This is a genomic window from Cupriavidus gilardii, assembly GCF_013314895.1.
GTDB lineage: Bacteria > Pseudomonadota > Gammaproteobacteria > Burkholderiales > Burkholderiaceae > Cupriavidus > Cupriavidus gilardii_C.
In genome coordinates this window covers 112294-169118 of record NZ_JABTYE010000002.1, presented here as the reverse complement: position 1 = coordinate 169118, position 56825 = coordinate 112294, and the positions used below count along the sequence as shown (strand labels likewise).

Genomic DNA, 56825 nt, shown 5'->3' with positions numbered 1-56825 from the left:
TGGACCTGATGGCGGCGCAGCATGTACTCCCAGAACTCGTCCTCCGAGCGGTCGCTCAGGTCCTTGCGGACGAACACCGGGATGATGTCGAAGCCCAGCTCGTGCCAGGCGCGCACCCAGTGGTGGTGGTCCACCACGTACAGCACGTGCTTCGGTGCCACCACCACGTGGATGCGGTGCTTGTCGAAGAAGGCCTCAAGCCGGTCCTCGGGCTGACGGCGCGTCGTCTGCATCTTGCGCTTGACATGCAGCATGCCGACCGTGATCTGGGTCGGCCGCAGCTCCGCGATCGGCGCGCGGAGCTTGCTGCCTTTGGCCAGGGTCGTGGTGCTCACGTGCGCCGTTCCAGCGCCGACTCAGCGGTTGGTTCCCTTGCCGGTCGATCCCAGCCCGTCGCCGATATCGGGCGTGCTGCCCGAGGCGGAGGAGACCGACGAACCCGAGGTACCGGTCGTGCCGGAAGTCCCGGCGGTTCCCATCGAACCTGTGCTGCCGGTGCTTCCGGTGCTTCCGGTGCCGCCCGTGGTGCCCGACGTGCCCATCGTTCCCGACGACAGCGGCGAGCCGCTGGACGTCGCCGACGTGGCACCCGATGAGCCGGACGACCCCGACATCCCGCCACTGCTGCGCAGGTCGCCACCCGCTTCCGAACCCGCACCTGCGCTGCCCATGTCGCGCGTCACGCGAATCTGGTTGTGGACCTCCTGGACGCCGAAGATCTCGTCCGCGATATCCTCGATGACGAACTTCTCGTGCCGCTCGCGTACGGTGCCGGTCAGCGTCACGGTGCCGCCGCTGACTTCGACCGAGACCTGGCTGACGTCGACCATCGGCACATCGGACAGCCGCTCGCACAGGTCCTCGCGAATGCGCTCGTCCGAGCGCTGATAGCCCTTCGGGCCGACGCGGCGACGGCGTTGCTGTTGTCCCTGTTGTCCGTATTGCTGGCCCGACTGCTGCCCGTACTGCGAGCCGTACTGCGAGCCGTACTGGGATCCGGATTGCTGCCCATACTGCGACCCATAGCCCGATTGCGACTGATATTGCGAGCCGCCGCGCTGGCCGCCGGACTCGTAGCTCTCGAGCCCGTAGCCGCGACCGCCCTGGCGAGAGCCGCCGCCATAGCCCGACGAACCGCTCTGGCGGTAGCCCGGATCGCCGGGATAGGCGCGTTGTCCGCCGCTGTACGACTGTCCACCGCTGGAGCTGCTGCCGTAATAACCGCCGCCATAGCCGGCTTCGCTGCCGCGACGCAGCCGTTCGCGCGCCTCGAGGTCGCGCCATGTATCGCCGCCGCTGCCGCCTCGTCCTTGCTCGCGACCATAGCCGCCGTATTGCTGGCCGCCATAGCCCTGTATCGAGCTTTCACCCGAGCTCTGGCCCATGCGTCCGTCATCGCGGCCGGTATCGCGCACGCCGTACATGCCATAGCGCTCCACGCCGCCGCCGCTGGGGTCGTAGCCCGCATAGCCGCTGCTGTACGGATTGCGCGCGCCGCCCATGTCGTGCGGGTCGTAGCGCCCCTGTCCGCTGCCGCGATAGCGCGGCGAGGATTGCTGCTCGAACGACGACCCGCCGCCGCTGCGCTGTTGGTCGCGGGTGGTGCCAGCGGATCCGGCGCCGGTGCCGCGCCGTCCGGCGCCCCATTCATCGCGCCAGCGTTCGCGTTCGTCCTCATAGCGTTGACCTTGGCCCTGACCTTGGCCCTGACCTTGACCCTGCCCCTGGCCGTAACGCTGCTGCCCCGGGCGCTGGCCGCCGTATTGCCCGCGGCCCGCTTGCCCGCGGCCGTATTGCTCGCGGCCGCCGTATTGTTCGCGTGATTCGCCTTCGTCGCCGTACTCGCCAAACCGCATTTCTTCGCCCATGTCGTCACCGTCCTTGTCACGCCACCATTCGCTGCCGCTCCCCTGATCCCGCCCCGGACCGCTGCCGTAGCCACCGTAGCCGCCGGGGTAGCGCTGATTGCTACCGTTGCTCATCTGTCCCTCCTTGCGTACCGAGTGGCGGCACGCGCCGCGCACTACGCCGGGCCGCTGCCCGACCGGGGAATGAGCCGCAAGAACCGTACCGTTGTGCGCGCGGGGCGGCATGCAAAAGCGCGGCACGTGCACGGCGCGGCGGTCGAATCCGCGGTGAAGGGGCGTCATGCAAACTTTGCCGCCGGGACTTGTAAAAAGTACGGCGCATGGCGGGCCCGGCACCGAAGCCCAGTCTCTTTCGACATTTGCGTGAGCGAGGGCCGCCGTGTTCGCCTGGCGGGTATGGAATTTGCCCTATATCGGTATTGCCGATCCTCCGGCCAGGGCGCGCTTTGCTTGCCGCAGCCCCCATGCCGACGGCGCTTCAGGAATCGTCATGCCAGACGCAGCCAGTACCGACCGCGATCGCCTCGCCAGCGTCGCCCGCGAAGTGATGAACGGCAAGTCCGCCAACGGCAATGCCAATGGCGCTGCCAACGAGTCGCCGGACGATGACCGGCACGGCTGGCGACGACGCGTGATGCACAGCTTCGAATGGTTCGCCGGCCACGCGACGCGCGGTGCCGGCTCACCGATCGCGTTTGCGATGGCAGTTGGCGTGGTGATCCTCTGGGCGGTGACGGGGCCGATGTTCAATTACTCGGAGACCTGGCAGCTGGTCATCAATACGGCCACGACGATCATCACCTTCGTGATGGTGTTCCTGATTCAGCAGGCGCAGAACAAGGACTCGCTGGCGGTTCATTTGAAGCTCAATGAATTGCTGGCCTCGCATCGCCATGCCAGCAGCCGGTTGGTGTCGATCGAGGATCTCGACGAAGAGGATCTGAAGAAGCTGGCGGCGTTCTACCGGCAATTGTCCGAGCTGGCCGAGCGCGAAAGCGATATCGCGGAAACGCACGGGCTCGACGATGCGCTGCAGACGCATGTCGCCAAGCAGGAGGCCCGGCACGATCTGGAAGAAGAGGTCGCTGTGGAGATCGGATCGAAGAAGGCGCCTCGCGACGATGGCGTCTGACTGACCGGTGCAGATCGCCATGAAGATCGCCATGAAGATCGCCATGGAGTTCGCCGTGTAGATCGGTATGCGTGTTGCAAGATCGACATGCGCGACACGTCGCCATTCGGCGGGGATGCGCCCTCAGCGCGCCCCCATGCCCGGGCGCATTCCTTGCACAGCGCGAAGAATGTCGTTGCCGAACCCAGGAGCCAATCATGTCGACCATCGTGGCAGGGCGTTTCGATTCCTTCGCTGACGCCGAGCGCGCGGCGCGAGGGTTGTATGGACACGGATTCTCGGTATGGGATGTGTCGATCTTCACGGTCGGCACGCCCCAGCCTGCACAGGAACTGGCGCGCCCGCCCGGCGTGCTGCTGGCGGCGCGCGTCGAGCCCGAACGGCTGCAGACCGCTGCCGAACTGATCCGCCTCGAGGGCGGGCGCGAACTCGAACAGGCCGAGGGCCAATGGGAGAACGGCCGCTGGTCCGACTTCGATCCGATGAGCACGCCGCAGCCGCTGCAGGAGACCGCGCCGCACGAACGCGCCGGCCAGCTGGGCGAAGGCGCGCTGAGCGCGACCGGCAACGAGGACCCGGGTAGCGAGATCGACCAGTCGGTCAGGCAGGACGAGGACCGTCATGCCGGGCAGGGCGCAGAGGCCGGCGAGGCCGGTGCGGCCGATGTGGCCGGCGGCAATGGCGAGCGGGATCTCGGCGTGCTGCTGACGCCGGGCCAGCACACCACCACGCACGAGGGCGTCAGCAAGGGCGACGAGGCCCGCATGCAGGGCCAGCGGGCGGGAGAGCCGCGGCAGCAGGGCGCCACGGGACAGGCCCCGTCGGCCGGTCAGGAGTCGAGTCAAGGGGCGAGCCAAGGGGCGAGCCAAGGCGCGGGCCAGGGCCAGACCCGAGGTCAACGCGAAGGCCAGGGCCAGCACCCCGCCGAAGAACAACCGCGCGAAGCCTGGGAATCGGCGCAGTCGCATCGCCAGCCCGGCGAAAAGAGCGACGAGCCGGAACTGGTGCGCGGGGCCACCACCACGCCCGAGCCCAGCGGGCCGAACGACACCTTCCGCCAGATCCGCCGCGGCCAGTTCCCACCGGGCGTCGGCGAAGGCGACCTGCGGGATCCGGGCAGCACCACGCCGGACGCGCCCAAGGTCGATAACCGGTCGTGACGGCCTGAGCTTCGGGCCAAGCGCTGCCGCCAACCAGCGAGACGATGCCGCCGACCAACGGACATCCCACCCCCGCCTCCAAACGCCGGATCGCGGCCGAACTATGGGCCACGATCTGGCGTTTTCGTGCCCGCGTCGGCGTGGCGGTCGTGCTGCTGATCCTGGCCAAGGCCGCCGCCGTGGCGGTGCCGCTGGTGCTCAAGCTGGTGGTCGACGATGTGGCCCCGGTCGCCACCGGCGCTGCCGCGATGGCCGGCGCGGCGATCACGATGCCGGTGTTTCTGGTGCTTGCCTACGCGGCGCTGCGCCTGCTCGGCAACGCCTTCAACGAGCTGCGCGACGTCGTGTTCGCCCCGGTCACGCAGCGCACCGTGGCTACCTTCATGGAGCGGACCTTCGCGCATCTGCATGCGCTGGGCGCGCGCTTTCATGCCCGCCGCGAAACCGGCAGCGTGATTCGCGATCTGGAGAAGGGCACCGCCGCGATCGGCTTCCTGCTGGGGGTCGCGGTCTTCACCATCGTGCCGACGCTGATGGAGATCGGTTCGGTGCTGATCATCATGATCGCGGCTTATGGCGGGGCCTTCGCGGCGATCATCGTGGTGACGTTCGCCCTGTATGCCGGCTACACCTTCGTGATGACGCGGCGGCGGACCAAAGTGCAGCGCAAGGTCAATGCGGTCGAGGCGCAGACCAACAGCAAGGTGGTCGACAGCCTGCTGAACTACGACACCGTCAAGTTCTTCGCCCGAGAAAAGTTTGAGACGAAGCGACTGTCCGGCCTGCTCGAAGGCTGGGTCGATGCGAGCGTTGAGAACCAGTACGCGCTGTCCGCACTGCATGTGGGCCAGAGCTGCTGTATTGCGCTCGGCGTGGCGGCGGTGATGCTGCTGGCGACCGAGCGGGTCGTCACCGGCGTGCTGACGGTGGGCGACCTGGTGCTGATCAACGCGTACATCATCCAGGTGGTGCTGCCGCTCAATACGCTGGGGTTCATCTTCCGCGAGTCCAACGATGCGATGACGCAGGTCGAGCGGCTGTTCGCGCTGCTCGACGCGCAGGGCCCGCCGGGCGAGGACCACGATGCGCCGGGCGCGCGGCCCTTGCACGTGTCCCGCGGCGAAATCGTGTTCGAGCACGTCAACTTCAGCTATGACCCGAGCCGGCAGACGTTGTGGGACGTCAGTTTCCGCATCGGCGCCGGGCAGACGGTGGCGGTGGTCGGCGGCAGCGGCTCGGGCAAATCGACGCTGGCGCGGTTGCTGTTCCGCTTGTATCTGCCCGACAGCGGCAAGATCAGCATCGACGGGCAAGACCTGCGGCTGGTCACGCAGCAGAGCCTGCGCGAGGTGATCGGCATCGTGCCGCAGGACACTATCCTGTTCAACGACACCATCGCCTACAACATCGCCTACGGCCGCGAGGGTGCGACCCGCGCCGATATCGTCGAGGCCGCGCGTGCGGCGCAGCTCGATGCCTTTATCGACCGTCTGCCCGACACCTACGAGACCCGCGTTGGCGAACGCGGCGTGCGGCTGTCCGGGGGCGAGCGCCAGCGCGTGGCGATTGCCCGCGCGCTGTTGAAGAAGCCGCCGATCGTGGTGTTCGACGAGGCGACCTCCGCCCTCGATACGCGTTCGGAGCGCGCGATCCAGCGCGAGCTGGCCGAAGTGGCGAAGGGCCGCACCGCGCTGATCATCGCGCACCGGCTGTCCACCATCGCCGACGCCGACCATATTCTGGTGATGGAGCACGGCCGCGTGGTGGAGGAGGGCACTCACGACGCACTGCTGGCGCGGCGCGGGGTCTACGCGCAGATGTGGCGCCTGCAACAGCAGCAGCGCGAGCTGGAACGCACCGAGCAGAAGCTGGCGCTGCAGCCGATCCGGCTCGAGGCCATCGTCGCCGCGGTGGTCGACGGCTTGCGCGAGCTGATCGCCGAGCGGCAGGTCAATCTGTTCACCGTGCTGGGCGAGGCAGAACTACGTGTCACAGGCGACCCGGGCGTGGTGCAGAAGGCGGTGTGGGAGCTGTGCCACGCACTGATCGACGACATGGAGCCGGGCGGGCGCGTCGAATTGCGGCTCGAACGGCAGGGCGGCGAGGCCTCGCTCTACGTCGCCGCGCCGGACCGGCAGGCGCCGCTGCCCGATATGCGTGAGCTGGAGAACCTGCTGGAGGACCATGCCGTTCGCCTGACGGTCGATCCGCATGGACACGGCTATCGCATCACGATGCCGCTGCGGCCGATCCGCGAAACGCCGGCCCCGCCGCCGGTCGCGCCGCCCGATATCACGGCCACACTGCCTGCACCCGACGCGCTGAAGGGGCTGCGTATTCTGGTGCTCGACGACGACGAGCCCACGCGCGAGGTGCTGACCAGCACGCTGGAGGACTACGGCGCCGACGCGCAGGCTTTCGGTCGCGGCGACGATCTGCTCGACTTGCTCGGCAAGGCCGATCCGCTTCACTGGCCGCAGGTGCTGCTGTGCGATATCGCGCTCGACGAGGAGGACGGCTACACGGTGCTGCGGCGCGTCCGCCGGCTCGAGACCGAACGCAATGTGCCGCTCGCCTGCCGCCTCAGCGCGATCGCGCTATCCGGTCATGCCGAGGCCCAGGACCGCATGCGCGCAATGATGGCCGGCTTCCAGGTGCATCTGTCCAAGCCGGTGCAGATCGGCGAGCTCGTGGTGGCGATCCATTCGATGGTGCGCCACCGCGATGTCGATACCACGGTGCCCGGGCCGCGGGGTTAGCGTCATCACGCGGTCGTGCGGGTTTACGCGAACGCGGCTTGCCGGCCACGGTTCGTCGATTTCGTCTTGCTTTCCCTTCTGACTATCAGACTGACTCACTACCGATTGAGGAGAAACCATGCAGCCTCACGACAGGCCCGATCTGCCCAGTTCCACCCCGTCGAAGTCTTCGGCGGACGTGCCCGGCGCTACCGCGACGCCGGGCATGGCGTTGGGCAGCCGCTTCGCCGATGCCGCCAGCGCCGAGCGCGCGGTCGCGCTGGCGATACCGATGCTCGAAGCCGCGGTGCGCGACCGCGACGTCGGCGAGGGCGGCTTCCTGCATGTGGTGGTGATGGACCCGGGCAAGGGTCCGGCGGATTGCCCGTTCGAACAGGCGATCCTGTACGAATACTCGACCCCGGGGCGCGAGCGCTGGGACGCGGACTATGCCTGGTATGCGCGCGAGAAGGCCAAGGTGGCCTGGCGAACGGGCATGGCGACCGACCAGATCCAGGCCCGCGCCCCGCACCTGCTGCGCGCGGAGGAGTCGATGCTGGGCGGCGCGGTGGTGCTCGACGGCATCGTCGTCGCGGTCAGCGGGGCGAACCCCTGGTATGACGAGGCCTTCGCGCTCAGCGTGGCGGCGCTGTTGCGCGCGGTGGCACAGCAGCGGCGGCGAGCGGAAAAGTAGTTTCGTGATTCGCTGCAAGTCCCCATAACAATCGCGCTGGCATCGCGCTGGCGATCTGCTGCTCCCTCTCCCGCTTGCGGGAGAGGGTTGGGGAGAGGGCACCCTCCGTGCAACTTTTACCAGTCACGGCATAAACGCCAACACCCCCCATGTAACTCCTGGCATGGGGGAACCGTTTCCCCCGAAACGGCAAGCCACGGCGCCATCACGCGTCTGGCATGCAATTCGCTGAAGGCTCCTCCACAGAGAACCGGATTCGCCGCCGTCGCACGGTGCGGCGGGCAGCCGGAAATGGGGAGCGATGCCGTGCATTCCCTCCCTTTTCCGCCCTGCCCGCGATCGTGCCGCACCCTTGCGCCGCACCCTCACGCCGCACCTTGCGCCCGCGCCGCATCCGGTCACGCCTTCCAAGCCAACTTCAGGAGCCGAAATGACCGATGCGCCAGACGCCAGCCTGCAAGGCAAAACCTTTCTTGTGACCGGAGGAGGGCGCGGGCTGGGCGCCGCGATCTGCCAGAACCTGTCGGCGGCCGGAGCGAGCCTGGTGGTCGCCGATGTCGACGAAGGGCTGGCCCGTACCTGCGCCGAAACGCTCGATGCCAGCGGCGAGCGCGCCTATTCGCTGTCCTTCGACGTGGCCGAACCGGCCGCGGTGCGCTCGGCTTTCGAGCAGGTGCGCGAACGCAGCGGCCGCCTCGACGGCATCGTCAACAACGCCGCCATCGATATCACGCTGCCGGTCGACGAGGTCGAGACCGAACGCTGGCATCGCGTGCTGATGGTCAATCTGTATGGGCCGTACCTGATGTCGCATGCCGTGGTGCCGATGCTGAAGGCGCAGGGCGGCGGCCATATCGTCAATATCGCGTCGACCGCGTCCAAGCGCGCCTGGCCCAATGCCTCGGCGTACCACGCCACCAAATGGGGGCTGCTGGGCTTCTCGCACGCGCTGCACGCGGAACTGCGGCCGCACGGCATCAAGGTCTCGGCCATCGTGGCCGGCGGCATGCGGACCCCGTTCCTGCTCGATCGCTTCGCCGATATCGACCAGTCCACCCTGCAGGATCCGGCCAACGTCGCGCGCGCGGTGCGCTTCGTGCTGACGCAGCCCGAAGAGACCGTGATCCCCGAGGTCATGGTGCTGCCGATGAAGGAAACATCGTGGCCGTGATCGACGATCCCGGCGCCGGCCATGCCGCCGGCGCCGCCGGTCCGGGCGGCAGCGGCCTGCCCGGCGCGGTATTGCTGGACAAGGACGGCACGGTGCTGCAGGACGTGCCGTACAACGTCGACCCGGACAAGATGCGCCTTGCGCCCGGGGCCGCACGCGCGCTGCGGCGGCTGGGCCGGCTCGGCGTGCCGCTGGTGGTCGTGTCGAACCAGCCCGGCCTCGCGCTCGGCCGCTTCACCCCCGAGGCGCTCGGCCCGATGCGCCAGCGCCTGGGCGAGCTGTTCGCGACCCACGGCGCGAAGCTGTCGGGCTTCTTCTTCTGTCCGCATCATCCGGAAGGCGTGGTGCCGCGCTTCACGCGCACCTGCCTGTGCCGCAAGCCGCTGCCGGGCCTGCTGCGCAACGCCGCGACGCTGCTGCACTTCGATCTGCGCCGCTCCTGGATGATCGGCGACATCCTCGACGACATCGAAGCCGGCCAGCGCGCCGGCTGCCACACGATCCTGGTCGATTGCGGCAACGAGACCGAATGGGTGCGCGGGCCGTATCGCACGCCCGAGCATGTCGTCGCGGATCTGGACCAGGCCGCGCGCATCGTGGTCCGCCATCTGGGCGGCACGGTGCGGCACGCCGAACGTTGCCGCGCGGAGGCCTCATGACGGCATGGCGCGACGCCAAACGCATCCTGTGCGTGCGGCTGGACAATATGGGCGATGTGTTGATGACCACGCCCGCGATGCAGGCGCTGAAGGACAGCGACCCGTCCCGTCATCTGACCTTGCTGACCTCGAGCGGCGCCGCGGCGCTGGCCAGCCACCTGCCGATGATCGACACGGTATTGACCTTCGATGCGCCGTGGGTCAAGGGCACCGGCAAGGGTTGTGGCAACGGCGGCGGCAACCGCACCGGCAGCAGCGTGCTGCCGTGGGCCCAGCGGCTGCAGGCCGCGCGCTTCGACGCGGCGGTGATCTTCACGGTCTACAGCCAGAACCCGTTGCCGGCCGCGCTGCTTTGCACGATGGCCGGCATTCCGCTGCGGCTGGCGCATTGCCGCGAGAACCCGTACGAACTGCTCAGCGATTGGGTGCCGGAGACCGAGCCGCAAACGCAGGTCCGTCACGAGACCCAGCGCCAGCTCGATCTGGTGGCGACGGTCGGCGCGGTGCCGGCCGACACGCGGTTGCGCTTCCGCGTGCAGCCGCACGATCGGCGCGCGGTGCAGCGGCTGCTGCAGCGCTGGCAGGGGGAGGGGGAGCGAGAGAGCGCCGGGCCGGGCCGCTGCGTCGTAATGCATCCCGGCGCCACCGCCGAGTCGCGCCGCTGGCCGGCCCCGCGCTTTGCCGAGGTCGCCCGCACGCTGGCCGAGCAGGACGGTGCGCTGGTGCTGCTGACCGGCGGCGTCAGCGAGCAGCCGCTGGTCGACAGCGTATGCCGCGCCGCCGGCCATCCGCGCGTGATCGGCATCGCCGGCGAACTGACGCTTGGCCAGATGGGCGCGCTGATCGAGCATGCCGATCTGCTGGTCTCCAACAACAGCGGGCCGGTGCATCTGTCGGCCGCGCTCGGCACGCCGGTGGTCGATCTCTACGCACTGACCAATCCGCAGCACACGCCGTGGCAGGTGCCGCACCGCACGCTGTATGCCGACGTGCCGTGCCGCTATTGCTACAAGAGCGTCTGCCCGCAGCAGCACCACCGTTGCCTGAACGATGTCGGGGTCCCCGACGTTGTGGCCGCGGCGCGCGAACTGCTGGCCGGCGTGCCGGCCGCCACGGACGCGCTGCCGCCCCTGGTCGTGCCCGCCCCCGTCATGCCACCGTTGCCGCCGGTACGCGCCAGTGGCGCGATGCTGGCCACCTGAATCGGACACAAGGAATCGCGCAGAGGAGCCGCCATGTACACGCTTGGAATCAACGCTGCCTATCACGACACCTCCGCCTGCCTGGTGCGCGACGGCGAGGTCATTGCCGCGGCGGAAGACGAACGGTTCACGCACATCAAGCACGGCAAGCGGCCGGTGCCGTTCACGGCCTGGGAGCTGCCCTACCATGCGATCGACTACTGCCTGAAGGAGGCCGGCATCACGCTGGCCGATATCGACCATATCGCCTATTCCTTCGATCCGGCGATCATGCTCGGCGAGCGGCGCAACGACGAAACGGTGACGCTGCCGCTGGAGCCGTCGCGCCATGCGAAGCCCGGCGTGGCCGATTCCCCGTGGGATCCGCTGTTCCTGTCCTATGTCGTCAACGCGCCGCGGCAGCTGATATCCGGCGTGCCGCACCATCTGCAGAAGCGCTTCGCCACCGTGCGCAGCAGCGCCGAGGCGCCGTACCGCTGGCACTACGTCGAGCACCATATGGCGCACGAAGCCAGCGCCTTCCTGGCGGCACCGTTCGACCGCTGCGCGGTGCTGACGATGGATGGCCGCGGCGAGAGCGCCACCACCAGCTATGGCGTGTTCGACGGGCGCGACTACCGCCGCATCAAGCAGATCGACCTGCCCGATTCGCTCGGGCTGCTGTATGAGCGCGTGACCCGGCATCTGGGCTTCCTGCATTCGTCCGACGAGTACAAGGTGATGGCGCTGGCCTCGTATGGCGAGCCGACCCGTGCCGATGTGTTCCGCGCGATGGTCCACGGCGACCGCGAGGGCGGCTACCGCATCGACCAGGCCGATCTCGAAGCGGTACTGGGGCCGCCGCGCGTGCGCGGCAGCGAATTCACGCGCGAACACTTCAATATCGCGCGCTCGCTGCAACTGGTGCTCGAGGAGACGGTACTCGGCATGACGGCGTGGCTGGCTGCCGAGACCGGCGAACGCAAGCTGGCGATGGCGGGCGGGGTGGCGCTGAACTGCGTGATGAACGCACGGGTGCGCGACCAGGGCGCCTTCGACGAGGTGTGGGTGCAGCCGGCCGCCGGCGATGCCGGCACCGCGCTGGGCGCGGCGCTGTGGATCGACTGGCAGCAGCGCGGCAAGCCGGCGCGGCGCTGGGCGATGGAGCACGCCTATTACGGCCCGGCCTTCGACGAGCAGGAGATCGCCGCCTTCCTGGACCAGGCCAAGCTGCCGTACCGCCGGCTCGACGACGTGGCCGGCGAGACCGCCGAGCTGCTGGCGCAGAACAAGATCATCGGCTGGTTCCAGGGCCGCATGGAATTCGGCCCGCGCGCGCTGGGCGGCCGCTCGATCCTGGCCTCGCCGATCGATCCGTCGATGCAGCAGAAGCTGAACATGATCAAGGACCGCGAGGACTTCCGGCCGGTGGCCCCGGTGGTGATGGAGGAGCGCGCCGCTGAATGGTTTACCGCGGCCTGTCCCGGCAACTGGCGCGCGCCGTTCATGCTGTTCGTCTTCAACGTCAAGCCCGGCAGAGAGGACCGCATTCCGGCGGTCTGCCACGTCGATGGCACCGCCCGCGTGCAGACCGTGCGGCGCGAGCAGAATCCCGCCTACTACGACGTGCTGGCGGCATTCGAGCAGCGCACCGGCGTGCCGATCCTGGTCAATACCTCGTTCAACACGCGCGGCGAGCCGATCGTCTGCACGCCGCGCGATGCGGTCGAATGCTTCTGGACCTCGCCGCTCGATGCGCTGGTGATTGGTCCGTTCCTGCTGGAAAAGCCTGCGCGGGAGGGCACCCATGCCGCTGCATGAGCCCGCGGATCAGAGGATCGGCAACGCCGAGACGGCGGACACGGAGCCGCTGGTCTCGGTCGTGATCCCGACCTACCGCCGCCCGGACCTGCTGCACCGCTGCCTGCGCGCGATCGGCGTGCAGCAGTTCGGCGCCGGCACGTTCGAGGTGATCGTCGCCGATGACGGTTGCCAGCCCGAGGTCGAGCGTCTGGTCCAGGAACTGAACGGCGCGTGGCCGCGCTGCACGCTTCGCTATCTCGCGGTGTCCGACACGCAGGGGCCAGCCGGCGCCCGCAACGCCGGCTGGCGCATCGCGCGCGCGTCGGTGATCGCGTTCACCGACGACGACACCATCCCCGATCCGGGCTGGCTGCGCGAAGGCTGCCGGGCGTTGTCGACCTCGCCGCAATGCTGTGCGATGACGGGCAGGGTGGTGGTGCCGCTGCCGGCGCGCCCCACCGACCATCAGCGCGATACCGGCGGCCTGGCGACTGCGGAGTTCGTCACCGCCAACTGCTTCGTTCGCAAGGAGGCGCTGGTGAAGGTCGGCGGCTTCGACGAACGCTTCACGCGCGCCTGGCGCGAGGATTCCGATCTGCAATTCCGGCTGCTGCAGCAGGTCGGTCCGATCGGCACCGCGCACGGGGCGATGGTAGTGCATCCGGTGCGGCCGGCCCCGTGGGGCAGCAGCATTGCCGCGCAGTCGAAGGTGTTCTTCGACGCGCTGCTGTACAAGAAGCATCCGCGCTGGTATCGCGAGCGCATCCGGCCGATCCCGCCCTGGCACTACTACGTGTCGGTGCTGGGCTTGCTGGTGGCGTTGATCGCCGCGCTGGCGGGGCATGCTGTGGTGGCATGGATCGGCTTCGGCGTGTGGTTCGCGCTGACGGCCTGGTTCTGCTGCCGCCGTCTGCGTGGCGCCGCGCTGACCCCTTCGCATGTCGCCGAGATGATCGCGACTTCGATTCTGATTCCCCCGCTTTCCCTGTACTGGCGCCTGCGCGGCGCCCTTGCCTTCAAGGTTGGTTTCCTATGATCAGATTCGCGGACCGTCCGCGCCGGATTGCCGTATTCCGAGCGCTGCAACTGGGTGACATGCTGTGCGCGGTGCCGGCGCTGCGCGCGCTGCGCAAGGCAGAGCCCGATGCGACCATCACGCTGATCGGCTTGCCGTGGGCGGCCTCGTTCGTCGAACGCTTTTCGCATCTGGTCGACGATCTGATGGTGTTCCCGGGAGCGCCGGGGATGCCGGAGCAGCCGATCCGCGCGGAGGAAACCGAAGCCTTCTACCAGCAGGCGCGCGCCCGCCAGTTCGACCTGGCGATCCAGCTGCATGGCAGCGGGCTGGTGACCAACGCGATCGTGCGGCAACTCGGTGCCCGGCAGATGGCCGGATTTCGGCCGGTACCGGCTGCGCCCAGCGCGGGCCGCGCCGAGCGCAAATGGCAGCCCGGCGTGTTTTCGTATGGCGCGCGTCCCGTCAACGAACTGCTGATCGATTGGCCGGGCGGCAACGAGATCGAGCGGCTGCTGGCGCTGACCAGCCGGCTGGGCTATCGGCCCGATGGCACGCAGCTGGAATTTCCACTGCGGCCGGCCGACAACGCGGCGTGGCAGCGGCTGGCGCTGATGTACGACCTGATGCCCGGTAATTTCATCTGCGTGCATCCCGGCGCGCGCATGCACTCGCGGCGCTGGCCGGTCGAGCGCTTTGCCGCGGTGGCCGACGTGCTCCGCCAGCACTGGAAGGTCGTGGTGACCGGCACTCCCGACGAGGCGGAACTGGCCGGAAAGCTGTGCGACACGCTGGGCTCGCCAGTGATCAACCTGTGCGGCAAGACCGATCTGGGCGCGATGGCCGCGGTCGTGAAGAACGCGCGGCTGCTGTTGTGCAACGACACCGGTGCCTCGCATATCGCCGCGGCGATGCGCACGCCGAGCGTGGTGGTCTCCTGCGGCAGCGACAGCGCGCGCTGGGCGCCGCTGGACAGCTCGCGCCATCGCGTGCTGGCCGACTATCCGGCATGCCGCCCCTGCATGCATCAGGATTGCCCGGTCGGGCATCTGTGCGCCGAGGGGGTGGAAGTCGACGATGTGGTGGCGGCCGCGATGGCGATGATCGGACACTCGCGCGAGACGCAGGAGGTCAGCCATGCCTGAGCGGCTGCGCATCCTGACCTGGCACGTTCACGGCAACTATCTGTACTACCTGTCGCAGATTCCGCATGACCTGTATCTGGTGACGAAGCCGGGCTCGCCCCCCGGCTATGCCGGTGCCGTGGGCGCGCTGCCGTGGGGCGACAACGTGCACGAGGTCGCCTACGAGGACGTGCCGAACCGCGAGTTCGATTGCGTGCTGTACCAGCACCAGCGGCACTGGGACAGCGATCGCGAGACGCTGCTGACCGAAGTGCAGCGGCGGCTGCCGACGATCTTTCTGGAACACGATCCGCCCCAGCAGCATCCGACCGCGACCGTGCATCCGGTGCAGGATCCGAACGTGATGCTGGTCCATGTGACGCCGTTCAATGCGCTGATGTGGGACAGCGGCGTGACGCCGCACTGCGTGATCGAGCACGGCGTCCTCGTCGATCCGTCGGTGCGCTACAGCGGGGAGGCCCCGCGCGGCATCAGCGTGGTCAACAACCTGACCAAGCGTGGCCGCCGGCTGGGCGCCGACATCTTCGCGCAGGCGCGCGAACAGGTGCCGCTCGATCTGGTGGGCATGGCCGCGGAGGAGGCCGGCGGGCTGGGCGAGGTGCCCAATCCCGAGCTGGCCGCCTTTATCGCGCGCTACCGCTTCTTCTTCAATCCGATCCGCTATACGAGCCTGGGTTTGGCGGTGGTGGAGGCGATGATGATCGGCATGCCGGTGGTCGGGATGGCGACGACCGAGATGTCGACGGCGATCCGCAACGAATACAACGGCTATGTCGATACGCGGCTCGAGCGGCTGGTCGAGGTGATGCGACGACTGATCGACGATCCGGGCCTGGCCAGGGAATGGGGCGAGCAGGCGCGGGCGAGCGCACGGCAGCGCTTTGGGATCGGGCGTTTTGTCGAGGATTGGTGTGGGGTGTTGCGGCAGGTGGCGCAGTAGGGGTGAGGGCGGGCGTTGTCACGCAGTGCGCGGCCGTTGCCCTCTCCCCGGCCCTCTCCCGCAAGCGGGAGAGGGAGAACACAGTCGGTCTACGAATCTCGTGCGGGTTTGCTCCCCTCTCCCGCTTGCGGGAGAGGGGCTGGGGGAGAGGGCAAACGGCGTCCACTAAACCACCGCCGCGAACCCCGCCCCCTCACCGCATCTGCGCCGACCCCAGATAACGCCGCAACTGCTGCACCGTCGGCGGAATCACCGTGCGTTCGCGCAGCACCCAAGGCAGTCCGCGCGCGGTATCGACGCATCCCACCAGCCCGCCTTCGCGCAGCAGCGCCGGTACCATCCGCAGGCTCTCGCGCAGCGCTGCGCCGGCGGGCAAACGCAGCCACGCCGACCAGATCGCATTGCGGGCCAGCAATCTGCGCCGCACCTTGTGCGCCCGTATCGGGCAGGGCTGGTGGTAGGCGATCAGCTCCGGGCAATAAACCAGATGCCAGCCCAAGGCCGCCAGATCGAGCGCGAGCAGCGTTTCTTCGCCGCCGATGAACAGCCGCGGATGGTAGCCGCCGGCGCGGCGGTAGGCATCCGCCCGGAACACCGTGGCGCCGGCCAGCAGGCCGAGGATCGCCTTGCCGGGCAGGCCCGACGACGGCAGCGGACTGTCGGCCATGATGCGGCTGATCGGGTCGGTCTGCGGCTCGCCGTCGTCGCGCACCACCTTCAGATGCGCCGTCAGCGCGGCGACGTCATGGTGTCGGTCCAGCGTGTCGGCGGCCAGTTTCAGTGCACCGGGGTGCCACCAGGTATCGTCGTCGCAGAACGCGACATAGGGCGTGCGCGCCCAGTCGACGCCGACATTGCGTGCCGCCGCGCCGAGATTGGCGGGTAGCCGCAGCAAGGCCGCCTGCGGAAAGTCCTGGCGCACCATGTCGGCGGTGCCGTCGGTCGAGCCGTTGTCGACCACGGCGAGGGCCGGACGCTCCGGCAGCGCGCACAGGCGCGTGAGGGTAGCGCGCAGCCATTCGCGCCGGTTGTAGGTCAACACCACCACGCTGACGCGCGCTTCGGTGTTTGTCGACTCTCGCGCTGGCGCCTGCGCTTGCCGGTCTCGACCGAGCGCAGGCGCCGTCATGCCATCCGCTGCGTTCACACGCTGCCCTCGCTGGTGCAGGCGGTCTGGGCCTCGGTCGCATCGCCGCCGCTGGCCTCCCACTGCCAATAGCGCTCCGGCGCGCTCAGATCGCTGATGGTATTGGAGTCGAACATCGCCAGCTGGCTGGCGTAGGCGTTGCAGGCGCGGGCCTTGGTGGCGGTGTGTTCGCCGATGGCCAGATCCACCGGCGTGGACACCGTGCCGGCCGCGTGCCAGCGCGCCAGCAGCTTGTGCAGCATGCCCGGTTTGCGCCGGTAGATCGCCTCTTCGTAATAAAGCCAGGGCGGGCCGCCGTGATCGCGCTCGCGCCACAGCCGGGCGCACGCCTCGTGCACCAACTTGTGGTCGGAATGGTAGAGGCCGCACGGCGCCACCACCGCGCAGGCGTTATGCAGCGAGATCACCTTCGACAGCTGCGCGGCGATCTCGCCCACGGTGTGGTGCCGGTTGTACTGGCTGTCGAAGAAATCGAGCCAGACCGGTTGCGCGTCGAGGATGGCCAGCCCGGCGCGATCTTCCTCGCGCCGCGCCAACACCGCCTGCGCGGCGCTGGAAAAGCCGGCGCGCCGGTCCCAGTCCGGCGCCGGCATGTCGACCGGCGGCACGCCGGCGAAGACGGTGACGACCACGGAGCCGGGACAGGCCGCGAGCAGATTGCCGCAGCTGAATACGGCGTCGTCCAGGTGCGGCGATATGACCACCAGGGGAACGGAGACCGACAGGGACATGGTTCAATCCGGTTCGGTTTGCGGGTCCGCGATGGTGCAAGGATCGCGCCAATCGGGGGCGCGCACGGCAGTGGTGTTCCGGTGTGCAAAGCTGTCGGCGGCCCAGTAGATCTTGCACGAGGGCTGATCGCCGAACTGGCGATAGAGCCCGCTGCGCGCCGCATGCAGCGCCTCGGCGCGGCGGCGATGCCATTCCAGCCGGTAGACCAGGAAGGTGATATTGGCGCTCATCGCGTCGCTCCCCTCGGGCCCGGCGTGGCGCCGCGCCGCTGCGGGATCGCCGCCACGCCGGCGGCCGCCTGCACGGTCTGTGCCGCTGCCACCAGACCATCGGCCTGCGCTGCCCTGGTGCCGTTGACCGTGTCGCTCACCGTGTCGCTCACCGTGTCGTTCACCGCGGGCGCCGGCATGCCGGCACCGCGCGTCAGCCGCTCGGCGAAGTAAGCCACGGTGCGGCGCAGCCCCTCGTCCAGGTCGATGCGCGGGGCCCACTGCAGTTGCAGGCCGGCCTGCGTGATGTCGGGGCAGCGCTGGCGCGGATCGTCCTCGGGCAGCGGGCGCATCACGATCGGCGCCGACGAGCCGGTCGCCGCCAGCACCTTGCGGGCGATCTCGAGCATCGACAGCTCGCACGGATTGCCGAGGTTGATCGGCGTACTGTGGTCGCCGGGGGCCTCCATCAACCGGATCAGCCCATCGATCAGATCGTCGACATAGCAGAACGAGCGCGTCTGCGAGCCGTCGCCATAGACCGTCAGCGGCTGGCCAGACAGCGCCTGCGTGATGAAGTTGGAGATCACGCGGCCGTCGGCCGGATGCATGCGCGGCCCGTAGGTGTTGAAGATGCGCGCGATGCGCACGTCGACGCCGTGCTGCCGGTGGTAATCCATGAACAGCGTCTCGGCGCAGCGCTTGCCTTCGTCGTAGCAGGAGCGCGGGCCGATCGGATTGACGTGGCCCCAATACGACTCCTGCTGCGGATGGCAGGCGGGGTCGCCGTAAACCTCGCTGGTCGACGCCTGCAGGATGCGGGCCTTCACGCGCTTTGCCAGTCCCAGCATGTTGATCGCGCCGTGCACGCTGGTCTTGGTGGTCTGCACCGGATCGCTTTGGTAGTGGACCGGCGAGGCGGGGCAGGCGAGGTTGTAGATCTGGTCGACCTCGACATAGAGCGGAAAGGTCACGTCGTGACGCATCAGCTCGAAATTCGGCTCGCGCAGCAGGTGCGCGATGTTGTCCTTGCTGCCGGTATAGAAGTTGTCCACGCACAGCACATCGTGCCCGGCCTGAACCAGTCGGTCGCACAGATGCGAGCCGAGAAAGCCCGCGCCTCCGGTGACCAGCACGCGGCGTCGATTGGCTTCTTTCATGAGGGGCTCCGTTCAGGCCGCAACTTGCGGCGTTTGCGCGGTTTCGTCGACGGTGACGCCGGCAAGCCGCGCGTACACCGCTTCCATGCGTGCGGCGACACCGGCCCAGGTGAAATGCGCGTGCGCGCGGCGGCGACCCGATGCGCCCATGCGCTCGGCCAGCGTCGGGTCGCAGGCCAGACGCGCCAGCCGCGCGGCCAGCGCGGCCGGATCGTTGGGCGGCACCAGATAGCCGGTGCGGCCGTTCAGCACGGTGCTGCGGATGCCGCCGACCGCGGCGCCGATCACCGGCACGCCGCAGGCCATCGCTTCGACCGGCGTGATGCCGAACGGCTCGTACCAGGGCGTGGTGACGAACACATCGGCGGCGCTGTAGAACAGCCGCAACTGATCGCGGCCGCGGCGGCCGACGAAGGTGACCGCGTCGACCACGCCTTCCTCGGCCGCGATCTTCTGCAGCCGGCCGATTTCGGGCGTGGCGGCAGGGCTGGGTTGATCCGAGTTGCCGCCCACGACATAGAGCCGCGCACGCAGCCCGAACGCGCGTCGCAGTTCGCCCATCGCGCGCACCACATTGTCGATGCCCTTGCGCGGCACCATGCGGCCGAGCTGCAGCACCGAGAATTCGTGCGAGGGCCAGCCGAGCGCACGGCGGGCCTCCAGCCGCGGCACCGGCGAGAACTCGTCGCCATCGAATCCGCAGGGCACCGTTTCGATGGCGCCGGGGTCGGCGCCGTAAAGGCGGATCAGATCGTGCCGATCCTGCGGGCACTCGGCGATCACGCAGTCGGACTCGCGCACCAGCCGCTCCTCGATCTCGAAGCGGCAATCGGGGAAGCCATCGGCGCTGCCCTGGTGCAGGCGCCTGACTTTGCCGAGCGCATGGAAGGTCATCACCAGCGGAATATCAAGCTTTTGCTTGACGCGCAGTGCCGCCAGACCGGACATGAAGAAGTTCGCGTGCATCACCATATAGCCGACGCGATCGCGCGCCATGAATTCGGCCATATAGGTGCCGAACTCATCCATATAAGGCAACAGCTGTTCCTTGGGCACGTGGACCGCCGGGCCTGCGGGAACATGGATGACTCGCACATTGGGGGCGAATGCGACGACCTCGGGCAGCAGGCCCTTGTCGCGACGTGTGAACACGTCGACCGGATAGCCGCGCTTGCCAAGATGGCGCGCCAGCTGCGCCACGTAGATATTTTGTCCGCCGCTATCCACGCTGCCCGGTCCGGCCAGAGGGGAAGCGTGCTCGCTGATCAACGCGATCCTTTGCATGGTGGGCTCCCAGGGGAGCGAGCTGCCAGCCGTCACAGCCGCGATCCGCTCGCTTGTAAAGCCAGCGTGATTGCAGCTTGCATGCCAGCATGCGACTTCTCAGGCTGTTGATACGTTGGTGATGGCGAGAAGCGTTATAGCGCTTCTTGTTCGGTTCCCATCGCGCACAAAAAAATGTGCTCACCTCATTGCCGCGGCGCATCGGCGGGTATGACGAAATTGCAGCGTTTTGTAATACGCGCCCGCAGTGCGGGGCAGTGTCGCTCGTTCGAGCGTGGCGCCGGTGCAAGGTGCGCGAGAGTCGGCGCATACCGGGTGTCGGATCGAGCGATGCGATCGGGAACGCTACTTGCGAGAGGCCCAGAGCCGCCGGCGGGGAGGCCCGTGCCGGCAGCCACAGGCGTCGCCATCTCGACCCGATCGATTCGCGCCACGCGATGAAGAGACGAAGCGAAGCCGTTCATGGAGACGCGGGCCGCTGGAGTAGCAAGCAGATGAGAATGACGCTGAAGAAAATCGGGTCCCAGGTCATCGTGATCACCGGCGCCACCAGCGGTGTCGGCCTGCTGGCCGCCCGCAAGGCCGCCGCGCGCGGCGCAAAGCTGGTCCTGGCCGCGCGCAGCGAAGAAGCGCTGCACCAGCTTGCCGAACAGTTGCGCGAGGGTGGATCCGAAGTGATCACCGTACCCACCGATGTCGGCAATCTCGAGGCCGTCAAGGCGCTCGCGCAAGCGGCGATCGAGCGCTTCGGCGGCTTCGACACCTGGGTCAACAATGCGGGCGTGACGATCTACGGCCGCTACAACGAAGTCCCGGTCGAAGACCAGCGCAAGCTGTTCGACACCAACTACTGGGGCGTGGTCCACGGCTCGCTGGTCGCGGCGGCGCATCTGCGCGAGCGGGGCGGGGCCATCATCAATATGGGCAGCGAGGCCTCCGATGTGCCGTTGCCCCTGCAGAGCGCCTACGCGGCGTCCAAGCATGCGATCAAGGGCTTTACGGATTCGCTGCGACTCGAGCTCGAGCAGGAGCGGGCGCCGGTGTCGGTGACGCTGATCAAGCCCGCGGCGCTCGATACGCCGTTCGCCAGTCACGCCAAGAACTATCTCGACGTCGAGCCGGAGCTGGCGCCCCCGGTCTACGATCCGGAGATGGCGGCCGAGGCGATCCTGTATGCCGCCGAGCATCCGCGCCGCGACATGTTCGTTGGTGCGGCCTCCAAGGCCATGTCGTCGGCTGCGTACCATATGCCGGCGCTGTACGACCGGGTAATGCGGCGCTTCCTCGGCAGGGCGCAGTGCACGGCTCGTCCGGCCGGTCCGCGCGAGAACAATGCGCTGTTCCAGGCCACCAATGACCTGGTCGAGCGCGAGGGCCGCCGGCACGTCGTGCGCACTTGCCCCTATACCGCCAGCACGCGCCACCCGGTGATGACGGGCGCGATGGTGGTCGGCGCCTCGCTGGCGCTCGCGGCCGCCCTGGGCATGCGGCGCACGCGGGTGCGATGAGCGGGGACGATGGCCGAGGCCGCCACGCTGATCCTGATGTTTGCCCTCGTCCCGCTCTGGCTGGTGGCGGGACTGGGCGACTGGGCCTGCCATCGTCGCGAACGGATCGAGCGTAACGCCGGCACCTATGAATCGGCGCTGCATCTGCTGATGCTGGCCGAGGTCGGGGTGCCGGTGCTGCTCGCGCTGTTTTTCGAGGTCAATGCGCTGGTGCTGGCGATCATGATCGTCGCCGTGCTCGTGCATGCGGCCACCGCCTGGTGGGATGTGCACTACACGTATGGGCGACGGATCATCGGGCCGACCGAGCAGCATATGCACGGTCTGCTGGAGGTGCTGCCGTTGACCGCTCTCGCGCTGGTGGCGGTCGCGCACTGGCCGCAGGCGCTGGCGCTGTTCGGCGTGGACGATCAGGCCGCCGACTTCTCGCTGACGCCGAAGCAGCCGCCGCTGCCGGGCTGGTATCTGGCCGTGGTGCTGGTCGCGACGGCGCTATGCGGCGTGTTGCCTTTCGTGGAAGAGTTTCTCCGCTGCCGCCGCTGGCGGAGACAGCATGGCGTGGACCTCGAGCCGGACACGGCGGAACAGGAAGGCCGGTTGGGCGATCAGCCGACCCGGCGCCAACTGCGCACGACCAGATAGACCCCATAGGCCGCGGCCAGCGCGAACACGATGCCGACCACCACGGCGTTGTCGCTGCCGCCAGCGCTCGGCAGCCGCGCCAGCCAGCCTTCTCCACCCAGCCAGATCACCGCCTCGTGCACGCCGGCGATCACCAGCAGCGTCATCGCCAGCGCGTCCAGCACGCGCATCCATGCGGGCCGCGTGATGGGGGGCGTTATGGGTGGCGTTGTAGGCGGCGTGACCGGATCCGCCGATGTACGGCGCAGTTCGGCGGGGGTGGTCTGCGGGTTCTGCGGATCGGGCGAGTTCGGCGGATTCGTTTGCATCGACACGGCCTTTGCGGGCTAGCGGTGCGGCGTGGGCCGGGTGGCGACGGGCCGCGAGGGCGAACGGCGGGTGGTCGCCGGGTAATGCTCGCGCGTCAACTGCTCGAGTACGCGCAGCAGATCGGCCGCTTCGTGGTAATAGCGAATCAGCAGCGGCCGCAGCATCGGATCCTCCAGCTCGCTGCGCAGCAGCGCACCGCAGGCGGCGACCGAACGGCCCGCCCGGCGGCAGGCCAGCTGCAGCGGCGTATCGCCGGGCCGCTCGCGATGCGCGGCGCCGTCACCGTGCGGCGACGGCGCGGCCGGACTGATGGCCCGATGCGACAGATCGGCGGCCGCGCGCCGCTGCAGGTTGGCGCGGTGGATCAGCAGCGCGCGCAATTGCGGGTCGGCGGCGCCTACCGATGCGGCTTCGAGCGCCTGTCCGCAGAGCGCGGCCAGTTCGCCCAATGCCGCCAGCATGGCGGTCGGGTCGTCTGGGGACGGAATGGTCGATTTCACGGTGTGCGGGCGGTTCGGCAAACGGGCTTGGGCAAACACGGCAATCTCGGCCCGGCAATGAGGCGATGGTCGTTCGGATCAGGCGAAACCCGAGGCGCGCGACCGCATGCCGGGAATGGCTGCGTGTTGATGGCGGCGTGCTCTAGTGTTTTAGGACGTTTTTCGCGATCGGTTCAGATGTTTTCGACCGGCGGCTCACTTTCTTCGGGATTGCCGCCGGGGCGCTTGACCGAGGGGGGCTCGCCGTTTTCATCGGGGAGGTCGCGCCCGGCCGCCGGATCCGACTCGCGCGCCGGCGAACTGCCGCTGTCGCGCTGGCCGTCCCCGCCGCCCGCATCCGGGGCGCCTTGCGCCGGGGCGGGGCCCGAAGCCTGGCCGGCATTCCGGTCCGAGCCTTGATCCTTGCGTTGGCCTACGGGATCGCTGGTTTGCCGCCCAGTGTCGCCGCCTTTGGGAGATTCGCTGTCAGGGGAGGCGTTCCCGGGCCGAGGTTCTGTTGCCATGCGTCCACTCCGTCGAAGGCAAGTTGCACTTCCGATGCAATGAGCACTAACCATGCCAATCGCGATGCCTTGCCGCGGCGGGCCCCGTGGCGCGGCGTTCTGCGGCGGGCGACCCGGGTCTCCGGCCGGTTTTACATGGACGTTGTAATTCATTGGGCCCGGGCGGGCCGCATCTATAGCCGCATCTATAGCTTTTGACGCCCCCGCTGTTGCAGCCTCGCTGTCGCTCACTAAGCTGGCTCGCACCCGGCCGAACGGCGACGTCACGCCGCGCCCGGCTCCTGTCATGGACACGTCCGATCCCGCTGCGAAAACCCTCCAGCCCGACCCCCCTTCCAATTTTCCGTTGCGCCGGCGCGTCACCGCGCTGCTGCTGGCCAGTACCGTGCTGCTGCCGCTGTGCCTGCTCGCCGGCTGGGGCTGGCTGGCGCTGCGCGATGCGTTTGCCGATGCCGAGCGCCAGTGCGCGCTGCTGGCGCGGGTGGTGCAGGAGCACGCCAGCAAGGTGATGGAGAGCAATCGGCTGGCCGACCAGCGCCTGCGCGATCTGACCGCGCAATGGAGCAACGCGGACATTCGGCACCACGAGCTCGAACTGCATCGCCGCATGGCGCGCATGGGCCACCGTCTGCCGCAGGCATTTGCGCTGGCGATTTTCGGCGACGACGGCACGCTGCTGGTCAGCAGCCTGCTCTATCCGGCGCCGGCGCTCAATATCGCCGGACGCGAGGACTATCGCGCGATCATGGTGGAGCGCGAGCCCTTGCACCTGTCGGCGGTGCTGATCGGTGGCGTGATCCCCGAGCCCGTGTTCAAGGCCAGCATGCCCCGCATGCACGGCCATCAGCTGGCCGGCATCGTCTCGATCTCGTTGCGGCCCGCCTATTTCGCCGACTTCTACCGGCAGTTGCTCGAACACACCGACGGCTACCGCGCGGCGCTGGTGCGCAGCGATGGCGCGGTGCTGACCGCGTATCCATGGCCGGACCCGGACGCCGCGCGCTTCGCGGCCACGGTCAGCCGCGGGCGCGACAACGATGGAGCGCAGCGGATCGAGCGGGCCGACGGCCATGCGTGGCTCGTGACGGTTCATCCCGTCGGCGACGGCGTCGCCAGCGCCATGGTCAGCGTGCCGTATCGCGCGGTCTATCGCGCCTGGTGGCGGCGCATGGCGCCCGCCTCGCTGGCTGCCGCGATGGTTTCCGCGGTGCTGTGTCTGTCGTTGTGGAGCGCGCTGCGGCGCATTCGCGCCGAGGAGGCGGCGCGGCGGCGCTGGCGCGAGGAATGCGCCCGGCGCGAGCAGCTGGAGAAGCGCTACCGCCAGTCGCGCAAGTTCGAGGCGATGGGGCAGTTGATCGGCTCGGTCGCGCACGACTTCCGCAATGTGCTGGCGGTGATTTCGGCCTATACCGACGTGCTGCTGTTGCGCCCGGGTGTGGCCGGCAATGCCGAGCGGGCCGACCGCACCGGTCGCACCGACCGCATCGACCGCATCGATCGCATCGATAGGACCAACAGGACCGCGCTGGCCGGCATCCGCAAGAGCCTGGCCAGCGGTGCGCTGCTGGCGGACCGCCTGCTCGGCGTCGTACGGCGGCGCGAGCATCGCAGCGAGGTCATCGCGCTGCACGAGGAGTTGCTGCAATGCGATCCGCTGATTCGCGCGACGCTCGGCCCGGGCATCGCGTTGCGATATGCGGTCAGTCCCGATTGCCTGCCGGTTCTTGCCGACCGCTGCGAGCTGGGGCTCGCGCTGTTGAACCTTGCGGCCAACGCGCGCGATGCCATGCCGGAGGGCGGCGTGCTTGAAATCGGCGCCGCCAATCTCGGGGCCGCCTATGGCGGCACGGCGACGCTGCCGCCGGGGCTGGCGCCGCGTCCGCGGAAACGGAAGGGCGCCGATGGCGCCGATCGCGTCGATCGCGCCGACGACGATCGAACTGAAGAGACGGGCGAAGACCTCTCCGACGACGGCTCGGATGCCGCGACGCCGATGCGCGGCGTCTACGTGAGGCTCTGGGTCAGCGACAGCGGCATCGGCATGCCGGCCCATGTCGCGGATCGCGCGCTGGAACCGCTGTTCACTACCAAGCCGGACGGGGTCGGCACGGGCCTTGGCCTGAGCCAGGTCAGCGACTTCTGTCGCGAGGCGGGCGGGGCGGTCACGGTGCGCTCGGCCCCTGGCCAGGGGACTACGGTGACGCTGTTCCTGCCGGCTTGCCCGCCGCCTTCGCGCGCGTGAACTGGCGCGGGCCCAGCGGTTTGCCAGCGCCCAATACCCTCTCCCCCGGCCCCTCTCCCGCAAGCGGGAGAGGGGAGAAGGCAAGCGGAAGAGCGAGAAGGCAAGCGGAAGAGCGGAGAAGGCAAGCAGACGAGCGGAGAGGGCAAGCGGAAGAGCGAGAAGGCAAGCGGGAGAGGGGAGAAGGCAAGCGGAAGAGCCATCGCGCTGGCGACACCGTGCTCCCTCTCCCGCTTGCGGGAGAGGGCTGGGGAGAGGGCGGGGGCGCGTCCGTTGGCTCGGCGGTTTGGTCAGCGCTCGCGCTGCTGTGCCAGTGCGTGATAGCGGGCGATCTGCGCCAGCGCGAATTCGGCGGCGGCCTCGCGGACCTCGTTGCGGCCGCCGCGCAGGCGCACCGTTTCCGAGAATGCCACGGTGCGGCCGTTGCCGCGTCCGGTCTCCCTGAAGATCCAGGCAAAGCATTGCGTGCCGGGCGGCGTGCCGTCGTCCCCCTGGCCATCGGCAATGCCGGTATTGGCGATCGCCAGATTGGCATCGGTCAAGGCCAGCACGCCGCGCGCCATGGCCAGCGATACCTCTTCGCTGGTCAGGCCGTAGCGGCGGATCGTTTCCGGCGATACGCCGAGCACGCGATGCTTGATCGCGGGGGCATAGGCGACCACCGCGCAGCGCAACGCGTCGCCGCAGCCGGGCACGTCGGCGATGCGCGCCGCGATCAGTCCGGCCGTGCACGACTCCGCGGTGGCCAGGCGCAGGCCATGCCGCAGCAGAAAGCGTGCGGCCTCCTCATGGGCATTCATCTCGTTTTCCTCCCGAGTTCACGACGGTGCGTGTGCAGATTCCATGCCATCGGCATCGCTGGTCATTTCTGCACGCTTTGCCAGGTGGCGTGCGGCGGACATCGGGAAAGTGTGTAAAAAGCGGCTCGCGCATGAAATTCCGCACGCCGCAGCCATGCCGGCAGCGCGCCTGAGCGACGGCCATACGGGGCGATGCAGCCAACATCGCCGGCGGTATGGATATTGCGTCTTGGCTCCAAGCCGCAGGTCGCACAGCGCTCAGCGCTCGGGCCGCGGCGATCCGATGCAAACCGGAGCACAAGGAGTCGAGGCATGCAGCAATCCACCAGCAATCCGCGAGAACGCAGTGTCACCGGGGCACCGTTTGCCGCACCGGGGACCCGCACCGACCGGTCTGGCGACGAGGTGCGCAGCCGCAGTGCCGATCCCGGTCAGAGCAGTTACGGCGGCTTCAAGAACGAGAACCCGAGCTACCAGCGGCAGGGCGATGCCGGCCGAGAGTCCGGCCAGTCCGCCGGTCAATCCGCTGGTCAATCCGCCGGCCAGCGTGCCGGCAGCCGCCTCAGCTATTCGGACGATCGCATTCTGGATCGGGTCTGCGAGCGTCTGTGGCGCGCCGGGCTCGATGTCAGCGAGGTATCGGTCCGCGTCGAAGGCGGGCACGTCACGCTCGAAGGTCAGGTCGGCAGCCGCACGGCGCGCCGGCAGATCGAAGAGTGTGTCGATGCGTGCCAGGGCGTGGCCGATATCGAGAACCGGATCCGGGTCGCGCCGGATCGCAGCGAGTCGCAGGCCTGATGGCGGCGGCAGACTGATTTGAAACAGGGCTCGGCCGTGCCTGTACGGCGATACGCCGATATGCCGATACGCCCACACAGCAATCCCCACCACGATAAAAGGAGTTTCGAATGGACAAGTCCAAGATCCCGAGCGCACAACGTGCCGCGCTGAGCCTGCTGCTCGACGACCATCGCAACGTCAAGAAACTGTTCAAGTCGTTCGAGAGCGCGAAGGAGCGTTCCGAAAAGGAGCAGATCGCGCAGCAGACCTGCCATGAGCTGACCGTTCACGCGCAAATCGAGGAAGAAATCTTCTATCCCGGCTTGCGCGGGGTCCACGAGAAACTCGACGAGATGCTCGACGAAGCGAAGGTCGAGCACCAGGTCGCCAAGGACCTGATCGCGGCGATCGAAGGCGATCTGAGCGGCGAGATGCTGGAGGCCAACTACAAGGTGCTGTCCGAATACGTCAGCCACCACGTGCAGGAAGAGGAGAACGAACTCTTCAAGATGGTCATCAGCAAGAACGTCGAGCTGGGCGAGATGGCCGAGCAGATGGCCGCCCGCAAGGAAGAATTGATGGGGGCGATGGCGTAACCGCTCGCCTTGCTGTTGACGCCCCCGCGCACGCGGGGGCCAGTGGCCTGGCAGCGTTCGCACCGCTCACCCGGCCACTTGCATGGCCACTCACAGAGCTATCAAGAGCCGCTCACACGGCCATTAAGCCGCTGGGTTCCCGCGCTCGCGGAAACGTCAAACCAATCGGCCTTTGCGCGCCTCCCAGGCGCGCTTGTCACACCTTGTGATGGATCGGGCCGGGCGCCGGGGGCAACGGCGCGCCGCGCTCTCCGCGCTCGCCAGGGTCCGGCGTGTTGATTGCATCCGCCGCCTCGGTCCCCGCGATCGGGCTGCCCGGTTCGCTGGCGTCGGCCGCTTGCAGATCGTTGTAGACCCCGAGGATCCCGGGCCCGATGGCGGCCGCCTTGGCGATGCGCTCGGCGGTCGCCAGATCCGCCACGCGTCCGCGCAGCCGGATGCGCTTGTCCTCGATGCCTACCTCGATTCCATCCGGCACGGCGCCGCCGAATTCGTCGGCGATATGGTCGCGCGCCTGCCGGAGCAGGTCGTCGTCCTGCGCGGCGGTGTCGGTGCCGGTCGGCGGAGCGGGTTGGGACGGGTTGGAGTTGGCCATGGGCGTGCTCGCTGAATCAGAACAGAGAAGAAGGGCGCGCGCCGTTGCCAGAACGCGCCCGACGAATCGCGTAATGCCGAATCGCGCAATGCCGCATCGGCTGGTGCCGAATCGGGTAGTGCCGCCGCGCCATCATCGCTGCGCGATGCCGCTTCGCCATGTCATGGTGCGGGTCGCCATCGACTTGCCCTGGGACAGGCGTTCTTCGAGCATCGGCAGCGTACGTTTGGCGAAGGCCCGCAGCGCCGGATCCTTGCCGATCTCGGCCTGCCGCTGGAACAGCGCCAGCGCTTGCCGATTGGCGTCGACCGCGACGATCTGCACGAACATCCGATCGAACTCGGCGCCCTTGAGCGAGCGCAGCTTGGTGACCTCGGGCGCCTCGGGCAGCCGCTGTTCCGGCTGCACGCCCTTACTTTGCGCGATGCGCGCCAGTTCCGCCGCGAGCGCCCGGTAATCGCGCGCGGCGCCGCGCGCGTAGGCCAGCAGCGTCGGATCGGCGGAGACCTCGAGCGCCATGCTGGCGGTCTCGACCCCCATCGCGGCGGTCAGGATCGCTTCGTCGATAAAGCGAAGGTCGTCGGTCGACAACGACGTCGCCGGCGGCCTGGATGCGCCCGTGGGCGGGGTGGCCAGCGGCGAAGCCGCGCCGGGCTGCGCCGGCGCCGGCCCGGCGGCAAGCGCAGTGGAGAGCGCGGCGGCGGCCAGCAGCAGCCGGGTGGTGATGCGCGGCGTGGCCATGCGCGAGTTCGATCCGATTGTCGTCATCGCCGATCTCCATCGACGGACACCGCCGGCCATCGAGCGCCGGTGGCGTCCATCAGCTGTCGGACTTGTGGTCCGGCTTGCCCTTCTGCGGCGTCGATGCCATATCGTGCAGTTCCTTCTCGTTCATCGACTTGTACATCGACTTCGACGCGCCCTTGAGCTCGCCGACCTTCTTGTCGCCACGTTTTGCCGACAGCGCCGCGCCGGCCGCCATTTGCTGCGATTTCGATTTGGCTGGCATCAGTTCCTCCATCGCGTCCAGTAGTTCATCGGCTGGTGCAATCTTGCAAGCCTTGTAAATCCCGGTCGTTGCCGCGGCCTGCGGACCGGTCGCAGGCAAGCGGCATTCGACCTCAGCGGGACGGCTGCGCGGGTTGCGAAACGCCCTGGAGCGCCTCGCCTGTCCCGCCGGTATCGCCCGTCTTCACTGCCAGATCGCCCAGCGACACCATGCCGACCAGATGATGATCCTTGTCGATCACGGCAAGGCGGCGGACCTGATGGGCCGCCATCTTTTCGCGCGCCGTATCGATCGACTCGTCCTCGCTGCACCATTGCACGTCCTGCGACATCGCCTGGGTCACCTTGGTGTTGGCCGGGTCGGCGCCCGCGGCGGTGCAGCGTACCGTGATGTCGCGGTCGGTGACCATGCCGGTCAGCCGGCGCCCGTCGCAAACGGGCAGTGCGCCGACGTCGAGCTGGGCCATTAGCTCGGCCGCGCGCTTGATGGTGTCGTCCTCGGTCAGGAAGGCTGGCTGTGCGGTCATCACATCGCGTAGAACGCCGCCTGACCGCTGGGCGTCGTCACCTTGTGTCTGCGTTGCCATCGTCTGTCTCCTTGCGGATAGTTGGCGCCGCGTGCGCTTCGCACGCGTCCCACAGTTTCGCAAGATGCGTTCCAGATCGCCTGCCGGATGACGGCGCCGTGACACCGCCGCGCGCGACCGAACGCCGCGGCGGTACGGTTCTTGCGCAGTGCCATGGATACGGGCGCGCATCGCGCCGGACCACCTGCAGGAGATCGATATGCGAAACGAATCCATGCGACGCAATCGGCCAGCGCAATCCTGGCCGGGCTACGATCAACGTGACGATGGCTGGAGCGACAACCGCTCCGAACGCTGGGCCCAGGACGACTGGCAGGCGGAGTCGGATGGCAACGATTGGGAGTCGCGCTCGCGGCGCGCGCGCCTGACGCCTTATCAACTGAGCGAAGGCGGCCCGCCGCGCGGTGCGTTCGAGGACGACGATACCTATGGCACCGGCTATGGCGGCGAAGCCGGCCGGCAGGGCCAGCAGGGAAGGCAGTACAGCAGCAGCAGCGGCAGCAGCGGCTATGGCGAGGGACGCTACGGCGGTGAGCAATACACCAGCGGTCAGCCAGGCCGCAGTCAATACGGACGCGCTCAAGGTGGCGGCCAGTATGGGCGGAGCCAGTACGGGCGCGAGTATGGCGGTGGAGGGTACGGCGGCGAGTCCGGCCATGGCTCCGAATATGGGTCGGAGTACGGTGGCCAGTATGGTGGTCAATACGGGCGCCGATCTGGCGGCGGGTATGGCGCCGAATACGGCCGCGGCCACGAACGCGGCGATTGGCGCGGCCGCGGCGAATCGTCGACCCGCCGCAATGAATACCGCACCGACCCCTGGCAATCCGGCTATTCCGGCGCCGCGGCGCTGGAGTCCGGCACGGGGCCCTCGTACGGCACCGGCACGCGTGGCGACGAGTGGAGCGAGGAAGACGAGCGCTACGGTGGCACGACCACATGGCGCGGCGGCCAGCGAGCGGGCATGCGCAATCGCGACCAGGACTGGCTGCGCGAAGCCGAACGCAGCAGCGGCTACAGCAATATGGGAACGTCGACCTACGGCTGGGACCGTTTCGACGACGACTGGCCCGGCCGCAACTATGCCGTGCCGGAACACCGCTATGGCGGCGACTATCGCGACGAATGGTCCGGCCACGAGGCCGGCCGCCAGTCCGCTGGCGAGCTCAGTTATGGCGGCGGCTACGGCGGCTACGGCGGCTACGGCAGCGATGGCGGTTACGGGCGCAACGAGCGCTACCAGCGTGACGAGCATGACGAGCGTGACGAACGTGACGACGATCGCGAGCACGGTCCCCTGTACAACATCGGCCGGCGCATCGGCGAGGCGGTCAGCGAATTCTTCGGCACCGACGATCGGCCGCAACGCCGGGTCGGCCCGAAGGGCTACCGCCGCAGCGACGAGCGCATCCGCGAGGCGGTGTGCGAACGGCTGGCCTATGCCGAGGGCCTCGATGTCAGCGAAGTGACGGTCGACGTCAACGGCGGCATCGTCAAGCTTGGCGGCACCGTGCGCGACCGCCGGGAGAAGTACGACATCGAGGACCTGGTCGACAATGTCTTCGGCGTGACCGACGTGGAGAACGATATCCGCGTGCGCCGCGACAGCGGCGAAGCCCCGGCGAAGATGGACGACCTGAAGGGCTGGACGCCGGACTGACGCCGGGAAGGCGCCGAGAAGGCGCCGGGAACGGGGCGGCGAAGGGGCGGATACCGGCGCGAGGGCAGCAGGCTCGCTCGCCCGCCGCCCCGCCCAACGTGCGCCACCGCACGCGTGTCAGACAGCCGCCGATGGCGCCGCGCTACCCCGTGGGCAATACTGCGCCCACAACAGGGAGGGCGCCATGACCGCCAACGAGGGTTTCATCGCCGCCAACCGGACGGCGGCACAGCCCGATGCCGGCGCACCGGCATCGGACCGGTCCAATGCCGTTAAATCGCGCGCGCCATGGTGGCAGCCGGGCGTCTATTGCAGCGCGCCGGCCGTATTTCTATGGATTGCCTCGCGGTTGCCGGAAGAGATGCTGGCCCAGCTGTTCCGCGGCGCATCGATGCCGCTGGTGCTCAATCAGCTCGGCGACGCGCTGTTTTTCTGCGGCTGGGTCATCAGCGCGATCCTGCTGTGGGGCAGCCGCCGCCAGCCGCCCGCGGCCTGACCCCATTCCATTTCAGCTTCGCCAGCCTACGAGGCCGTACCGGCTTCGTCGCGTCTGAGCACGCGCAGCCGCAGCACGCCGGGCAGCGCCGCCAGCTCGCGTTCCAGGTCGGCGGAGGGCGCCTTGTCCAGATCGGTGACGACATAGCCGGTGGTGCCGCGCGTTTCCAGATGCTGGCCGGCGATATTGATGCCTTCGCGCGCCAGCAGCGTGTTCAATGCAGCCAGCGCGCCGGGCGCGTTGCCATGGACGTTCAATAGCCGCGCAGGGCAATCGACCGGCCCCGGATCGACCTCAGGGAAGTTCACTGCGCCGATAGTCGCGCCGGTGGTCAGGTAATTGACCAGCTTGGCGGCTACCTCGACGCCGATGTTTTCCTGCGCTTCCTCGGTGCTGCCGCCGATATGCGGGGTCAGCAGGACGTTGGGCAGATTCTGCAGTTCGCTGACGAACGCATCCTTGTTGTTCTTGGGCTCGCTCGGGAACACGTCGATCGCGGCGCCGCCCAGCCGCCCCTCGCGCAGCGCCTCGGCCAGCGCGGGAATATCGACCACGCTGCCGCGCGAGGCGTTGATCAGCATCGCGCCGCGCTTGAAGGCGGCCAGCACGGAGGCATCGATCATGTTGCGCGTGCGCGGCGTCGCCGGTACGTGCAGCGTCACCACGTCGGCATGCGCGACGGCGTCGGCGAGCGATCCGGCCGCCTTGGCCGAGCCCAGCGACAGCCGCGGCTGCACGTCGTAGTAGACCACGCGCATGCCCATCGCCTCGGCCAGCACGCCGACCTGCGAACCGATATTGCCGTAGCCGACGATGGCCAGCGTCTTGCCGCGCGCCTCGAAGGCGCCGGCCGCGCCCTTGGCCCATTTGCCGGCATGCGCCAGCGTGTTCTTCTCGGGAATCCGGCGCAGCAGCATCACCGCTTCGCTGACGACCAGCTCCGCTACCGAACGTGTATTCGAGAAGGGCGCGTTGAATACCGGAATGCCGGCCGCGGTGGCGGCGGCCAGATCGACCTGCGAGGTGCCGATGCAGAAGCAGCCGATCGACAGCAGCCTCGTTGCGTGGCCGATGTCTTCGGCGTGCAGATGCGTCGCGGAGCGAATGCCGACCAGTTCGTTGGCGGCCAGGACTTCGCGCAGTTCGCCGCCGGCAAGAGCCCCGGCGCGGCGGTCGACCTGCAGTCCGGCCTCGGCGAGCCTTTCGCTGGCGCTTTGATGAATGTTCTCGAGCAGCATTACCTTGGTCATCGCGGCCTCATGTGACGGTCGTGGTGGGCCCGACGGTGTCGGTGCAGCGCTCTATCTTGCCTCAACTTCGACAGGGCAGTGAGGTAGGCGACGATTTGCGGCGCGCCGGCCGGGCCGGCATCGGACCGCGTTCGGCGGCCTTGGCGGCGATGGAGGTGACCGATGCCTTCGCCGCGCGCTCCGGCGGCGTGGAGGATTTGGACGAATTGGAAGGATTGGACGAATTGGACGGCTTGGACGGCTTGGACGGTTTGGCAGAGGCGCCCAGCATCGCGTGGGCGCGGATCAGCGGCGTTTCGTCTTCGCTGGTGTCGTCGTGCTGCGCATGGCGGCGATCGCTGAATTCGTTCAGGTTGACCTGCATCCGCTGCAGCAGCGTCGACAGCATCGCGCGTTCCTCGGTGCTGAACGGGCCGACCGATACCGAATGCAGGGCCTTGATCGACTGCGCGATGCGCTGCACGCGCGCACGCCCGGCTTCGGGAACGACGGGCTGCGCCTCGGGCAGGGCGGGACCGCAGGTCATGCCGGCACCATCGACGAAGGCGATCCAGTGATCGCGATGCAGTTCGGCCAGCAAATGCTCGCCCATCTCGACGTCGATCAGGATCGCGCCCAGATACGGACGATGCCGGACATAGTCGCCGCGTGCGATGGCACGCAGCAGGATCCATTTGACGTAGGTCAGGCCCGAGGCCGACAGCGTCGTGTCGAGCGCGCGCTGCCAGGCCTTCATCGCCTCGACCAGGGCCACGATCGTCGGTTCTCCTGCATCACCGCGGTGCAGCGTCATCCATGTCTCCGTGTCATGTTTTTGAACGGCGTAACGTACACGAAAACCATGGCAGTTCGAGGACAACTAAGGGAAATCGAGGACAAGGATCCCCCTCGATATGACGGCTGCGTCGCAGGTTTCAAGCCGCTGCCATCGCCGTCTCGCGATGACCGACCGGCCGGTCGTCGATTGGCCAGTGCAGCACGACCGCGCCGAGCCCGACCACGATCGCGCCCATCCACACCAGATCGTAGGAGCCGGTCCGATCGAACAGATAGCCGCCCAGCCAGACGCCGAGGAAGGAGCCGAGCTGATGGCCGAGAAAGACGAAGCCGAACAGCGTGGCGACATAGCGGGTGCCGAACACCTGCGAGACCAGGCCGCTGGTCAGCGGCACCGTGCCGAGCCAGACGAAGCCCATCACCGCGGCGAATACGAAGACGCTGACGGTGGACAGCGGCACCAGCAGGAACAGCGCGATCGCCGCGGTGCGCAGCAGATAGATGCCGGCCAGCGCGCGATGCCGCCGCACATGGTTGCCGAGCAGACCGCACAGATAGGTGCCGGCGATATTGGCCAGCGCGATGATCGCCAGCGCGATCACCGCGTCGCGCGCAGACAGCCCGCGGTCGAGCAGATAGGCGGGCAGATGCGAGGCGATGAAGGCGAGCTGGAAGCCGCAGGCCAGAAAGCCGATATTCAGCAGCCAGAAGCCGCGATGCCCGCACGCCTGACGGATCGCGGCGCGCATCGATTGCCGATTGCCCTGCGCACCCGCTTGCGCCGCGTTTGCTGTCTCCGTGGCCTGCGCGGCCTGCGCGCCGCGCTCGCGCAGCGGCCATACCAGCGGCAGGGCCACCAGCGCGCAGGCGGCCATCGCCCACAGCGCGGTACCCCAGCCCATTCGCTCAATCCCGGCCTGCACGGCCGGCACCAGCAGGAACTGGCCCAGGCCGCCGAAGGAGCCCGCCACGCCCAGCGCCCAGCCGCGCCGCTGCGCGCTGACCAGCCGGCTCAGCGCGGCGAACACCACGCCGAAGGTCGTGCCCGACAGCGCCAGGCCGAGACAGATGCCGGCGCTCCAGACGAAGGCGGCGCTGGTCGTTGCCTGCGTCATGGTGTAGAGCCCCAGCGCATACAGCAGCAGGCCGGCCAGCATCACGCGTGCCGAGCCGAAGCGGTCGGCGATCATGCCGGCGAAGGGCTGCGCCAGCCCCCATACGAGGTTCTGCACCGCCATGGCGAAGCCGAAGGCCTCGCGCGTCCAGCCGCGTTCCATCGTGATCGGCAGCAGGAACAGGCCCTGCACATGGCGCATGCCGAGCGCGAGGCCGAGAATCAGGCCGCCGGCCACCACCAGCACCAGGGGATCGGTGGCGGACAGCCGGGGAGCGGGCGGCGCGGCGCCGAGGGAAGAGCGGGAACGGGACATGGTCGTGACGGCCTTCGAATGAGCGGTTAGCATGCGGTGAATCCACCGGATTCCATTAAGCCGGCTGCATGCAGGCAGCTCAATTGATTTGTTCGTCCGTTCGCATGCGCAGTAGGAATGCCATACGGGAAAGATCGCCATGCAGAATCTCGTCAGCTTGCCGTCGCTCGATCTGCTCAAGGGCTTTGTCGCCGTGGGCCGGCGCATGAGCATCACGCTGGCGGCCGAAGATCTGTGCCTGACCCAGTCCGCGGTCAGCCGGCAGATCAGCGCGCTGGAGGCGCAACTCGGCGTGCCGCTGCTGGTGCGCCGGCATCGCGCGATCGCGCTGACCGCCGCCGGCGAGCGGCTGTTTCGCAGCGCCAACGCCGCGGTCCAGCAGATCCAGGACGTAGTCGGCGAACTGCGTGTCCAGGTGGCCCAGCGTCCCGTCACGCTGACCGCCAGCGTCGGCGTCACCGGACTATGGCTGCTGCGGCGGCTAGGGCGGCTGCAGCAGGCGCACCCGGGGCTGGAATTGCGGCTGTCGGCCAGCAACCGGATCGCGGACCTGCGCGCCGAGCAGATCGATCTGGCGATCCGCTACTGCGCCGCTGACCACGCGCCGCCGGGCGCGATCGCGCTGTTCGGCGAGACCATCGTGCCGGTGGCCCATCCCGCGCTGGGCGTCGCGGCGATCGACAGCGTGCAGGCGCTGCAGGGCCTGAATCTGCTCGAGCTCGACGACGACACCAATCCGCGGCTGCGCTGGCGCCACTGGCTGGAGGAACGCGGCTGGCATGGCGCCCGGCCGCGCGCGATGACGCAGTTCAATCAATACGATCAGGTGATCCATGCCGCGCTGGCGGGGCAGGGCGTCGCGCTGGGACGGCTGGAACTGATCCGCGATCTGCTCGACGACCGGCAACTGGGCGTGGTGGCCGCGCCGCCCCCACCCCCGCCGCCCGTTGCGGGCGACAGCTTCGGCTACTGGCTGATCCAGGCGGAGGAGCGCCCGCGTCCGGATGTGCTGAAGGTGGTGGCGTGGATTCGGGCCGAGGCGGCGGGGCATCGGATCGATGACTCGCATGGGGCGGCGCAGGCGGTTTAGCGCGGCCTGGACGCGAGTCGGGGTTTTTCCGAGTCCGGCGGTGGGTCTCTGTTGAGCGCTGGCAAAATACTGTATAAACATACAGTATCCGAAAGCGAGTTTCTCCTGCGCTTCGGAGCGCACAGAGAGACCTTAAAGCACCATGATTGCGTTATCGCCTGCCGTCACTTCACCGCCTTCCTCCCCGGAACCGCCCTTGGATCGTCAGCGCGCGCTGGCCGAACTGGAGCGGCACCATCCCGACCTGTGGCGGGCCGGCCAGCTCGGCCGCGCCGCCTCGCTGCCGGTATGGCCGACCGGCTACGACGCGCTGTCGGCACAACTGCCGGGCGGTGGCTGGCCGGTCGGCGCGGTGACCGAGCTGCTGGTGCCGGACCACGGCGTCGGCGAAGTGCGCCTGTTGCGGCCGGCCCTGCAGTCGCTGACCGAGGCCGGGCGCCGGCTGATCTGGATCGGCGCGCCGCATGCCGTCAATGCGCCGGCGCTGGCGGCCTGGGGTTTGCCGGCGCGCCAGGTGTATTGGGTGCGGGCGGGCGAGGGGATCGCCGGGGGCGCTGCCGAAGGCACCAGAAAGGCGGTTGGCCGTGCCGGTGCCCGGGGCGGCCGCGCCGCCGCCCAGGCCGCGCAACAGGCCGACCTGCTGTGGGCCGCCGAGCAGGTGCTGCGCAGCCAGGCCTTCGGCGGCGTGCTGGTGTGGCTGCCGTCGGCTCGGCCCGAGGCGGTGCGGCGTCTGCAGGTGCTGGCCCAGGCCAGCGAGGCGGTGGTCTGGGTCTGCCGTCCCGCCGCGGCCCTGCGCGAATCGTCCCCGGCGGTGCTGCGGCTGCTGCTGTCGCCGCTGCCCGGCAATGCGCTGTCGATCGTCTTTCACAAGCGGCGCGGACCGGTGCGCGATACCCCGCTGATCCTGCCGCTCGGCACGATGCCGGCGGTGCCGGCGGGGCGCTCGGCAGTGTCCGAACCTGCCAACGAAACCGCCCCCCAAGCTGCCGACGAAGCCGCCAACGAAGCCGCCAACGAACCCTTCCACGAGTCCGACCATGCCGTTCTGGATCGCGGTGCATCTGCCGCGCCTGCCGCTGGACGCGCTGCACCCCATCTGGCCTGACAGCGGGTCCGTCAGCGCCGGGAGCATCGGCAGTCATGGCAGCAATGGCAGCATCGGCGGCACGCTCAGCCATGCGGTGCCCACGGTCGTGCTGGAGCAGGAGCGGGTGGTGCTGGCCAACCGGCCGGCGATGGCGCTGGGCGTGTCCGCCGGCATGCGACGCGGGGGCGTGCAGGCGCTGTCGGCGGAGATCGTGCATCTGGAGCGCGATCCGGCCGCCGAGGCGCAACTGCTGACCGCGGCCGCGCTGGCCCTGCTGCGTTTCACGCCGCAGGTCACGATGGACGAGGAACTCGGCCCCGCCACCATCGCGCTCGACGTGACCGCCAGCCTGCGCCTGTTCGGCGGCCATCGCGCGCTGTGCCGCGCGGTGCGCGCCTGCGTGCGCAGCCTCGGCACCTTCGCCCAGATCGGCTGCGGCACCACCGCCCATGGCGCCGCCTGGCTGGCCGCAATGCCGCTGCGGCTGGGACGCCGCGGCCAGGTGCTGCGCCCCGCGCGGCGCGCGGTGCGGGCGCCGCGGATGGCGCGGCTGCTGGACCGGCTGCCGGTCGAGATGCTGGCGAGCCTGGCCGATCCCCGCTGGCTCGATGGCATCGGCTGCCGCACCGTCGGCGAGGTCCGCTGGCTGCCGCGCGCGGGATTGCAGCGCCGGCTCGGCACGGAACTGCTGGCGCGGCTCGATCAGGCCTATGGCGAGACGCCGGCGCGCCTGAGCTGGTTCACGGCGCCGCCAACCTTCGCCGAACGGATGGAACTGGCGGGGCGGACCGAGTCGGCTGCCGGCGTGCTGGCCGGCGCCCAGCGGTTGCTGCAGGCGGTGACGGGCTGGCTGACGGCGCATCAGGCCGGCGTCACGCGCTTCGTGCTGCGGCTCGAGCACGAGCGCCAGCGGCGCGATGCCGCCATCGCCGCCACGCCAGTGACGGTCAGCCTGGCTCAGCCCAGCCGCGATCCCGTGCATCTGTCGCGGCTGCTGCAGGAAAAGCTCGACCGGCTGCAGTTCGACGCGCCAGTGGTCGGCCTGATGCTGAAGGTCGACACCGTGGCCGAATGCCTGCCGCAGAGCGACACGCTGTTTCCCGAACCGGGCGGCGGGCAGGCGGAACTCGGCCGCGTGCTCGATACCCTGGTGGCGCGGCTGGGCCGCGAGAACGTGCTGCAGCCGCATCCGCTGGCCGACCATCGGCCCGAATGCGCCAATCGGTGGCGGCCGGTCGACGAAGGGGGCACGGGTCGCGCCGATGCTTCGCCGCGCGCTTCGATGCGCGTTTCGATGGTGTCGGCCGATGGGGCTGCCTTGCCCGACCGCCCGCTGTGGCTGCTGGAACCGCCGCTGCGCCTGCCGGTACGCCGGCATCGCCCCTGCCACGGCACCCCGCTGACGCTGCTGTCCCGGCCCGAGCGCATCGAGTCAGGCTGGTGGGACGGCGCCCTCGCCACGCGCGACTACTTCATCGCCGAACGCGGCGACGGCCTGCGCTGCTGGGTCTACCGCGAACGGCCGGGGCGCGAGGGGGACGAGGAGGGGGAGTACCGGTGGTTTTTGCAGGGGTTGTTTGGGTGAGGAGAGCACGTATGTTCTCCGCCGAGGGGCCTCAATGCACTTCCGCGACTTGCTATCGCCCGACTGTTGGTATATCTTTTTGATATACATCAAACAGGAGGGTAGCGTGGAAACCGCAAAGATCTTCTGGTCCGGCCGCTCCCAGGCCGTCCGTCTGCCAAAGGACTTTCGCTTCGAGAGCGCCGAAGTTCGCATTCGCCGCCACGGCAATGCGGTCATTCTCGAACCCATCGCCGACGATTGGAAATGGCTCGATCAGGTCGTCGGTCCCGTCGACGAAGACTTTGTGCAGGCGGTCAACGAGCAGCCGGCTGAACAGGATCGCCCCGAGCTGGATTTTTTCAAGTGAGATATCTGCTCGACAGCAACGCCGTGATCGCCATCATGAAAGGCCACACCGGCGTCCTTTCGCACCTGCGCCAGCATCAGCCCCGAGATTTTGGCATCCCGTCAATCGTGGCGCATGAGCTCTTCTATGGAGCGTACAAGGGACAGCGCACTGCCGAAAATCTGGCCCGAGTGGAGGCATTGCAGTTCGAAGTCCTGGATTTCGACCGTGAGGATGCACGCCATGCGGGGGAATTGCGGGCGATGTTGGCAGCCGCCGGCACACCCATAGGACCGTACGATGTCCTGATCGCAGGGCAAGCAATCGCCCGAAAGCTCACGCTGATTACGCACAATGTGAGGGAGTTCCAGCGTGTGCCTGGTATCTCGGTAGAAGATTGGGAGTCCTGAAAAATACGTCGGGACTGGTTACGGTGCCTCTTCAGTGGCCTCCTTCGGGAGGCTTTTTCATTGGCCGCCGTGCTGGCATGGGGCGTGATGTGCCTTGCCTTCTCGAAGGCAAATACTGTATAAATATACAGTACCCATCCAGGGCATTCCCCCCGCAGTGCTGTGTCACAAGCTCCACCCCCGCCCTCGTTTTCCCCGTCGTCGCTGCCGCCAGCGCTGGCGTCGCTGCTGCTTGGCAGCCTGCCTGACTACGCGGAGCTGCACTGCATTTCCAACTTCACCTTCCTGACCGGCGCTTCCCATCCCGAGGAACTGATCGAGCGTGCGCTGGCGCTCGGCTACCGCGGGCTGGCGTTGACCGACGAGGCGTCGGTGGCCGGCACGGCGCGGGCGCATCACGCGCTGAAGACCCTGCGCGAGCGGACCCGCGAGGCGGTGGAGCGCAGTGCGGCGCGGCTGGCCAGGATGGCTGCCGGTGCCTCACCCGATGAAGCGGACGACGATGACGAGGACGACGATGACGACAACGAAATGTGGCTCGCGGCGCCATCGTCAGGCCCGGGGGCAGCCGCTGCCCTGGCCGATTCGCCGGCAGGCGGGGCGGTCCAGCCGGAGTTCCTGCGCCGGCATGCGCGCCTGCTGGCCCGGGCCGAGGCGGCCGAAGCCTTCCGGCTGCTGATCGGCAGCCGCATGACGCTGCAGGCGGGCGAGGGCGGTCTGGGTTTGCAGCAGCAGGGCGTCCCATCCGGTATCCGCCTGATCCTGCTGGCGCAGGACCGCGAGGGATTCGGCAACCTGTGCGAACTGATCACGCTCGGACGCCGGCGCGCGGACAAGGGCAGCTACCAGCTGTACCAGCACGACATCAGCGATCCCGCTTCGGAAGAGGCGCATCTGCGCGGCATGCCGCATTGCCTGGCGCTGCTGCTGCCGGACTACTGCGCCGATCTCGAGACGCTGCGCGCGCAGGCGCAGTGGTGCCGCGCGACCTTCGGCGAGCGCGTGTGGATCGCGCTGGAACTGCTGCAGGAACATGCCGACGCGCTGCATCGCGAGCGCCTCGAGGCGGTGGCCGCGGAAACCGGCGTGCCGCTGGTGGCTGCGGGCGCGGTGCAGATGCATGTGCGCTCGCGCAAGCCGCTGGCCGATGTGCTGACGGCGATCCGGCTGGGCCAGCCGCTGGGCGCCTGCGGCACGGCGCTGGCGCCCAATGCCGAGCGTCATCTGCGCATGCGGCAGCGGCTGTCGCGGCTCTATCCGCGCGAGGCGCTGGCGCAGACGGTGAAGATCGCCCAGGCCTGCGACTTCTCGCTCGATGCGCTGCGCTACGAGTACCCCGAGGAACTGGTGCCGAAGGGCCACACGCCGAGTTCCTACCTGCGCCAGGAGACGATGGCCGGCGCCGCGCAGCGCTATCCCGACGGCGTCCCCGCCACGGTGCGGCAGCGGCTGGAGGAAGAATTCGCGCTGATCGAGGAAAAGGGCTACGAGCATTTCTTCCTGACCGTCTACGACATCGTCCGCTTTGCCCGCAGCAAGGGCATCCTGTGCCAGGGCCGCGGCTCGGCCGCCAATTCGGTGGTCTGCTACTGCCTGTACATCACCGAGGTCAGCCCCGAGCAGACCAATCTGCTGTTCGGCCGCTTCATTTCGCGCGAGCGCGATGAGCCGCCCGATATCGACGTCGACTTCGAGCACCAGCGGCGCGAGGAGGTGATCCAGTACATCTACGAACAGTACGGCCGCCATCGCGCGGCGCTGGCCGCGACGCTGATCACCTATCGCGCCCGCAGCGCGCTGCGCGACGTGGGCCGCGCGCTCGGCATCGACCCCGGCGTGGTGGAGCAGGTGGTCAAGGGGCAGGCGTGGTGGGAGAGCGGGCATACCTTCGTCGAGCGCATCGCGCGCTACGGGCTCGACCCCGATTCGCCGGCGGTGCGCCAGTGGGCCAGCCTGGTGACGCAGCTGCGCGGCTTTCCGCGCCATCTGTCGCAGCATGTCGGCGGCTTCGTGATCGCACGCGACAAGTTGTCGCGGCTGGTGCCGATCGAGAATGCGGCGATGGAGAAGCGCAGCGTGATCCAGTGGGACAAGGACGATCTCGAATCGCTGGGCCTGCTGAAGGTCGATGTGCTGGCGCTCGGCATGCTGACCGCGATCCGCCGCGCATTGGCGATGATTCCGAATCCGAATCCCGCGCATCCGCAGCTGCCTTGCCGCATGGAGGACATTCCGCAGGACGACGAGGACACCTACGAGATGCTGTGCAAGGCCGATACCATCGGCGTGTTCCAGGTCGAGTCGCGCGCGCAGCAGTCGATGCTGCCCAGGCTGCAGCCGCGGCGCTACTACGACCTGGTGGTCGAGGTGGCCATCGTGCGGCCGGGGCCGATCCAGGGCGGCATGATCCATCCCTATCTGAAGCGGCGCGAGATGGTCCGCCGCACCGGCAAGCTGCCGACCTATCACAACGAGGTGATCCGCCGCGTGCTGGGCCGCACGCTGGGCGTGCCGATCTTCCAGGAGCAGGTGATGCAGCTGGCCATCGACGCGGCCGGCTTCACGCCGGGCCAGGCGGACCAGCTACGCCGCTCGATGGCCGCGTGGCGGCGCAAGGGCGATCTGAAGCGCCACCAGGACGCGTTGATCAAGGCGCTGACGCGCAACGGCTATCCGGAAGCGTTCGCGCAGGCGATCTGCAAGCAGATCGAAGGCTTCGGCGAATACGGCTTCCCGGAGAGCCATGCCGCCAGCTTCGCCAAGCTGGTCTATGTCAGCGCCTGGATCAAGCACCATCATCCGGCGGCCTTCCTCTGCGCCTTGCTGAACAGCCAGCCGATGGGCTTCTATTCGCCGTCGCAGCTGGTGCAGGACGCGCGCCGCCATGACGTCAAGTCGCTCCCGCCCGACGTGACGGTCAGCGGCTGGGAAAGCGTGCTCGAGAACGACGCGGTGCGGCTCGGCCTGAACCGGGTCAAGGGCATGCGCGAGGCCGCGGCGCTGCGGATCGAACGGGCCCGGCTCGAGCGGCCCTTCGCCAGCGTCGAGGACCTGGTGCTGCGTGCCGGACTCGATCGCCACGATATCGACGTGCTGGCCGCGGCCGATGCGCTGCGCTCGCTGGCCGGGCATCGCCGCCAGGCCCGCTGGCAGGCCCGCGCCGCGGCGGTGCAGGCCGCGCATCGCGATCTGCTGCACAGCGCGCCGCCGGCCGAGGGCGCCCTCGCGCTGCCGGCGCCGAAGCTGGGGCAGGAACTGGTGGACGATTACGCCAGCCTGGGCCTGTCGCTGAAGGCCCATCCGTTGACGCTGCTGCGCCGGCGGCTGGCGGCGATGGGCTATGCCACCGCGCGCGACCTGGCCCGGCTACCGAATGGACGGCGGGTGCAGGCCTGCGGCATCGTCACCGTGCGCCAGCGGCCCGGCACCGCCAGCGGCACGATCTTCTCGTCGATCGAGGACGAGACCGGTTCGATCAACGTGATCCTGTGGCCGGACCTGGTCGACCGCCAGCGCAAGGAGGTACTGGGCGCGGCCTTGCTCGGCGTGGTCGGCACCTGGCAGCGGCAGGGCGAGGTCCGGCATCTGATCGCGCAGGAACTGGTCGATCTGAGCCCGCTGCTGGGCCGGCTGGTGGCGGGCAGCCGGGATTTTCATTGACGGTCTTGAAGCCGCTGGGCCCCCAGCTTCGCGGGGGCGACGCACAGCGAACGATGTCGATCGCCACCGCGTCGTCCCCGCGGGGACCCAGTGGCTCTCAACGCTACGTCGAAGGCCCTTCAAACGCCGGCCCCAGCGGACGCAGCCGCAGTCCCGCCGGCAACTTCTTCCATAGCAGATCGGCCGGATCGGCCAGCAGCGGACCCGGCGCCTTGGCCACCAGCACGGCTTCGGCGATCGGCTGGAAGTCGGCGCGGAAATGCACCGAGCTCTTGTTGACCAGGATCTTCATCCGCTCCGGCTCGACGCCGGCCATCCGGTACAGATTGCGGTCCAGCATCTGGGCCTTGCCCGAGCTGACCACCACGTGCACGCCGCCGATGGTCAGTCGCGCCGCCGGGCCGACGTCGACGTCCATGCCATTCATCATCGGACCGTCGAAGCGGCAGCGGCCGTCGGACAGCTGCGCAACGCGGAAGGTCGCCTCGAACGGCGCGTCGCCCGGCACGCCGGACTGGCCGCCGAGCGCGATCGTGATGTCGCTGCCGAGGCCGGCGGCATGCGCGGCGCGCACCGCCTCGGGATCGACCAGCAGGCCGATCGCGGCGTCGGTCGCACCGGCACGCACCAGCGCGCGCAGCATGCCGGTCGTGTTCGAGTCGCCGCCGGCGCCCGGGTTGTCCTGCGTGTCGGCGATCACCACGGGACGGCTCGCCTGTTGCGACAGCCGCATCGCTTCCTGCACCGCCTCGTCCGGCGTCAGGAACGGCACGGCCCAGTGCGCCTCGCGCGCGACGATGGCCTCGGTCAGCGTGGCAACCGCCTGCTCGATGCGCGCCGCGTCGTCGCCATAGCCCCAGACCACGCCGCCGCATTCGGCGAAGTCCGCCGCCGGAAAGCCGGGCGCGAACGACAGCGACACCACGCCGTCGAGTTCGCGTTCGAGCTCGCCCAGCAGCGCGTAGATGCCGTTGGCCGGTTCCAGGAAGGTGCACTGGCCGTTGATCGGGATCAGGAAGGGCAGGCGCCGCGCCGCACGATGCAGCGGCCGGCTGCCATTGCTGCCGTTGCTGCCGTTGCCGTTGCCATTGCCCAGCAAACGCTGCAGCAATTGCGCCGCGCGCGCGCCGGTGTCCGCCATGTCGACGTGCGGATAGGTGCGGAAGGCGACCAGCGCATCGGCGCTGTCCAGCATGCGCTGCGTCACGTTGGCATGCAGGTCGAGGCTGGCGACGATCGGCACGCCGGCGCCCACCAAGGCCCGCAGCCGCGCCAGCAATTCGCCTTCGCCGTCGTCGTGCGCGTCGGTGACCATCGCGCCGTGCAGGTCCAGGTAGATCGCGTCGGGCCGCTGCGTACGCGCGGCGTCGACGATCTCGCCGACGATGCGCTCGAACGCGTCGGTGGCGACATGCGCCGAAGGGCTGGCGCCGGCCCAGATCACGGGCACCAGTTCCGCTTCCTGGTGTGTCAGCTCGCCGATCGCACGGATGAAACCGCCCGCCGGAATATTGACGTCGCGCAGCGCGAGCACGTCCGCGCCGCGCACCATCGCGGGAAAGCCTTCGCCGCGGACGAAGTTGTCGTAGTGGGCCTTCGACGGTGCGAAGGTATTGGTCTCGTGCTGGAAACCGGCGAGCAGGATGCGCATGGGTCGGTAGTCGGTCAAATCGAAACGGAGAAACGAGGCATGGAGGCAAGCGGGCCACGGCATGCATCAGCGCACCGCGGCGGGCATCAGCGCACCGCGGCAGGCATCAGTGCACCGCGGCGGCCGCGCGGTCCTTCGGCAGCCGGTTGAGCAGGATCGCCAGGCCGCCGGCGGCCAGCAGCGCCACCATCGCCAGCAGCCCGCCTTCGAGCGAACCGGTCAGATCCTTGACCGCGCCGATCAACGTCGGGCTGACGAAGCCGCCAAGCAGGCCCAGGCTGTTGATCAGCGCGATGCCGCCTGCCGCCGCCGTGCCCTGCAGATATTCGGAAGGGATCGCCCAGAACACCGTGTAGGCCGCCCACATCGCGGCCGTGGCGACGGTGATGCTGATCAGCGACAGCGTCAGGTTGTCCGCGGTGAAGGCCGCGATCGCCAGCGTGGCGGCGCCGACGAAGGCCAGCGTCGCGCTGTGCCAGCGCCGCTCCTGGCGGCGGTCGGAACTGCGCGCCGCCAGGAACATCAGGATCGCGGCAGCCACGTACGGCAGCGCCGAATACATGCCGATCGCCATCGTGCTGGTCACGCCTGCCCCCTTCAGGATCGTGGGCAGCCAGAAGCTGACCGCGTAGATGCCGCTGATCAGGCAGAAGTAGCCGAACGCCAGCGCATAGATGCGCGGATCGCGCAGCACGGTGGCAAAGCTGTGATGGCCGCCGCCGGCGCGTGCGGCGCCGATGTCATGCGCCAGCAGCCGGCGCTCGTGGTCGGACAGCCAGCGCGCCTGGGCCGGCGTGTCGTCCAGGAAGAAGTAGGCCACCACGCCGAGCAGCACGCACGGCAGCCCCTCGATCAGGAACATCCATTGCCAGCCGGCCAGGCCATGCGAGCCGGCCAGCGCGGTCATGATCCAGGTCGACACCGGGCCGCCGGCCATGCCGCCGATCGGGCCGGCCAGCATCACGATCGCCATCACGCGCGCCATGCGGGCGCCGCCGTACCAGTAGGTCAGATAGAAGATCATGCCGGGCGCGAAGCCGGCCTCGAACACGCCCAGCAGAAAGCGCAGCGCGTAGAAGCTGTGCGCGTCGCGCACGAACAGCATGCATGCCGAGGTGGCGCCCCACAGCACCATGATCCGGCTGATGGTCTTGCGCGCGCCGATGCGCGCCAGCAGCAAATTGCTCGGCACCTCGAACATGACATAGCCGAGGAAGAAGATGCCGGCGCCCAGCCCGTAGACCGCGTCGCTGATGCCGACGTCCTGCTGCATCTGCAGCTTGGCAAAGCCGATGTTGACGCGGTCCAGATAGGCGAACACATAGCAGAGCAGCAGGAAGGGCAGCACGCGCAGGCTGATCTTGCGATAGATCGGCGCGAGCGCGTCGGGCGTTGCGGCCATCGTGTCCGATGGATTCCACGAGGTGGTGGTCTGTTGCATCGATGTCTCCGGGTGCCACAGGCACGGTGCGGGGTTGGCAGGACGGGCGCTTGTTCTGATTGGGTTGCTGTCGTTGTGCTGTCGTTGTGCTGTTGTTGTCCCGTTGCGGCCGGCGCTGTCGGTATGGGAAGCGCCGGCCTTCGCGCATTGTTGCCAACGCGGCCGTTGAGGAACAATAGCCATCGCTGTACGATTCCGTTGCTTTCTGGTCAACGCTGGGGCGCGCCAGGCGGCCCGGCATGCCAGCCACCTGCAAGGAAACGCCGTGCCCCTGTCCCCCGATCCGAACCGCGACGGCGTCTTGCCGGCCGGACTTAGCGAACGCCGGCTGCGCTATTTCTACGCCGCGGTCGCGGCCGGCTCGATCCGCGCCGCCGCCGACAAGCTCGACGTCGAGCCGTCGGTGATCAGCCGGCAGATCCAGCAGCTCGAAGGCGAGCTCGGCGCGACGCTGCTCGAGCGCCGCGGCCGCGGCGTGATGCCGACCGAGGCAGCCCAGCTGGTGCTCGATCACTACCGCGAACGGCTCGCCGGCGAGGAGACCTTGCTGGCGCGGCTGCAGGAGTTGAATGGGCTGCAGCGCGGGCAGATCCACATCGTCGCCGGCGAGGGTTTCATCGACGAGCTGATCCACGCGGTGCTCAACGAGTTCTGCCAGCGCTATCCGAAGATCAACGTCACGCTCGAGCTGATGAACGTCAACGAGGTGGTGCGGGCCGTGGCGGAAGACCGCGCCCACGTGGGTCTGGCCTACGCGCCGCCGCCGGAGCCGACGCTGCGCGTACTGACGGCGCGGCGCCAGCCCGTCTGCGTGATCGCGCGTCCCGACCATCCGCTCGCGCGGCGCGGCAAGGCGCTGACCGTCGCCGACATCCTGCCGTATCCGGTCGGCCTGATGACGCCAGGCTTCGGCCTGCGCCAGCTGATCCAGCTGGTCGAGCTGACCGAGAAGGTCCGCTTCACGGCGGCGCTGACCACCAACTCAATCGCGGCGCTGAAGCACTACGCGAGCACCGGCCTGGGGGTGACCTTCCTGCCCGCATTGGCGGTGGCGCGCGAACTGGGCGACCAGCTGGTCGCGCTGCCGGTGCGCAACGCGGTGCTCGAAGCCGCCGACGCGCAACTGATCGTGCGCGACAAGCGGCCGCGTTCGGCGGCGGTCAAGCGCCTGCTCGACTATCTGGCCGAGATGACGGTGCTGCGCGCGCAGGGGCAGGACGGCAATCGCCGGCGCAAGGTGGCCACTCGCGCGCGTTGAGCGCTACGGCGCTCGGGAGCATTGCCGCGCCGTTGTCCTTCGTATGCCGAAAAAGCGACATGCCTGGATGGAAGTGGACATTGTCCATTTTTGTGCTAACGTTGTGAACGCTGTACACAAGTGCGAAAAACGGGCGAGTCAACGCTCCCCGAGTAGAGACACGAACAGAACACAAGCAGAACACAAACAGAACGCAAACAGAACGCAAACAGAACGCAAACAAAAACCAGGAACCGCAAAAGGACACGCCATGCAGCACACACTCGATGACCGCAAGCGCTGGCTGGCGCTGATGGTGCTATGTCTGGGCGAACTGATGATCGTGCTCGACACGACCATCGTGAACGTCGCCCTGCCGTCGATCCGTAACGAACTCGGCTTCACCGAGACCGCGCTGGTCTGGGTCGTCAACGCCTATATGCTGACCTTCGGCGGCTTCCTGCTGCTGGGCGGGCGGCTCGGCGACCTGTTCGGCCACCGCCGACTGTTCCTGCTCGGCATCACGCTGTTCACACTCGCTTCGCTGGCCTGCGGCGTGGCGCAGTCGCAGGGCCTGCTGGTCGGCGCGCGCGCGGTGCAGGGCGTCGGCGGGGCGGTGGTGTCCGCGGTGGCGCTGTCGCTGATCATGGACCTGTTCTCGACGCCCGCCGACCGCGCCAAGGCGATGGGCGTCTATGGCTTCGTCTGCGCCGGCGGCGGCAGCATCGGCGTGCTGCTCGGCGGCCTGCTGACCAGCGCCTTGAGCTGGCACTGGATCTTCCTGGTCAACCTGCCGATCGGCGTCGCGGTCTACGCGCTGTGCCTGGCGTTGATTCCGAACCTGCCGGGTTCGGCGAACGGACAGCGGCTCGACGTCGGCGGCGCGGTGACGATCACGGTCTCGCTGATGCTGGCGGTCTACGCGGTGGTCAATGGCAACGAGGTCGGCTGGCTGGCGACGCAGACCGTGTCGATGCTCGGCATCGCGGTGGCGCTGCTGCTGGTGTTCCTGCTGATCGAATCGCGCGTCGCGCATCCGCTGATGCCGCTGGGCCTGTTCCGGCTACGCAATGTCGCGGTCTCGAATGTGGTGGGCGTGCTGTGGGCCGCGGCGATGTTCGCCTGGTTCTTCATCTCGGCGCTGTATCTGCAACTGGTGCTGGGCTACAGCCCGATGCAGGTCGGGCTGGCGTTCCTGCCCGCCAATCTGATCATGGCCGCGTTCTCGCTCGGCCTGTCGGCGCGGCTGGTGATGCGCTATGGCGTGCGCGTGCCGCTGGCCGTGGGGCTGCTGCTGGCGGCGCTCGGGCTGCTGCTGTTCGCGCGCGCGCCCGTCGGCGGCAGCTTCGCCGTCGACGTGCTGCCGGGCATGCTGCTGCTCGGGCTGGGCGCCGGCATCGCCTTCAATCCGGTGCTGCTGGCGGCGATGAGCGACGTCAAGCCCAGCGATTCGGGGCTGGCGTCGGGCGTGGTCAACACCTCGTTCATGATGGGCGGCGCGCTCGGTCTCGCGGTGCTGGCCAGCCTGGCCGCAGGCCGCAGCGCCGGCATGGCCGCGGCGGGCAGCGCGCCCGCCGAGGCATTGAATGCCGGCTACCACGTCGCGTTCCTGGTCGGGGCCGTGTTCGCGCTCGTGGCCGCGGTGCTGGGCGGCATGCTGCTGCGCACGCGCACTGCGCCGGTTTCGGTGACCCCCGAAGGGGCCGAGGTTGCTGCCGACAGCGCCGGTCACAGCGCCGGTCACAGCGCCGCCGACTCGGGCATGGCCGCCCCCCACGGCGGCCATGCAGCCTGATGGTTACCGCGCTGAAGTTCGCCGCCGAGCCGCCAGCGCGCACGACCTATCGCCATGGCGATCTGCGTCGTGCGCTGATTGACGCCGGCATCGCGCTGGCGAGCGATGGCGGCCCCGATGCCGTCGTGCTGCGCGAGGCGACGCGCCGCGCCGGCGTGGTCCCCAATGCCGCCTATCGGCATTTCGCCAACCGGCAGGCGCTGTTCGAGGCGGTGCGCGCGGCCGCGCTGGCCGCGCTGGCGGTGGCGATGGAAGCCGAACTGGCCGTTGCGGCCGCGCAGGTCGACGGCAGCGATCCGGCGGCGAAGGCCCGCGCCGACCTGCGCGCCATCGGCGCGGGCTATCTGAAGTTCGCGCAGACGCAGACGGGATTGTTCCGCACCGCGTTCGCCACGCCGAACCAGGTGGAAAACGACAGCGATCCGGCCAAGGCCGGGCCAAGCGGCCTGAATCCCTTCCAACTGCTCGGCGCCGCGCTGGACGGGCTGGTGGATGCCGGCGTGCTGCCCGCCGAACGACGCCCGGGGGCCGAGTATCTGGCCTGGTCGGCGGTGCATGGGCTGGCGCTGCTGATCATCGACGGCCCGCTGCGTCATGCCGACGAAGCGCAGCGGACCGCGCTGGGCGAGCGCGTGCTGGCGATGGTGGAGAAGGGGCTGTAGGCCTGGTCGGGGTGGCAGGGCTGGTTGAGGCTGCACGCGCCACGCCTCGCTTCACACTCGCATACCGATGCGGCAACACATCGCTGCACGTACATTCCCCGCACGTTTTCAGTAGTCCGCGTCCGAGATGCCGGCAAAGATGGCGCCTGCCTTTCACTCGACAAGGGACCCAGCATGTTGACCACATTGAAATCGCGGCTCCTCGGCACGCCGCAGCCGCTGTACCTGTCCGCCGCGCCGGCCAGCGGGCGCCAGCCGCCCGCCGATCAGCAGAACGACGAGGTATCGATCGCGTTCGTCCACGCCGATATCAACGCACCGTCGACCGCCGAGGGTGGTCAGGGGCCGACCGTCGTCAACATCTACCGCGGCTGGCAGAGCCGCGCGGAATACCTGGGCGATTGGCTGGCGGACCAGGCGGATGTCGTCCGGCAGGTCAGGCAGACCACCGCGGATACCGTCCGTCTCAGTGCAACCGTGTCGTCGACCCCTCGCCATGGCCTGCGGCCCGTGCCAACCGGATCGCACGATGACGGCGAGGCGCTGCGGCCGCGCAATCGACGGAATTGGCCGGATCCGCAGGCCAGGCCCACCCGGCCCCGCGGTCCGCAAGCGTCCCGAATCACAGACACCGACCGGCTCGACCGATACGTCGCCACGCCGCTGCACGTCGACGGCCAATCACGCTGCGCCGGCGCCCCTCATGCCGTGGAAGTGGCCGCCCGCAAGCCTGCGGTTCGCATCGAACCGGCCGCCGGTCTTGCCGCTCTGGTTCGTTCGCAAGGGATGGAACCCCGCGTGCAGAAGGGCGTCGTGCATATATCCCGTTGTCTGACCGAGTTCGGCCACGATGAGCCGAACGGCCCCCGGGAAGATGTCGGCCTGGCGGCGTTGGCCGGCGTCGAGTCGCTGGGGCTGTCGCGCTCGATTCGGGACATGGGGCGCGGGTGGTGAGGCGCGACTAACGCCAGCCTGGTCTGACGAAAAAAGGGACGCGGCGAGTCCGCGTCCCGGCCCCCATCAGCCTGCTGCGGCCACCTTCACCGGCCGGCCCGTGAACGGATAGCTCGGATCGGTGTAGCCGGGCGTGGACGGGTGTCCCGGTGCCACCAGCGCGTCCACCATCGCCTCCTCCTCGGGCGACAGCGTCGCACCGATCGCGCCGAAATAATCCTCGAACTGCGCCAGCGTGCGCGGGCCCGCGATCACGGAGCTGATCAGCGGGTTGGCCAGCACCCACGCGGTAGCGAACTGGCCGGCGGTCAGGCCGCGGCCTTCGGCGTGGGCCTTCAGCTGTTGGGCGATGACCAGCGACTCCTCGCGGAACTCGGTCTGCATCATGCGGCGGTCGGCGCGTCCCGCGCGGGTGCCGGCCTCGGGCGGCTGTCCCGGCAGGTACTTGCCGGTCAGCACGCCGCGCGCGACCGGGCTGTAGGGCACCACGCCAAGTCCGTAGTATTCGCAGGCCGGCAGGATTTCGACCTCGGGCATCCGGTTCAGCAGGTTGTAGTAGGGCTGGCAGGCGACCGGACGCGGCACGCCGAGCTGGTCGCACAGCCGCGCGATCTCGGCAATGCGCCAGCCACGGAAGTTCGATACCGCCCAGTAGCGGATCTTGCCGTCGCGCACCAGATCGCCCATCGCGCGCACCGCCTCCTCGAGGTTTTCGTCGGCGTAGTCGCGGTGCAGGTACAGGATGTCGATATAGTCGGTCGCCAGCCGGCGCAGGCTGTCCTCGACCTCGCGCAGCATCCAGACGCGGGAGTAATGCGATCGGTTCGGTTTCGATGCCATCGCATTGCCCAGCTTGGTGGCGAGGATCCATTCCTGCCGATCGGCCTCGATCAGCCGGCCCACCATCTGCTCGGAGCCGCCCTTGCTGTAGACGTCCGCGGTGTCGATGAAATTGACGCCATGGTCGCGCGCGCTGGCGACGATGCGGCCGGCCTCGGCCTCGTCGGTCTGATCGGCGAACATCATGGTGCCCAGGCAAAGCGCGGATACCTGCAGATTGCTGCGGCCCAGGCGGCGGTATTCCATCTTGAATTCGGACATGGCGATTCCTTGGAGATCGGGTCGAACTGAACGGGGAAGGAAACACGGAACAGCGACGAACCGGCGACGAACCGGCGACGCACCGGCGAACCATCGCCAGAAAGCAGCAGGGGCACCGGAGTGCCCCTGCAGACGGCGGGTCGGACGACCCGGCCATGATACCCCCGTCGTGGCTGGCTAGTGGCTTACTGATACAAGACCCTCGGCAGCCACAGCCCGATGGCCGGAAACGTGTACAGCAGCACCAGCGCCACTACCTGGATCGCCATGAACGGCAGCATGCCGCCGAAGATCTGGTTCAGCGTGACATGCGGCGGCGCCACGCCCTTCAGATAGAAGGCAGCCATCGCAACGGGCGGCGACAGGAAGGCGGTCTGCAGATTCAGCGCCACCAGCAGGCCGAAGAACAGCGGATCGATGCCGAAGTTGTCCAGCAGCGGCACGAAGATCGGCATGAAGATGATGATGATCTCGGTCCATTCGAGCGGCCAGCCCAGCAGGAAGATGATCACCTGGGCCAGGATCATGAACTGCAGCGGCGTCAGGTCCATCGACATCACCCACTGCTCGACCAGCGCCTGGCCGCCCAGCAGCGCGAACGCGGCCGAGAAGATCGACGAGCCGACGAAAAGCCAGCAGACCATCGCGCTGGTCTTGGCGGTCAGGAACACCGACTCCTTGACCACGCCATAGTTGAGCTGGCCGTAGGCGGCCGCCAGCAGCGTGCCGCCGAGCGCGCCGACCGCCGCGGCCTCGGTCGGCGTGGCCAGGCCGAACACGATCGAGCCGAGCACGGCGAGGATCAGCACCGCCAGCGGGAAGAACGACGACAGCAGCTGCTTGAAGATCTCCATCCGCGCGAAGTCGAAGCGCCAGTAGAAATAGGCCATCGCCACGCAGACCAGGGCCAGCGAGATCCAGAACCAGTTTGGCGCCTGTGGCGCGGTCGCCGGCGGATTGATCGTGTCGGCGCCGGGCGGGCTTGGCGCGACCGCGCCGGGCGTCGGAGCGGCCCCGGGAGCCGTGTCCGACCGCGGCACTTCGGCAGCCGGCGGTGCCGGTGTCGCCGCCGCTGCCGGCGCGCTCTCCACGCTGGGCGGCGGCGCCAACGTATCGAGACCGGTGGATTCGTCGCCGCTGTGCGCGCCCAGTTCCATCAGCGTCGATTCGATCGCCGCCGGCGGCGCGGCGGTGACGCCGGCATAGATCGACCCCATCAGCAGCGCCACCACCAGCGCCGGCAGGACCGCGATGCCGAACTGGCGCATCAGCTGGCCGGTCGGGATCGCGGCGTTGCGGCGACCCTTGAGCGCGGTGACCAGCGCGGGCAGGGCCCGTGCGCCGATGGTGTCGCGCAGCCGCTGCTGCAGCGGCGGCAGCGGGACCTCGCGCTCGGCCATCGGCAGCGGCGGGGCGAGCCGCGGCCGCAGCTTGGCCAGGATGATCACGTAGAGCAGGTACAGGCCGGTCAGCATCAGCCCGGGAAAGAAGGCGCCCGCATACAGCTGCACCACCGACACGCCGGCGGTGGCGCCATAGACGATCAGCAGCACCGACGGCGGAATCAGGATGCCCAGGCAGCCGCCCGCGGTAACTGCGCCCGCCGACAGCGAGGCGCTATAGCCGGCGCGCAGCATCGCCGGCAGCGCCAGCAGCCCCATCAGCGTGACCACCGCGCCGACGATGCCGGTCGCCGTCGCGAACACCGCGCAGGTGATCACCGTGGCGACGGCCAGCGAGCCGGGCAGCCAGGCCAGCGCCAGATGCAGGCTGCGGAACAGCCGCTCGATCAGGTTGGCGCGCTCGACCAGATAGCCCATGAAGACGAACAGCGGCACCGAGATCAGCACGTCGTTGGTCATCACCGCATAGGTCCGCTGCACCATCAGGTCCAGCGTCTGCTGCACGGCAATGTTCGGATCGGCATGGCGATAGGCGAGCCAGGCGAACAGCACGCCCATGCCCATCAGCGTGAACGCGGTCGGAAACCCCAGCATGATCGCGGCGACGATCAGCGCCAGCATCAGCAGGCCAAGATGGCCGTTGGTCCATTCCGACGGCGACGGCATCAGGATGAACACCGCCGCGATGATCAGCACCATCAGCGTGGCGCCGAACCACAGTTCCTTTCTCATCGCGGCGCTCCGTCGGTTTCGCGCGCTGGCTTGTCTTCGCGACGGGTGCGTTCGTCGCGCTCGTCGCGTTCGTCGGCAGCACCGAGGCGATCGTGCGAATCCCGCACGTCCCGTTCCACGTCCAGGTCAGCGCGCGCTGCCCCACCCTCGGCCACCGCCGGCGTCGCCACCGTACCGGCCGCCGCGTCGGCGCTGACCATCTGCTTGAGCTTGTCCACGTCGACTTCCTCGACATCGCCCTCGCGCATCGGCCAATGGCCGCGCTTCAGGCAGATCACGCAGCGGATCGTCTCGGCCACGCCCTGCAACAGCAGCAGGGCGCCGGCGACCGGAATCACCGCCTTGAAGGGATAGATCGGCGGGCCGTCGGCCGCGATCGACGAATGCTCGTTCTGCGCGAGCGACACCTCGAAGAAATCGATGCCGGCCCAGGCCAGTGCGATCACGCCGGGAAAGAAGAAGGCCAGGTACAGCACCAGATCGATGCTGGCCTGCGCGCGCGGCGGCAGAAAGCCATAGAGGATGTCGCCGCGCACGTGCCCGCGCTTGGCCAGCGTATAGGCGCCGGCCAGCATGAACAGCGCGCCGTACAGCATGTTGCTGGCGTCGAACACCCAGGCATGCGGTGTCGACAGGACATAACGCGAGAACACCTCGTAGCTGATCATCAACGTCAACGCGACGATCAGCCACGAGGCGGCCTGACCGATCAGGGTGCTGATCCTGTCGATCGCAAGCAGCAGGGATTGCACGATCGTGCCCCGCTGGTCAGCTGCGCTTGCTGAAGTAGTGCGCGGCGGCCATCCGGTAGTCGACGTTGGTGTCGTTCTGCCAGCGGGTGCTGCGCATCGCGAACGCCTTCATCGAATCGTTGACCCGCTTGAACATCGGGTTTTCCTTTTCCTTGCGCGCCACCACTTCGTCCCAGATCTTCAGCTGCGCCTGCAGCACCGAATTGGGCGTGGCGTAGAACTTCACGCCCTGCTGCTGCAGCGCCTGATAGTCCTTCGAGTAGCGGTCGATGGCCTTCATCGACATGTCGGCGGAAGCGGCGTCCACGGCGTTGGCGATCAGCGCGCGCAGCTTCGGCGGCAGCGCGTCGTAGCGCTTCTTGTTGAACAGGATCTCGAACTGTTCCGAGCACTGGTGGAAGCTGCGCAGCATGCAGACCTTGGACACGTCCTGGAACCCGAGCGCACGATCCGAACTGGCGTTGTTGAACTCGGCCGCATCGAGCAGTCCGCGGTCGAGCGCCGGCACGATCTCCGCCCCGGGCAACGCGTTCACGGCCGCGCCCAGCCCCGTGAAGATGTCGATCGACAGGCCGACCGTGCGGAACTTCAGGCCCTTGAAGTCCTCCGGCTTGGTGATCGGTTTCTTGAACCAGCCCAGCGGCTGGGTCGGCATCGGCCCGTACAGGAACGACACCACGTCCAGGTTCAGGCTGCGGTAGATCTCCTGCTGCAGCTCCTTGCCGCCGCCGTACTTGTGCCAGGCGAGCAGCATGTTCGGATCCATGCCCCAGGCCGGTCCCGATCCCCACAGCGCCAGCGCCGAATTCTTGCCATACCAGTAGGCGATCACGCCGTGGCCGCCGTCGAGCGTGCCCTTGCTGACCGCGTCGATCAGATCGAAGGCCTTGACCACCGCGCCGGCCGGCAGCAGTTCGATCTTCAGCTCGCCGCCCGACATGTCGTTGACCTTGGCGACGAAGTCGCCGGCGAACTCGTGAAAGATGTCCTTGCTGGGCCAGGTGCTTTGCCAGCGCATCGTGACCGGACCCTGGGCCTTGACGATCGCCGGAAATCCCAGCGCCGTTGCACCGACCGCAGCCCCCGCCCCGCCCAGAAATCCCCGTCGCGATACCGCACCGCGCTTGTTTTTCGCTGCCATGCTGTCTTCCCCCTTGCTGCTGTTGACGACACCGGAGGCAGCGCCGCGAGTGCGCCAGCCTCGAACCGTTGATGCGAC

The 56825-nt window shown here is 68.5% G+C and carries 49 protein-coding genes and 2 pseudogenes (1 of these 51 running past the window's edge); 28 read left to right on the top strand and 23 right to left on the bottom strand.

Annotated elements, in window-relative coordinates; all coding sequences use genetic code 11:
* Together HTY53_RS02625 and HTY53_RS24700 are read right to left on the bottom strand one after the other, a co-directional pair.
* Positions 1-335: the 5' portion of a ParB-like protein gene (locus HTY53_RS02625; protein WP_174104855.1), read on the bottom strand. The gene continues 286 nt to the left of window position 1, outside the view; only the first 335 of its 621 coding nucleotides appear in the window; it begins with the start codon at positions 333-335; its stop codon lies off the left edge, out of view.
* A gap of 21 nt (positions 336-356) precedes the next feature.
* Positions 357-1982, bottom strand: coding sequence for a BON domain-containing protein (locus HTY53_RS24700; protein ID WP_254599757.1), 1626 nt, complete (start codon positions 1980-1982; stop codon positions 357-359).
* 520 nt (positions 1983-2502) lie between these two features.
* On the opposite strand from HTY53_RS24700, the gene HTY53_RS02615 reads away from it, so the two are divergent.
* The 11 genes from HTY53_RS02615 to HTY53_RS02565 all read left to right on the top strand — a co-directional run bounded on the left by HTY53_RS02615 (position 2503) and on the right by HTY53_RS02565 (position 15506).
* The gene (locus HTY53_RS02615; RefSeq protein WP_238512859.1) at positions 2503-3000 is read left to right on the top strand and encodes a low affinity iron permease family protein; all 498 of its coding nucleotides are present in this window, start codon (positions 2503-2505) and stop codon (positions 2998-3000) included.
* Between the two features lie 197 nt (positions 3001-3197).
* Positions 3198-4160 carry a hypothetical protein gene (locus tag HTY53_RS02610; protein WP_174104853.1) on the top strand — a complete coding sequence of 321 codons (963 nt, stop codon included), beginning with the start codon at positions 3198-3200 and terminating at the stop codon, positions 4158-4160.
* A 44-nt stretch (positions 4161-4204) separates the two neighbouring features.
* Complete coding sequence (locus HTY53_RS02605; protein WP_174104852.1) at positions 4205-6919, top strand: ABC transporter transmembrane domain-containing protein; 2715 nt, start codon at positions 4205-4207, stop codon at positions 6917-6919.
* Positions 6920-7124: 205 nt separating this feature from the next.
* A complete protein-coding gene (locus HTY53_RS02600) occupies positions 7125-7592 on the top strand; it encodes a hypothetical protein (RefSeq protein ID WP_174105059.1) in 468 nt (155 codons plus the stop codon).
* A gap of 430 nt (positions 7593-8022) precedes the next feature.
* Positions 8023-8763: an SDR family oxidoreductase gene (locus HTY53_RS02595; protein ID WP_174104850.1), complete on the top strand. Its 741-nt coding sequence runs from the start codon at positions 8023-8025 to the stop codon at positions 8761-8763.
* Positions 8764-8819: 56 nt separating this feature from the next.
* Positions 8820-9422 carry a D-glycero-alpha-D-manno-heptose-1,7-bisphosphate 7-phosphatase gene (locus HTY53_RS02590; protein ID WP_174105058.1) on the top strand — a complete coding sequence of 201 codons (603 nt, stop codon included), beginning with the start codon at positions 8820-8822 and terminating at the stop codon, positions 9420-9422.
* The gene (locus HTY53_RS02585) at positions 9419-10624 is read left to right on the top strand and encodes a glycosyltransferase family 9 protein (RefSeq protein WP_174104848.1); all 1206 of its coding nucleotides are present in this window, start codon (positions 9419-9421) and stop codon (positions 10622-10624) included. Before HTY53_RS02590 ends, HTY53_RS02585 begins: the two co-directional genes overlap by 4 nt.
* A gap of 33 nt (positions 10625-10657) precedes the next feature.
* Positions 10658-12424: a carbamoyltransferase family protein gene (locus HTY53_RS02580; protein ID WP_174104846.1), complete on the top strand. Its 1767-nt coding sequence runs from the start codon at positions 10658-10660 to the stop codon at positions 12422-12424.
* Entirely contained in the window at positions 12411-13442 is a 1032-nt protein-coding gene (locus tag HTY53_RS02575; protein ID WP_174104844.1) for a glycosyltransferase family 2 protein, read from the top strand. The genes HTY53_RS02580 and HTY53_RS02575 overlap by 14 nt, the downstream gene beginning before the upstream one ends.
* Positions 13439-14566 (top strand): glycosyltransferase family 9 protein, encoded by a 1128-nt coding sequence (locus tag HTY53_RS02570; RefSeq protein ID WP_174104842.1) that lies wholly within the window; start codon positions 13439-13441, stop codon positions 14564-14566. The genes HTY53_RS02575 and HTY53_RS02570 overlap by 4 nt, the downstream gene beginning before the upstream one ends.
* Positions 14559-15506 (top strand): glycosyltransferase family 4 protein, encoded by a 948-nt coding sequence (locus HTY53_RS02565; RefSeq protein WP_174104840.1) that lies wholly within the window; start codon positions 14559-14561, stop codon positions 15504-15506. The genes HTY53_RS02570 and HTY53_RS02565 overlap by 8 nt, the downstream gene beginning before the upstream one ends.
* A 193-nt stretch (positions 15507-15699) precedes the next feature.
* On the opposite strand, the gene HTY53_RS02560 is transcribed toward HTY53_RS02565, so the two are convergent.
* Genes HTY53_RS02560 through HTY53_RS02540 form a run of 5 tightly spaced genes read right to left on the bottom strand, consistent with a single transcriptional unit; the run spans position 15700 to position 20038 of the window.
* The gene (locus HTY53_RS02560) at positions 15700-16635 is read right to left on the bottom strand and encodes a glycosyltransferase family 2 protein (RefSeq protein ID WP_174105057.1); all 936 of its coding nucleotides are present in this window, start codon (positions 16633-16635) and stop codon (positions 15700-15702) included.
* A 14-nt stretch (positions 16636-16649) separates the two neighbouring features.
* Positions 16650-17384, bottom strand: a complete 735-nt coding sequence (locus HTY53_RS02555) for a PIG-L deacetylase family protein (protein ID WP_174104838.1) — start codon at positions 17382-17384, stop codon at positions 16650-16652.
* Positions 17385-17387: 3 nt separating this feature from the next.
* Positions 17388-17615: a hypothetical protein gene (locus HTY53_RS02550; RefSeq protein WP_174104836.1), complete on the bottom strand. Its 228-nt coding sequence runs from the start codon at positions 17613-17615 to the stop codon at positions 17388-17390.
* Positions 17612-18754 (bottom strand): UDP-glucuronic acid decarboxylase family protein, encoded by a 1143-nt coding sequence (locus HTY53_RS02545; protein WP_174104834.1) that lies wholly within the window; start codon positions 18752-18754, stop codon positions 17612-17614. The genes HTY53_RS02550 and HTY53_RS02545 overlap by 4 nt, the downstream gene beginning before the upstream one ends.
* Positions 18755-18766: 12 nt before the next feature.
* On the bottom strand, positions 18767-20038 hold the full coding sequence (locus HTY53_RS02540) for a glycosyltransferase family 4 protein (RefSeq protein WP_174104833.1): 1272 nt from the start codon (positions 20036-20038) through the stop codon (positions 18767-18769).
* A 494-nt stretch (positions 20039-20532) separates the two neighbouring features.
* Between HTY53_RS02540 and HTY53_RS02535 the strand changes: the two genes are divergently transcribed.
* Both HTY53_RS02535 and HTY53_RS02530 read left to right on the top strand, forming a co-directional pair.
* Entirely contained in the window at positions 20533-21546 is a 1014-nt protein-coding gene (locus tag HTY53_RS02535; protein WP_174104831.1) for an SDR family oxidoreductase, read from the top strand.
* A gap of 9 nt (positions 21547-21555) precedes the next feature.
* Positions 21556-22188: a diguanylate cyclase gene (locus tag HTY53_RS02530; RefSeq protein ID WP_254599756.1), complete on the top strand. Its 633-nt coding sequence runs from the start codon at positions 21556-21558 to the stop codon at positions 22186-22188.
* Here HTY53_RS02530 and HTY53_RS02525 read toward each other — a convergent pair.
* Together HTY53_RS02525 and HTY53_RS02520 are read right to left on the bottom strand one after the other, a co-directional pair.
* Entirely contained in the window at positions 22152-22496 is a 345-nt protein-coding gene (locus HTY53_RS02525) for a hypothetical protein (protein WP_174104829.1), read from the bottom strand. The two genes, HTY53_RS02530 and HTY53_RS02525, sit on opposite strands and share 37 nt — an antisense overlap.
* 18 nt (positions 22497-22514) lie before the next feature.
* Positions 22515-23036 (bottom strand): hypothetical protein, encoded by a 522-nt coding sequence (locus HTY53_RS02520; protein WP_174104828.1) that lies wholly within the window; start codon positions 23034-23036, stop codon positions 22515-22517.
* Positions 23037-23786: 750 nt separating this feature from the next.
* On the opposite strand from HTY53_RS02520, the gene HTY53_RS02515 reads away from it, so the two are divergent.
* The gene (locus tag HTY53_RS02515; protein ID WP_174104826.1) at positions 23787-25742 is read left to right on the top strand and encodes an ATP-binding protein; all 1956 of its coding nucleotides are present in this window, start codon (positions 23787-23789) and stop codon (positions 25740-25742) included.
* Positions 25743-26029: 287 nt separating this feature from the next.
* Here the strand turns inward: HTY53_RS02515 and HTY53_RS02510 are convergent, their stop codons facing one another.
* Entirely contained in the window at positions 26030-26539 is a 510-nt protein-coding gene (locus HTY53_RS02510) for a CinA family protein (protein WP_174104825.1), read from the bottom strand.
* 312 nt (positions 26540-26851) lie between these two features.
* Between HTY53_RS02510 and HTY53_RS02505 the strand changes: the two genes are divergently transcribed.
* Both HTY53_RS02505 and HTY53_RS02500 read left to right on the top strand, forming a co-directional pair.
* Positions 26852-27337, top strand: a complete 486-nt coding sequence (locus HTY53_RS02505) for a BON domain-containing protein (protein ID WP_174104823.1) — start codon at positions 26852-26854, stop codon at positions 27335-27337.
* A gap of 110 nt (positions 27338-27447) precedes the next feature.
* Positions 27448-27915, top strand: a complete 468-nt coding sequence (locus tag HTY53_RS02500) for a hemerythrin domain-containing protein (protein ID WP_174104821.1) — start codon at positions 27448-27450, stop codon at positions 27913-27915.
* A gap of 196 nt (positions 27916-28111) precedes the next feature.
* On the opposite strand, the gene HTY53_RS24880 is transcribed toward HTY53_RS02500, so the two are convergent.
* The 4 genes from HTY53_RS24880 to HTY53_RS02480 all read right to left on the bottom strand — a co-directional run bounded on the left by HTY53_RS24880 (position 28112) and on the right by HTY53_RS02480 (position 30045).
* Entirely contained in the window at positions 28112-28510 is a 399-nt protein-coding gene (locus tag HTY53_RS24880; RefSeq protein ID WP_174104819.1) for a BON domain-containing protein, read from the bottom strand.
* Between the two features lie 132 nt (positions 28511-28642).
* On the bottom strand, positions 28643-29278 hold the full coding sequence (locus HTY53_RS02490) for a DUF4142 domain-containing protein (protein ID WP_174104817.1): 636 nt from the start codon (positions 29276-29278) through the stop codon (positions 28643-28645).
* A gap of 52 nt (positions 29279-29330) precedes the next feature.
* A complete protein-coding gene (locus HTY53_RS02485; protein ID WP_174104816.1) occupies positions 29331-29519 on the bottom strand; it encodes a DUF3008 family protein in 189 nt (62 codons plus the stop codon).
* A gap of 112 nt (positions 29520-29631) precedes the next feature.
* Positions 29632-30045: a CBS domain-containing protein gene (locus tag HTY53_RS02480; protein WP_238512478.1), complete on the bottom strand. Its 414-nt coding sequence runs from the start codon at positions 30043-30045 to the stop codon at positions 29632-29634.
* Positions 30046-30304: 259 nt separating this feature from the next.
* On the opposite strand from HTY53_RS02480, the gene HTY53_RS24690 reads away from it, so the two are divergent.
* On the top strand, positions 30305-31765 hold the full coding sequence (locus HTY53_RS24690) for a BON domain-containing protein (RefSeq protein WP_254599755.1): 1461 nt from the start codon (positions 30305-30307) through the stop codon (positions 31763-31765).
* A gap of 184 nt (positions 31766-31949) precedes the next feature.
* Entirely contained in the window at positions 31950-32261 is a 312-nt protein-coding gene (locus HTY53_RS02470; RefSeq protein WP_174104812.1) for a hypothetical protein, read from the top strand.
* Between the two features lie 26 nt (positions 32262-32287).
* Here the strand turns inward: HTY53_RS02470 and serA are convergent.
* The 3 genes and pseudogenes from serA to HTY53_RS02455 form a co-directional block, all read right to left on the bottom strand.
* Positions 32288-33514 (bottom strand): annotated as a pseudogene (gene serA / locus HTY53_RS02465) (phosphoglycerate dehydrogenase); the annotation flags it as partial.
* 58 nt (positions 33515-33572) lie between these two features.
* Positions 33573-34304 carry a hypothetical protein gene (locus HTY53_RS02460; protein WP_174104810.1) on the bottom strand — a complete coding sequence of 244 codons (732 nt, stop codon included), beginning with the start codon at positions 34302-34304 and terminating at the stop codon, positions 33573-33575.
* Positions 34305-34425: 121 nt separating this feature from the next.
* On the bottom strand, positions 34426-35718 hold the full coding sequence (locus HTY53_RS02455) for an MFS transporter (protein ID WP_174104809.1): 1293 nt from the start codon (positions 35716-35718) through the stop codon (positions 34426-34428).
* Positions 35719-35857: 139 nt separating this feature from the next.
* Here HTY53_RS02455 and HTY53_RS02450 point away from each other — a divergent pair, with 139 nt between their 5' ends.
* From HTY53_RS02450 to HTY53_RS02425, 6 genes are all read left to right on the top strand, one after another.
* Complete coding sequence (locus HTY53_RS02450; RefSeq protein WP_174104808.1) at positions 35858-36808, top strand: LysR substrate-binding domain-containing protein; 951 nt, start codon at positions 35858-35860, stop codon at positions 36806-36808.
* 142 nt (positions 36809-36950) lie between these two features.
* Entirely contained in the window at positions 36951-37913 is a 963-nt protein-coding gene (locus HTY53_RS02445) for a damage-inducible protein (RefSeq protein WP_174104807.1), read from the top strand.
* The gene (locus tag HTY53_RS02440; RefSeq protein ID WP_174104806.1) at positions 37846-39480 is read left to right on the top strand and encodes a Y-family DNA polymerase; all 1635 of its coding nucleotides are present in this window, start codon (positions 37846-37848) and stop codon (positions 39478-39480) included. Before HTY53_RS02445 ends, HTY53_RS02440 begins: the two co-directional genes overlap by 68 nt.
* Positions 39481-39586: 106 nt before the next feature.
* A complete protein-coding gene (vapB, locus tag HTY53_RS02435; RefSeq protein WP_006577142.1) occupies positions 39587-39829 on the top strand; it encodes a type II toxin-antitoxin system antitoxin VapB in 243 nt (80 codons plus the stop codon).
* A complete protein-coding gene (locus tag HTY53_RS02430; protein WP_174104805.1) occupies positions 39826-40218 on the top strand; it encodes a type II toxin-antitoxin system VapC family toxin in 393 nt (130 codons plus the stop codon). The genes vapB and HTY53_RS02430 overlap by 4 nt, the downstream gene beginning before the upstream one ends.
* A gap of 225 nt (positions 40219-40443) precedes the next feature.
* Positions 40444-43878: an error-prone DNA polymerase gene (locus HTY53_RS02425; RefSeq protein WP_438820919.1), complete on the top strand. Its 3435-nt coding sequence runs from the start codon at positions 40444-40446 to the stop codon at positions 43876-43878.
* A gap of 103 nt (positions 43879-43981) precedes the next feature.
* On the opposite strand, the gene HTY53_RS02420 is transcribed toward HTY53_RS02425, so the two are convergent.
* Positions 43982-45529: a M81 family metallopeptidase gene (locus tag HTY53_RS02420; RefSeq protein ID WP_174104804.1), complete on the bottom strand. Its 1548-nt coding sequence runs from the start codon at positions 45527-45529 to the stop codon at positions 43982-43984.
* A gap of 106 nt (positions 45530-45635) precedes the next feature.
* Entirely contained in the window at positions 45636-46970 is a 1335-nt protein-coding gene (locus tag HTY53_RS02415; RefSeq protein WP_438820917.1) for an MFS transporter, read from the bottom strand.
* 265 nt (positions 46971-47235) lie between these two features.
* Here HTY53_RS02415 and HTY53_RS02410 point away from each other — a divergent pair, with 265 nt between their 5' ends.
* The 4 genes from HTY53_RS02410 (at position 47236) to HTY53_RS02395 (ending at position 51618) form a co-directional block, all read left to right on the top strand.
* Positions 47236-48228 carry a LysR family transcriptional regulator gene (locus tag HTY53_RS02410; RefSeq protein WP_174104803.1) on the top strand — a complete coding sequence of 331 codons (993 nt, stop codon included), beginning with the start codon at positions 47236-47238 and terminating at the stop codon, positions 48226-48228.
* Between the two features lie 250 nt (positions 48229-48478).
* Complete coding sequence (locus tag HTY53_RS02405) at positions 48479-50002, top strand: DHA2 family efflux MFS transporter permease subunit (protein ID WP_174104802.1); 1524 nt, start codon at positions 48479-48481, stop codon at positions 50000-50002.
* Positions 50002-50664: a TetR/AcrR family transcriptional regulator gene (locus HTY53_RS02400; protein ID WP_174104801.1), complete on the top strand. Its 663-nt coding sequence runs from the start codon at positions 50002-50004 to the stop codon at positions 50662-50664. Before HTY53_RS02405 ends, HTY53_RS02400 begins: the two co-directional genes overlap by 1 nt.
* Before the next feature lie 174 nt (positions 50665-50838).
* Positions 50839-51618, top strand: a complete 780-nt coding sequence (locus HTY53_RS02395; RefSeq protein ID WP_174104800.1) for a hypothetical protein — start codon at positions 50839-50841, stop codon at positions 51616-51618.
* Positions 51619-51684: 66 nt separating this feature from the next.
* On the opposite strand, the gene HTY53_RS02390 is transcribed toward HTY53_RS02395, so the two are convergent.
* From HTY53_RS02390 to HTY53_RS02375, 4 genes and pseudogenes are all read right to left on the bottom strand, one after another.
* Complete coding sequence (locus tag HTY53_RS02390; RefSeq protein WP_174104799.1) at positions 51685-52719, bottom strand: aldo/keto reductase; 1035 nt, start codon at positions 52717-52719, stop codon at positions 51685-51687.
* Positions 52720-52904: 185 nt separating this feature from the next.
* On the bottom strand, positions 52905-54854 hold the full coding sequence (locus HTY53_RS02385) for a TRAP transporter large permease (RefSeq protein ID WP_174104798.1): 1950 nt from the start codon (positions 54852-54854) through the stop codon (positions 52905-52907).
* A 158-nt stretch (positions 54855-55012) separates the two neighbouring features.
* Positions 55013-55606: pseudogene (locus tag HTY53_RS02380) on the bottom strand (TRAP transporter small permease subunit); the annotation flags it as partial.
* Positions 55607-55622: 16 nt separating this feature from the next.
* Entirely contained in the window at positions 55623-56747 is a 1125-nt protein-coding gene (locus HTY53_RS02375; protein WP_174104797.1) for a TRAP transporter substrate-binding protein, read from the bottom strand.
* Positions 56748-56825: the final 78 nt, after the last annotated feature.

Coding starts and splice junctions, on each gene's coding strand:
- HTY53_RS24700 (WP_254599757.1), bottom strand. CDS start 1,982: ATGAGCAACGGTAGCAATCAGCGCTACCCCGGCGGCTACGGTGGCTAC.
- HTY53_RS02615 (WP_238512859.1), top strand. CDS start 2,503: ATGCACAGCTTCGAATGGTTCGCCGGCCACGCGACGCGCGGTGCCGGC.
- HTY53_RS02610 (WP_174104853.1), top strand. CDS start 3,198: ATGTCGACCATCGTGGCAGGGCGTTTCGATTCCTTCGCTGACGCCGAG.
- HTY53_RS02605 (WP_174104852.1), top strand. CDS start 4,205: ATGCCGCCGACCAACGGACATCCCACCCCCGCCTCCAAACGCCGGATC.
- HTY53_RS02600 (WP_174105059.1), top strand. CDS start 7,125: ATGGCGTTGGGCAGCCGCTTCGCCGATGCCGCCAGCGCCGAGCGCGCG.
- HTY53_RS02595 (WP_174104850.1), top strand. CDS start 8,023: ATGACCGATGCGCCAGACGCCAGCCTGCAAGGCAAAACCTTTCTTGTG.
- HTY53_RS02585 (WP_174104848.1), top strand. CDS start 9,419: ATGACGGCATGGCGCGACGCCAAACGCATCCTGTGCGTGCGGCTGGAC.
- HTY53_RS02580 (WP_174104846.1), top strand. CDS start 10,658: ATGTACACGCTTGGAATCAACGCTGCCTATCACGACACCTCCGCCTGC.
- HTY53_RS02575 (WP_174104844.1), top strand. CDS start 12,411: ATGCCGCTGCATGAGCCCGCGGATCAGAGGATCGGCAACGCCGAGACG.
- HTY53_RS02570 (WP_174104842.1), top strand. CDS start 13,439: ATGATCAGATTCGCGGACCGTCCGCGCCGGATTGCCGTATTCCGAGCG.
- HTY53_RS02565 (WP_174104840.1), top strand. CDS start 14,559: ATGCCTGAGCGGCTGCGCATCCTGACCTGGCACGTTCACGGCAACTAT.
- HTY53_RS02560 (WP_174105057.1), bottom strand. CDS start 16,635: ATGACGGCGCCTGCGCTCGGTCGAGACCGGCAAGCGCAGGCGCCAGCG.
- HTY53_RS02555 (WP_174104838.1), bottom strand. CDS start 17,384: ATGTCCCTGTCGGTCTCCGTTCCCCTGGTGGTCATATCGCCGCACCTG.
- HTY53_RS02550 (WP_174104836.1), bottom strand. CDS start 17,615: ATGAGCGCCAATATCACCTTCCTGGTCTACCGGCTGGAATGGCATCGC.
- HTY53_RS02545 (WP_174104834.1), bottom strand. CDS start 18,754: ATGAAAGAAGCCAATCGACGCCGCGTGCTGGTCACCGGAGGCGCGGGC.
- HTY53_RS02540 (WP_174104833.1), bottom strand. CDS start 20,038: ATGCAAAGGATCGCGTTGATCAGCGAGCACGCTTCCCCTCTGGCCGGA.
- HTY53_RS02535 (WP_174104831.1), top strand. CDS start 20,533: ATGAGAATGACGCTGAAGAAAATCGGGTCCCAGGTCATCGTGATCACC.
- HTY53_RS02530 (WP_254599756.1), top strand. CDS start 21,556: ATGGCCGAGGCCGCCACGCTGATCCTGATGTTTGCCCTCGTCCCGCTC.
- HTY53_RS02525 (WP_174104829.1), bottom strand. CDS start 22,496: ATGCAAACGAATCCGCCGAACTCGCCCGATCCGCAGAACCCGCAGACC.
- HTY53_RS02515 (WP_174104826.1), top strand. CDS start 23,787: ATGGACACGTCCGATCCCGCTGCGAAAACCCTCCAGCCCGACCCCCCT.
- HTY53_RS02510 (WP_174104825.1), bottom strand. CDS start 26,539: ATGAATGCCCATGAGGAGGCCGCACGCTTTCTGCTGCGGCATGGCCTG.
- HTY53_RS02505 (WP_174104823.1), top strand. CDS start 26,852: ATGCAGCAATCCACCAGCAATCCGCGAGAACGCAGTGTCACCGGGGCA.
- HTY53_RS02500 (WP_174104821.1), top strand. CDS start 27,448: ATGGACAAGTCCAAGATCCCGAGCGCACAACGTGCCGCGCTGAGCCTG.
- HTY53_RS24880 (WP_174104819.1), bottom strand. CDS start 28,510: ATGGCCAACTCCAACCCGTCCCAACCCGCTCCGCCGACCGGCACCGAC.
- HTY53_RS02490 (WP_174104817.1), bottom strand. CDS start 29,278: ATGACGACAATCGGATCGAACTCGCGCATGGCCACGCCGCGCATCACC.
- HTY53_RS02485 (WP_174104816.1), bottom strand. CDS start 29,519: ATGCCAGCCAAATCGAAATCGCAGCAAATGGCGGCCGGCGCGGCGCTG.
- HTY53_RS02480 (WP_238512478.1), bottom strand. CDS start 30,045: ATGACCGCACAGCCAGCCTTCCTGACCGAGGACGACACCATCAAGCGC.
- HTY53_RS24690 (WP_254599755.1), top strand. CDS start 30,305: ATGCGAAACGAATCCATGCGACGCAATCGGCCAGCGCAATCCTGGCCG.
- HTY53_RS02470 (WP_174104812.1), top strand. CDS start 31,950: ATGACCGCCAACGAGGGTTTCATCGCCGCCAACCGGACGGCGGCACAG.
- HTY53_RS02460 (WP_174104810.1), bottom strand. CDS start 34,304: ATGACGCTGCACCGCGGTGATGCAGGAGAACCGACGATCGTGGCCCTG.
- HTY53_RS02455 (WP_174104809.1), bottom strand. CDS start 35,718: ATGTCCCGTTCCCGCTCTTCCCTCGGCGCCGCGCCGCCCGCTCCCCGG.
- HTY53_RS02450 (WP_174104808.1), top strand. CDS start 35,858: ATGCAGAATCTCGTCAGCTTGCCGTCGCTCGATCTGCTCAAGGGCTTT.
- HTY53_RS02445 (WP_174104807.1), top strand. CDS start 36,951: ATGATTGCGTTATCGCCTGCCGTCACTTCACCGCCTTCCTCCCCGGAA.
- HTY53_RS02440 (WP_174104806.1), top strand. CDS start 37,846: ATGCCGTTCTGGATCGCGGTGCATCTGCCGCGCCTGCCGCTGGACGCG.
- HTY53_RS02420 (WP_174104804.1), bottom strand. CDS start 45,529: ATGCGCATCCTGCTCGCCGGTTTCCAGCACGAGACCAATACCTTCGCA.
- HTY53_RS02415 (WP_438820917.1), bottom strand. CDS start 46,970: ATGCAACAGACCACCACCTCGTGGAATCCATCGGACACGATGGCCGCA.
- HTY53_RS02405 (WP_174104802.1), top strand. CDS start 48,479: ATGCAGCACACACTCGATGACCGCAAGCGCTGGCTGGCGCTGATGGTG.
- HTY53_RS02400 (WP_174104801.1), top strand. CDS start 50,002: ATGGTTACCGCGCTGAAGTTCGCCGCCGAGCCGCCAGCGCGCACGACC.
- HTY53_RS02395 (WP_174104800.1), top strand. CDS start 50,839: ATGTTGACCACATTGAAATCGCGGCTCCTCGGCACGCCGCAGCCGCTG.
- HTY53_RS02390 (WP_174104799.1), bottom strand. CDS start 52,719: ATGTCCGAATTCAAGATGGAATACCGCCGCCTGGGCCGCAGCAATCTG.
- HTY53_RS02385 (WP_174104798.1), bottom strand. CDS start 54,854: ATGAGAAAGGAACTGTGGTTCGGCGCCACGCTGATGGTGCTGATCATC.
- HTY53_RS02375 (WP_174104797.1), bottom strand. CDS start 56,747: ATGGCAGCGAAAAACAAGCGCGGTGCGGTATCGCGACGGGGATTTCTG.